General features: G+C 42.9%; 35 protein-coding genes (1 of these 35 running past the window's edge). 33 read left to right on the top strand and 2 right to left on the bottom strand.

From position 1 onward, the window contains the following. From ACYVAA_RS10085 to ACYVAA_RS10000, 18 genes are all read left to right on the top strand, one after another. Positions 1–482: the final stretch of a SusC/RagA family TonB-linked outer membrane protein gene (locus ACYVAA_RS10085; RefSeq protein WP_460541144.1), read on the top strand. 2770 nt of this gene lie to the left of the window's left edge; the window shows 482 of its 3252 coding nt (coding positions 2771–3252); the start codon falls outside the window, past its left edge; its stop codon occupies positions 480–482. Positions 483–495: 13 nt separating this feature from the next. Next, on the top strand, positions 496–2394 hold the full coding sequence (locus tag ACYVAA_RS10080) for a RagB/SusD family nutrient uptake outer membrane protein (RefSeq protein ID WP_460541142.1): 1899 nt from the start codon (positions 496–498) through the stop codon (positions 2392–2394). Positions 2395–2431: 37 nt separating this feature from the next. Then, positions 2432–5452, top strand: a complete 3021-nt coding sequence (locus ACYVAA_RS10075) for a SusC/RagA family TonB-linked outer membrane protein (RefSeq protein WP_460541140.1) — start codon at positions 2432–2434, stop codon at positions 5450–5452. 17 nt (positions 5453–5469) lie between these two features. Next, entirely contained in the window at positions 5470–7245 is a 1776-nt protein-coding gene (locus ACYVAA_RS10070; RefSeq protein WP_460541138.1) for a RagB/SusD family nutrient uptake outer membrane protein, read from the top strand. A gap of 53 nt (positions 7246–7298) precedes the next feature. Beyond that, entirely contained in the window at positions 7299–8324 is a 1026-nt protein-coding gene (locus ACYVAA_RS10065; protein ID WP_460541136.1) for a DUF5627 domain-containing protein, read from the top strand. 28 nt (positions 8325–8352) lie between these two features. Beyond that, the gene (locus ACYVAA_RS10060) at positions 8353–10491 is read left to right on the top strand and encodes an endo-1,4-beta-xylanase (RefSeq protein WP_460541134.1); all 2139 of its coding nucleotides are present in this window, start codon (positions 8353–8355) and stop codon (positions 10489–10491) included. A gap of 75 nt (positions 10492–10566) precedes the next feature. After that, positions 10567–11823, top strand: coding sequence for a glycoside hydrolase family 5 protein (locus tag ACYVAA_RS10055; RefSeq protein WP_460541132.1), 1257 nt, complete (start codon positions 10567–10569; stop codon positions 11821–11823). 26 nt (positions 11824–11849) lie between these two features. Then, the gene (locus tag ACYVAA_RS10050) at positions 11850–13004 is read left to right on the top strand and encodes an endo-1,4-beta-xylanase (RefSeq protein WP_460541130.1); all 1155 of its coding nucleotides are present in this window, start codon (positions 11850–11852) and stop codon (positions 13002–13004) included. Positions 13005–13017: 13 nt separating this feature from the next. Beyond that, a complete protein-coding gene (locus ACYVAA_RS10045; protein ID WP_460541128.1) occupies positions 13018–14613 on the top strand; it encodes a glycoside hydrolase family 43 protein in 1596 nt (531 codons plus the stop codon). A 152-nt stretch (positions 14614–14765) separates the two neighbouring features. Continuing rightward, positions 14766–16151 carry a family 43 glycosylhydrolase gene (locus tag ACYVAA_RS10040; RefSeq protein ID WP_460541126.1) on the top strand — a complete coding sequence of 462 codons (1386 nt, stop codon included), beginning with the start codon at positions 14766–14768 and terminating at the stop codon, positions 16149–16151. A gap of 281 nt (positions 16152–16432) precedes the next feature. After that, a complete protein-coding gene (locus ACYVAA_RS10035) occupies positions 16433–18910 on the top strand; it encodes a glycoside hydrolase family 95 protein (protein WP_460541124.1) in 2478 nt (825 codons plus the stop codon). A gap of 72 nt (positions 18911–18982) precedes the next feature. Further along, complete coding sequence (locus tag ACYVAA_RS10030) at positions 18983–20368, top strand: alpha/beta hydrolase family protein (RefSeq protein WP_460541122.1); 1386 nt, start codon at positions 18983–18985, stop codon at positions 20366–20368. An 8-nt stretch (positions 20369–20376) separates the two neighbouring features. Next, positions 20377–21213, top strand: a complete 837-nt coding sequence (locus ACYVAA_RS10025) for a sialate O-acetylesterase family protein (protein WP_460541120.1) — start codon at positions 20377–20379, stop codon at positions 21211–21213. Positions 21214–21226: 13 nt separating this feature from the next. Next, positions 21227–23146, top strand: a complete 1920-nt coding sequence (locus tag ACYVAA_RS10020; RefSeq protein WP_460541118.1) for an alpha/beta hydrolase-fold protein — start codon at positions 21227–21229, stop codon at positions 23144–23146. A gap of 101 nt (positions 23147–23247) precedes the next feature. Continuing rightward, a complete protein-coding gene (locus ACYVAA_RS10015; protein ID WP_460541116.1) occupies positions 23248–25224 on the top strand; it encodes a glycoside hydrolase family 97 protein in 1977 nt (658 codons plus the stop codon). A 14-nt stretch (positions 25225–25238) separates the two neighbouring features. Further along, positions 25239–26606, top strand: coding sequence for a glycoside hydrolase family 43 protein (locus ACYVAA_RS10010; RefSeq protein WP_460541114.1), 1368 nt, complete (start codon positions 25239–25241; stop codon positions 26604–26606). A 322-nt stretch (positions 26607–26928) separates the two neighbouring features. Beyond that, positions 26929–28671, top strand: coding sequence for a glycoside hydrolase family 43 protein (locus ACYVAA_RS10005; protein ID WP_460541112.1), 1743 nt, complete (start codon positions 26929–26931; stop codon positions 28669–28671). 242 nt (positions 28672–28913) lie between these two features. Then, complete coding sequence (locus ACYVAA_RS10000) at positions 28914–29840, top strand: alpha/beta hydrolase (protein WP_460541110.1); 927 nt, start codon at positions 28914–28916, stop codon at positions 29838–29840. Positions 29841–29994: 154 nt separating this feature from the next. Here the strand turns inward: ACYVAA_RS10000 and ACYVAA_RS09995 are convergent, their stop codons facing one another. Further along, positions 29995–31761, bottom strand: a complete 1767-nt coding sequence (locus ACYVAA_RS09995) for a 7TM-DISM domain-containing protein (protein WP_460541108.1) — start codon at positions 31759–31761, stop codon at positions 29995–29997. A 664-nt stretch (positions 31762–32425) separates the two neighbouring features. Between ACYVAA_RS09995 and ACYVAA_RS09990 the strand changes: the two genes are divergently transcribed. The 13 genes from ACYVAA_RS09990 (at position 32426) to ACYVAA_RS09930 (ending at position 54748) form a co-directional block, all read left to right on the top strand. After that, positions 32426–33526 carry an endo-1,4-beta-xylanase gene (locus ACYVAA_RS09990; protein WP_460541106.1) on the top strand — a complete coding sequence of 367 codons (1101 nt, stop codon included), beginning with the start codon at positions 32426–32428 and terminating at the stop codon, positions 33524–33526. Positions 33527–33588: 62 nt separating this feature from the next. Then, the gene (locus tag ACYVAA_RS09985) at positions 33589–34695 is read left to right on the top strand and encodes a glycoside hydrolase family 43 protein (RefSeq protein ID WP_460541104.1); all 1107 of its coding nucleotides are present in this window, start codon (positions 33589–33591) and stop codon (positions 34693–34695) included. 394 nt (positions 34696–35089) lie between these two features. Next, on the top strand, positions 35090–37912 hold the full coding sequence (locus ACYVAA_RS09980) for a glycosyl hydrolase 115 family protein (protein WP_460541101.1): 2823 nt from the start codon (positions 35090–35092) through the stop codon (positions 37910–37912). A gap of 6 nt (positions 37913–37918) precedes the next feature. Further along, on the top strand, positions 37919–39880 hold the full coding sequence (locus ACYVAA_RS09975; protein ID WP_460541099.1) for a sialate O-acetylesterase family protein: 1962 nt from the start codon (positions 37919–37921) through the stop codon (positions 39878–39880). Between the two features lie 589 nt (positions 39881–40469). Beyond that, positions 40470–41027 carry a sigma-70 family RNA polymerase sigma factor gene (locus tag ACYVAA_RS09970; protein WP_460541097.1) on the top strand — a complete coding sequence of 186 codons (558 nt, stop codon included), beginning with the start codon at positions 40470–40472 and terminating at the stop codon, positions 41025–41027. Positions 41028–41219: 192 nt separating this feature from the next. Beyond that, positions 41220–42182, top strand: a complete 963-nt coding sequence (locus ACYVAA_RS09965; protein WP_460541095.1) for a FecR family protein — start codon at positions 41220–41222, stop codon at positions 42180–42182. A 133-nt stretch (positions 42183–42315) separates the two neighbouring features. Continuing rightward, positions 42316–45792 carry a SusC/RagA family TonB-linked outer membrane protein gene (locus tag ACYVAA_RS09960; protein ID WP_460541093.1) on the top strand — a complete coding sequence of 1159 codons (3477 nt, stop codon included), beginning with the start codon at positions 42316–42318 and terminating at the stop codon, positions 45790–45792. A gap of 10 nt (positions 45793–45802) precedes the next feature. Next, positions 45803–47179 (top strand): RagB/SusD family nutrient uptake outer membrane protein, encoded by a 1377-nt coding sequence (locus tag ACYVAA_RS09955; protein ID WP_460541091.1) that lies wholly within the window; start codon positions 45803–45805, stop codon positions 47177–47179. Positions 47180–47198: 19 nt separating this feature from the next. Next, positions 47199–48722, top strand: coding sequence for a BspA family leucine-rich repeat surface protein (locus ACYVAA_RS09950; protein ID WP_460541089.1), 1524 nt, complete (start codon positions 47199–47201; stop codon positions 48720–48722). Positions 48723–48784: 62 nt separating this feature from the next. Next, positions 48785–50680 carry a hypothetical protein gene (locus tag ACYVAA_RS09945; protein WP_460541087.1) on the top strand — a complete coding sequence of 632 codons (1896 nt, stop codon included), beginning with the start codon at positions 48785–48787 and terminating at the stop codon, positions 50678–50680. A 40-nt stretch (positions 50681–50720) separates the two neighbouring features. After that, the gene (locus ACYVAA_RS09940; RefSeq protein WP_460541085.1) at positions 50721–51602 is read left to right on the top strand and encodes an alpha/beta hydrolase; all 882 of its coding nucleotides are present in this window, start codon (positions 50721–50723) and stop codon (positions 51600–51602) included. 40 nt (positions 51603–51642) lie between these two features. Beyond that, positions 51643–53385, top strand: coding sequence for a hypothetical protein (locus ACYVAA_RS09935; RefSeq protein ID WP_460541083.1), 1743 nt, complete (start codon positions 51643–51645; stop codon positions 53383–53385). A 379-nt stretch (positions 53386–53764) separates the two neighbouring features. After that, positions 53765–54748, top strand: a complete 984-nt coding sequence (locus ACYVAA_RS09930; RefSeq protein ID WP_460541081.1) for a GTP pyrophosphokinase — start codon at positions 53765–53767, stop codon at positions 54746–54748. Positions 54749–54822: 74 nt separating this feature from the next. Here ACYVAA_RS09930 and ACYVAA_RS09925 read toward each other — a convergent pair whose 3' ends face one another. Then, a complete protein-coding gene (locus ACYVAA_RS09925) occupies positions 54823–55047 on the bottom strand; it encodes a hypothetical protein (protein WP_460541079.1) in 225 nt (74 codons plus the stop codon). A gap of 377 nt (positions 55048–55424) precedes the next feature. Here ACYVAA_RS09925 and ACYVAA_RS09920 point away from each other — a divergent pair, with 377 nt between their 5' ends. Together ACYVAA_RS09920 and ACYVAA_RS09915 are read left to right on the top strand one after the other, a co-directional pair. Then, on the top strand, positions 55425–56618 hold the full coding sequence (locus ACYVAA_RS09920; protein ID WP_460541077.1) for a fatty acid desaturase family protein: 1194 nt from the start codon (positions 55425–55427) through the stop codon (positions 56616–56618). Then, a partial coding sequence (locus ACYVAA_RS09915; protein ID WP_460541075.1) for a DEAD/DEAH box helicase occupies positions 56615–57671 on the top strand: 1057 nt, incomplete at its 3' end. The genes ACYVAA_RS09920 and ACYVAA_RS09915, both read left to right, overlap by 4 nt.

Genomic DNA, 57671 nt, shown 5'->3' with positions numbered 1-57671 from the left:
GTTATTCAGGAGTACCACAAAACACTTACAGTACTAATGTAGGAGTGGAATGGAAAGGGGTGAGCCTTTACCTACAGTTTTATGGAGTAAACAATGTAACCAGGGATGTTTCATTGACCAGCTTGGCAGGAGGTCTGAATATAGTTTATGATGAAGGAAGCTATTGGTCCAAAGAAAATACCGGTGCAGATTCTCCATTGCCCCGATGGCGGTCACAACCTTCCAGCTATAATAATGGTCCAAGGTACCTCTATGATGGCTCCTACCTGAGACTAAAGAATGCGGAAATCGCCTATAATTTCCAGTCGGATTGGGTGAGGAATCTGGGGATGAACAACATGCGCCTATACATAAATGGCAATAACCTCTTGCTATGGACGGATATGCCAGATGACAGAGAGTCCAATTTTGGAGGTCCTTCTTATCAAGGCGCCTATCCTACAGTTAGAAGAATCAATTTGGGTCTAAATGTTACATTCTAAACGAGCCAATCCAATGAATAATGTTATAAAATCACTATTGAGGGGATCCATTTGGATAGCGATGTTTTTGATCGTTTCCTCTTGCGAAGACTATCTGGAGAGAGCACCGGAATCCATCATTTCAGAGGAGCAGGCCTTCCAAAATTTCACCAACTTTCAGGGCTATGTGGAGGAGTTGTACCATTGTGTACCCAATTTCACTTTGTCCAATTGGGTAAGTTCCTGGAACTGGGGAGAGGATGAAATTGAATCCACAGCCGGGACCTTTACCTTTTCCTATAACGTAGACCGAGGTAATTTTTGGGCCTGGCAGGTAGAAAATGGTGCAGGAAACAATGGGTGGTTGGATGCCTCCTCAGCTAATACTGATAGGAATCATAAAAATAAAGGACTTTGGCCACTTGCCTGGTATGGTATCCGCAAAGCCAATATGGGATTGGAAAACCTTTCCCTGATGACAGATGCCACTGAAGAAGAGCGGCAGTTGATTGAGGGACAGTTGTTGTTTTTCAGGGCTTGGTTCCATTTTTCTTTGATCCAGTATTTTGGAGGCCTGCCTTATATTGATCAAGTTTTGCCCAGTGATGAGCAGTTGACCTTACCACGCTTAAGTTACCATGAATGCGCCGATAGGGTGGCAGAGGACCTGAAAAGAGCTGCTGAATTACTGCCGATTGATTGGGATGATACCACGACAGGAAGAAGGACATTGGGCAAAAACCAGCAACGGATCAACAAGATCATGGCCTTGGGCTATTTGGGTAAAAATTACCTTTGGGCAGGAAGCCCCTTGATGAATTCCGTATCCACAGGAAGCGAAACTTATCATGTGGAATATTGTAAGAAGGCTGCAGATACGTTTGGCCAACTATTACAACTTGTAGAAAGCGGGGAAACCCAATTCGCCTTGTTACCTTTTGACAAGTATCATGATAATTTTTATACCACAAGTCAAAACTGGGCCTTGCCCGGTGGAACTGAGGCTATATTCAGGTCGGTGTACTACTCTGCCAACGATACCCACTGGCGAATTTCAAAGCAGTATAAACCTACCTTCATGGATGAAGGTGATCCGACAAATTTCTATCCTACTGCCAATTATGTTCATGATAATTTTGGGATGTCCAATGGCCTGCCGTTGCCGGATGATATTACCCAAGCAGATGCTGAATCAGGGTATGATCCTAACTATCCATGGAAAGGTCGTGATCCACGTTTTTACAAGGCGATTGTTTATGATGGTGTAAAAGTGGTTCAAGGCGCTATTCCAGATCCTAATCAGCAAGTTAATCGATATGCAAATCTCCATACGGGAGGTAGTTATAGAGAAGTGGTGACAGGGAGCCTATCAGGGTATGCCTCACGTAAATTCTCTCCACTGACAGCCAATAAATATGATAGGGCCTATGATTGGGGAGTTGCCCTACATATCAATGTGCCTTATATGAGGCTGGCTGACATCTACCTGATGTATGCAGAGGCCACCTTGATGGGGTATAACAGTACAGCTGCCACTTCTTCGACCTTTGGAAAAACGCCTGTAGAGGCAGTAAATGTAATTCGTGACCGTGCTGGTATGGTTGGAATACATGATAAGTTTTTAGGATCAGTTGGAGATTTTCTAACGGAATTAAGAAGGGAAAGAGCGGTGGAATTGGCTTTTGAAAGACATCGATTTAATGATCTTCGCAGATGGATGCTACTTATCGAGGAGCCTTATACCACCAAAACTTCATTTGAGTTTGATAGGTCAGGGGAATTCAATACCGATGACCCTACCCAAAACCGCATTGTGAACATGAGGGAGGAAGTGATCATTGAGCGAAATTTTACTTCCAAACATTATTGGTTGCCGCTCAAGCTAGCTGATGTGAGCCTTTATCCTGAATTCAATCAAAATCCGGGATGGTAGTATCAGTTTTTTTGTCCCTTTATAAAAATGAACAAACATGATGAAATATATAAAAATAGCTTTGCTCTGCTGTGCATACATGGTGCTGTTTCCACTGTGCCTTATTGCGCAGGAAACAATGAAAATCAGCATTGATCCCACGATCAAAACAAGTTCAGGCGAACCTGTCCGCGGTGCTATTGTCAAAAGTGACCAAGATGGGTACTCAGCAGTGTCTGATAGTTTGGGAACAGTGCATTTGGAGGTAACCTTAAATACCTATATAGGGGTAGAGGCTCCAGGTTATGAGACCAAAATACTTCAAGTGTATGCTGAACTGGAAGAAATTGTATTATTTCCTTACCTGGAGGGAGAAGAAGTTTTGGTGGCTTTCCAAACCAAGGACAAGAATGATCTGATGGGGGGAGTGTCATCTGTAAACATGCCAGAGATCATGGATATGAATTATATCACCTATCCATTGGATGGTATGGAAGCTTTTGTCGGTGGATTTAATGGAAATCTATGGGGAAATAGCAGTTATTTGACACTTGTAGATGGTGTCCCCCGTGATATTGGTAGTGTGATGCCTACTGAAATAGCCCAGATTACATTTTTAAAAGGGGTGAATGCAATAGCACTTTACGGTAGTAGGGGGGCCAAAGGAGTTTTACTGATTACAACCAAACGCGGTGCAGCCACTAAGCAAACGATTGACGTCCGTACTAATATTGGCGTGAACGTGCCAAAAAGTTACCCTAAATACTTAGGATCAGCTGAGTATATGAGCCTGTATAATGAAGCCAGATCAAATGATGGTTTAAGTCCTCTTTACACTGAGGAAGAAATCTTTAATCACGCTTCTGGAAAGAATCCTTATCGCTATCCAAATGTGGATTACTTTTCAGATGACTACCTGCAAAAAGCCTATACCCGCTATGATGCCACGATGGAAATCCAGGGCGGTAATGAAAGTGCAAGGTATTATACCAATGTGGGTTTTTGGTCTGAAGGGTCTGTACTGGATTTTGGTCAGGCTGCAGAAAATGGTAATGAAAGGTTCAATGTACGTGGAAATGTGGACCTCAACCTTAACGACTATATTTCTGCCAAGGTTGATGCGGCAGCCATCTTTTATAATGGAAAAGGAATCAATGCGGATTACTGGGGGGGATCCGCTACGCTAAGGCCTTATCGTTTTGCACCATTGGTGCCTATTGATATGTTGTCTCCCGAGGATGAAACTGCCCAGAATTATGTGCAGAACAGCCAGCACTTGATCGATGGTAGATTTTTATTGGGAGGGACCCAGCTGGATCAGACTAACCCTATCGCAGGCAGTTACGCAGGTGGATCGTCAAAATATACCAGTAGACAGTTCCAGTTTAATGCCGGCCTAAATGCCGATTTAAGAAATGTATTAGAGGGACTTTCCTTTAGTTCACTTTTTGGACTGGACTATGCCACTTCTTATAACCTGTCATTTAATAATGACTATGCTGTTTACCAGCCTAACTGGACCAATTATAACGGGATGGATGAAATTGCCGGCTTGACCAGATATGGGCAGGATGCCAGTTCCAAGACCCAAAATATCAGCAATAACTGGTTTAGACAGACCTTGTCATTTTCCGGTCAATTGAATTACCAGAAAAATATCGACAATAAGCACCATATCTCTGCCATGTTGATAGCCAATGGTTTTCAGACGGGTGAGTCCGGGATCTATCATAAGGTGAGCAATGCCAATATTGGTATCCACGGTAGTTATAACTATATATCAAAGTATTACCTGGATTTCAGTGGGGCGATGATCCATAGTGCCAAATTGGCACCGGATAACCGCAAAGCTTTTTCTCCTACTTTGGCTCTGGGATGGAGACTTAGCGAGGAGGACTTTTTGGCTTCCTCTTCAGTAGTGGATGATCTTAAATTATCTGTGTCAGGAGGTATACTTCACACCGATCTGGATATAAATGAATATTACCTATATGAAGGTATATATACGGATGAAGGCTCTTGGTATGAGTGGAAAGATGGTTTGAACAACACGGCCACTGATGTCAGAAGAGGGCAAAATTATGATCTTGGATTCCCAAAAAGAGAGGAAATCAGTGTGGGTCTGGATGCTTCCTTGTTTGATAGATTATTGACTTTGAACGGTTCCGTCTTTGTCAGTAGAATGACAGGGTTGTTCCTTCAGGACAGTAATATATACCCTAACTACTTTGTGACCGGATGGCCTATCTCTTCATGGATACCTTATGTGAATTATAATAATGACGAAAGAAGAGGATTTGATTTTCAATTGAACCTGAACAAGCGGGTTGGACAGGTGGATTGGAGTTTAGGCTTCTCGGGTATTTATTATGATACCAAAGCTTCCAGAAGATCAGAAAATTTTGAGTTTGATTACCAAACTAGAGTTGGAAAACCCTTGGATGGTATTTGGGGGCTACAGAGCTTGGGCTTTTTCTCAGGGATAGATGATATAGAAAGTTCTCCAGAACAGGCTTTTGGAGAGGTGAAACCTGGTGATATCAAATATAAAGACCAAAACAATGATGGTATTATTAATGCGCAAGATGAGGTATATCTCGGTAGAGGAGGCTGGTCAGGAGCTCCATTGACCATGGGCATCAACCTATCAGCCAAATATAAAAACTTCACCTTTTTTGCTTTAGGGACTGCCCGCACAGGAGCCTATGCGATGAAGACCAATAATTACTTCTGGGTCAATGGGGATGACAAGTACTCAGAAGTGGTGAGGGGTAGATGGACAGAGGCTACAAAGAATGTCGCAACCTTCCCACGTCTGACCACATTAAATGGAGCCAACAACTTTCGTAGTTCTGATTTTTGGATGTACAGTACCAATCGTTTTGATTTAACAAGGGTGCAGGTTTCTTATTCATTCCCTAACAGCTTATTTGGCCAGCGGTTCTTAAAGGGGCTGGATATTTATGCCAATGGTGCGAATCTACTGACCATTGCTCCAAACAGGGATATTTTGGAGATGAACATTGGAAATGCTCCACAGACCAGGTTTTATAATATTGGTGTTAAAGCGAAATTTTAACAAGACCCAAAATGAACATGAGAACAAATCTTAAAATAGCAGCTATCATTACAGGATTAGTGGCTTTGACAAGCTGTAGTGATTTGATTGATCCGGCATTGGAAAATATCCAAAGTAAGGAACTGATAAGGGAAAGACCAGGTATGATACAGGGGCTATTGTTGAATGCCTATTTAAGGATTCCTACCAATGGTTATAATTTCAGTGAAATGGCGACTGATGATGCCGTCAGTAATGACCTTAACAGTGGCTTTTTGAATATGGCTACTGGTCAGTGGGCCTCGAATAACAATCCAGTGGACCGGTGGTCTTCAGCCAATTCAGCTATACAGTATCTCAACGAGATGTTATTGGAAGTTGGCAATACAGTATATGCCTCCAATCCCAATGTCAATCAAATGTTTTTGGACCGTTTGACTGGTGAAACCTACGGCTTGAGGGCCTTATTTATGTATTATTTGCTACAGGCCCACGGAGGAATAGCCGGAGGAGAACTACTTGGAGTTCCTATATTTCTCGAGCCCCAAACAGTGGATTCCGATTTTAATATGCCACGGGCAAGCTTTGATGCCTGTATGGCACAGCTATATGTTGATATAGAAAAGGCCATTGAGCTCTTGCCCATGGATTATTATAATATCAATAATGAAGCGATGATTCCGACCAAGTATAGAGAATCCGGAGCTCAGGTGAGTGATTATAATAGGGTATTCGGAGATGATGCCAAGCAGTTGGTATCTGGTAGGATTGTTCGTGCCATACGCGCACAGGCAGCTTTATTGGCGGCCAGTCCATCTTTTAACCTGGACAATGGCCAGACCAAATGGGAAGCTGCTGCTACCTATGCTGGAAGTTTATTAAATGATATCGGAGGAGTAAGCGGATTGGACCCGAATGGGGTGACTTGGTATAATAATACAGGGGTCATTGATGCTTTGGGAGCAGGAAACAATCCTCCTGAAATTCTTTGGAGGGGATCTATAGGTGGTCCAACCAATAACTTGGAAACACAGAATTTTCCTCCAACTCTATATGGAGAAGGATTGGTCAATCCAACACAAAATTTGGTGGATGCCTTTCCTATGGCAAATGGCTATCCCATAACTGATCCTACTTCTGGATATACAGCAGAGGCGCCCTATGCAAACAGGGATCCAAGGTTGGCCCAATTCATTTTGGTGAATGGAAGCACTGCAGGACCATCAGGGACAACGATCAATACAGCATTGGATTCAGACACCAATGACGGGCTTAACAAGGTAGAATCATCTACCCGTACGGGCTATTATATGCGCAAACTGCTACGTCAGGATGTAAACCTTGACCCTGTGGCAAATACAAGTCAAAGACACCTTCAACCAAGAATACGGTATACGGAAATTTTCCTGATTTATGCTGAGGCTGCCAATGAAGCTTGGGGTCCAATGGCCAGTGGATCTTTTGGGTTTTCAGCCTATGATGTAATCAAGGCCATCCGCGAGCGTGCAGGAATAGGTAGGGATAATGGAGATGCTTATTTAGAGTCGATCAAAAGTGACCAAGCAGCCATGAGAGAATTGATCCGTAATGAACGTCGCTTGGAATTGTCCTTTGAGGGATTCCGCTTTTGGGATTTGCGTAGATGGAAATTGGACTTGACAGAGACCGCTCAAGGCATGCGCATAGAAAATGAGGATCAATTTTCTGTTATCAATGTGGAAAATCGGATTTATCAGGATTATATGATTTATGGTCCGGTACCTTATGGCGAGCGTTTGAAATTCAGTGCGCTTCAACAAAATACCGGTTGGTAATTGATATGAAAGCTAAGAACAATTGGTTGTAAAGAGAATTAAAAGCTAAAACAATGAAAAAGATACCATATATAATAATAGCGATTGTCTTGATAATTTCATCCTGCGAGAATAAGGATTGGGAGTTTCCTAATTTCGATTACCAAACGGTATACTTCGCTTATCAATTTCCAGTCCGTACCATCACTTTTGGGGAAGATATTTTTGATACTTCACTGGACAATGAGGGCAAATTTAAGTTGATGGTCACCACAGGCGGTGTATATTCTTCTCCTAATGATGTATCAGTGCAGATCGAGGTGGACGAATCATTGGCCGAGGGACTGCTATTTGAAGAGGGAGGGGATGAAATAGAAATCCTTTCCCCGGAATATTACCAATTAACCTCTGAGACCGTAACCATTCCCCGTGGGGAGATCGCCGGAGGAGTAGAGGTGCAGTTGACCGGGGCTTTTTTCAATGATCCTCGGGCTATCAAGAAAACCTTTGTGTTACCCGTTAAGATTACCAATGTCACCAATGCCGATTCAGTTCTATCGGGTGTACCGGTGGTGGAAAATCCCCGTAGGGGCGTTGCCGGCGACTGGTTTCCGGCCCCTAAGGATTTCACCCTCTATGCCCTTAAATATGTGAACGAGTGGCATGGAAACTATTTAAGAAGAGGTAAAGATATCTTAACAGGAAAGGAAGCCGGTATACCTGACGAAACCATCATCAGACATGAAGAGAATGTGGAGGACGATGAAATCAATGAATTACTTACCCAGTCACTTTCAGAGGTGCTGTTGCCACTGACCTTTGCTGGTGAAGGGGGAGAAAATATTCATGCAGACTTGTTGTTGACCTTTGATGATCAGGGGAACTGTACAGTATCCGCAGCAAATGATGGTTATACAGCTTCTGGAAATGGGAAATTTGTGAAGGATGGTGAAAAATCCAGTTGGGGAAATCAGGATAGAGATGCCGTTTATTTGGAGTATGAGATTGATTTGCCCAAAATGCATGTGGCCACATTGGATACTTTGGTGCTGAGAGACCGTGGAGTGGGCATGGAGGTATTTAGTCCTGTGCTGAAATAATCTATTGATGAATTAATCCGAGACTAACATGAAAAAAAGATATATCAATTTTCTAGGCGGAGTAGCCTTGTCATTAACTTCATCCTGTGTGGATTATGTTCCTACGGATGAATACTCAGTCGAAAAACCGGAAAGTATTGCCCTACAAGAAGAACTGAATTCGTACAATACCCTTAAGACTTATATAGATAGTACCGCTAATCCTGGCTTTGTTCTAGGGGGAGCAGTGAGCCAATCCGAATATGCCAATAAGGGTGTTTTATACCGGCTGATCAATAGTAATTTCCAAGAAATCACCGCGGGATATGGTATGAAGCATGGCGCTGTGGTACAATCCGATGGAAGTCTGAGCATGGATGCCGTCAATGCCATGTACCAAGCGGCAGCAGAGGCCGGAACTTCGATTTATGGTCATACCCTCTGTTGGCATGCCAACCAAAATGCAAACTACTTGAATGGGCTATTGGAGCCGCTTGTGGTGAATTCCCCTGCTTTTGCCAATGAATTGGACCTGGGCGGACTTTTGACAGGAGAGCTTTCAGCTAACCCTACCAATGGAGATGTATCCATAGCAGCAAATAAAGGAATGGGCGAAGGAACATCCGCCATTAAACTGACCGCTGGCGGTAATGCATCTTCACCAGAAGACCTTCAGTTCGTTATCCCTGATATTGCTTCTGAGGTAGGAATGGAGTACGAAATCGTAGCCTATATCAAATCTGATATGGCTGGTGAGGGCAGGATCAGTTTTGAGGGCTTGGGCAATAATGAGCCGGAGATAGATTGGATGGGAACAGGTACGGCTTCGCCTACTTTCCAAACGTCTATGTCCTGGAAGGAAATAAGGTTTAGACTAAGTGATTTTCAAGGCGATTCCTTCAATTTGAAGTTTGATATGGGATATGTGCCAGGGGTCACTTATTATTTGGATATCAACAATTTGTATGTCTTTGATCTTAACGGAGAACCTGCAATCAGTAACCTAGTGGCAGACGGTGATTTTGAATCCGGTACTGGCTGGGGAGGCTGGGGTAATGGTTCTACCCGAGGAATAACTGAAGACGGAATGGGATTTGGCGGAGAAGGCAAAGCCTTTTTTGTCACCAACCCTTCTGTTACTGGAGGCTTCTGGGAAGTACAGACCGTTTATGGATTTGCAGAGCCGCTTGAAAATGGAGAAACCTACAAATTGAGCTTTTGGGTTAAAGGTGACGCTGAGGGAATTATTCGTCCCGAATTACAAAGCCCTAATTATTCTTCCAATGGCTTTGGCCAGGTGATGGTTACCAGAGAATGGCAGCAGGTAGAACTGACTACGACGGCGACGGCGGATGACAGGGAACGGCTTATTATAAGTTATGGAGAATATGCCGGTACGGTGTACATTGACAATGTGGTTTTGAGCAGTGCCTCACTTTCTGGGGGCAGTACTACTTTGGTACAGAAGACACCGGAGGAAAAGAAGTCAATCATTTCTGGAGAATTGGAAAGGTGGATATCAGAGATGGTTACCAACAGTGCTGAGTATGTAAAGGCCTGGGATGTGGTCAATGAGCCAATGGATGATGGAAACCCTTACGAACTGAAAACAGGGATTGGCAAGACCGATATGGCAGCCGATGAATTCTACTGGCAGGATTATATGGGTAAAGACTATGCTGTTCAGGCCTTTAAGTGGGCCAGGAAATATGGGAATCCTGATGACCTTCATTTCATCAATGATTATAACTTAGAATATAATCTGGACAAATGTCAGGGAATCATCGATTATGTTGCCTATCTGGAAAGCCAAGGTGCTCAGGTGGACGGCATCGGCACACAGATGCATATTGGTATTGATTCCAACAAGCAAAATATTGCCATGATGTTTGAAATGCTGGCGGCAACAGGAAAGCTGATCAAGGTTTCAGAACTGGATGTCAGGGTGAATTCAGCTAATCCTACACCCGAAATGCTGGAACAGCAAGCCGAGATGTATAAATATGTGGTGGATACCTATAATGAGTATGTTCCGAAAGCACAGCAATATGGTATTACGGTTTGGGGCATTACAGACAGCCCTGATAATGCTTCATGGCTGCCAGGAGAGCGTCAGGGCCTTTGGGATCTTAATTTTAACAGGAAACCGGCCTATGTTGGTTTTGTAGAAGGACTTCAAGGATTATAATTAGGGGGTAGCCGGTGATATGCCTCTTGGCTATCACTGGCTTTTATTACTGTCATAAATTAGATTTTGCTTCCTATGAATATAAAAAATGCCACTTATGTGGGCAGGCTGGTTATGTTATGGCTTTTTTTAGGGTGTAGCACGACCGAAGATCCTTTTCCAGATGAGAAGGAAAATAAAGAAGAGGATAAAGTTCCAGCCATCTCTTGGCCCAATCCGATCCAGCCTTTACATGTAGAAGGTAGGTTTTTGAAGGATCCCTGTGGCAATACGGTGAACCTGCATGGAGTGGCCATGACCCCAAGTCCCTGGTTCAACGGGGGACATGTAGGGGAATGGCGATGGAATAATTATGATGTGGACGCTTGTCTGTCTTATAACAAGTCAGTAATGGACAAGCTCTCTTCTGGAGATGAGAATGGCTGGTTTCTGAATTATGTTCGCTTGCATATCGATCCTTATTGGTCCAATACTCCAGGAGAACCTATTCCAGAGAATGATATTTCACGATTTAATTTTGACCGTTTTGTCATTGCTGTGGACGAGGTCATCGTGCCCTTGATTGATCACGCCAAAACAAGAGGAATGTATATCATTCTTAGGCCTCCAGGGGTCTGTCCGCATCAAATTGCCAAGGGGGACGAGTATTATGAATACCTGATGACGATTTGGGACCACCTTTCCCAAAATCAGAACCTTAAAAATACAGAACATGTGATGTTTGAATTGGCCAATGAGCCAGTGCATATCTTGGGTACGAATGGTGAATATGGCAGCGATACGCCCGCCCATTATGAAGCCTTAAACCAGTTCTTTCAGCCTATGGTGGATAAGATTAGGGAGAATGGTGCTGATAACATTCTTTGGATACCCGGTTCAGGATATCAGTCCCACTATCGGGGCTATGGAGATTATCCCATTCAGGGAGATAATATCGGATATGCCGTACACCTGTATCCCGGTTATTGGGGCAAGGATCTCAATGACCCCACAGTTCTTCGACAACAGTGGGAAAGAAATTTCAAACCCGTAGCTGATTTTGCTCCCGTAGCGGTAACGGAAATCGATTGGGCTCCGGAGCAATACGGTGTATGGGGCAAAGGAGGCATCACCGGTGTCGCCAATGGCTGGGGCTTTGGTGCCAATTTTAAGTTGTTGGCCGACGAAACGGGCAATGTGAGTTGGAATTTGCTGTCTCCGGAAAACCTGATTGACCGGGGAGACCCTGAAGGAAGCATTGCTTACAATGCCGATCCTGAGGCCTGCGCCAAGCCCGTAAATGGGTGGTTTAAGGAATATGCGGAGGGGTTTGAGATATGTGCGGGTGAATAAGAACTTAAAAGATTAAACATTACAAAATGATACTTCAATTTATTCAAAAGCAGTTCTGCTTTATTCTTATCTGTGGAACTTTAATAGCTATTGGTGCCTGCAGCACTTCAGGAGAATCTGTAAAAACAACTCCTGTTGCCTTAAAAGCTGCTTTTCAAGAGAAGTTTGTAATTGGTACAGCGCTAAATGCATGGCAAATAACAGGCAGGGATACCTCTTCCATTCAAATTGTAAAAGAGCATTTTAATGGCATTGTCGCTGAAAATATTATGAAAAGCGGCCGGATACAGCAGCGTGAGGGGGAGTTTAATTTCGATCTGGCTGATCAGTTTGTGGAATTCGGGGAGAAAAACAATATGCAGATCCATGGCCATACGCTTATTTGGCATTCTCAGGCTCCAAGATGGTTTTTTACCGATAAAGAGGGGAATGAGGTGTCGGCAGAAGTGCTGACAGAGCGGATGCGCAAGCACATCTATACTGTAGTGGGCCGATATAAAGGCCGGGTGCATTCCTGGGATGTGGTCAATGAGGCTATAGTGGATGATGGAAACTATAGAAACAGTAAATTTTATCAAATTTTGGGCAAGGACTTTATCAAACTGGCCTTTCTGTTTGCCCATGAAGCCGATCCCGACGCAGAACTGTATTATAATGATTTTTCTATGTCCCAACCCGGTAAACGGGAAGGTGTGGTCAAGATGGTAAAAGAACTTCAAGAGGAAGGCATCCGAATAGATGGGGTAGGTATGCAGGGGCATATCAGCTTAGAACATCCTGAAATTGAGGAATTTGAAAAGAGTATCCAGGCTTTTTCTGATTTGGGTGTGCAGGTCATGGTTACCGAATTGGACCTTTCTGTGCTTCCTTCACCCTGGAGAAATAGGGAAGCTGGGGCCAATATCTCGGACAATGCGGATTATGAGGACAAGATGAATCCCTATCCAGAGGGGATGCCGGATAGTGTGGCTCATGCTTTTAATGAACGTTACTTGGAGTTTTTCGCGCTTTTTCTAAAGCATCAGGACAAAATATCCAGAGTAACCCTCTGGGGTGTTTCAGATCACCATTCTTGGAAAAACAATTGGCCGGTAAGGGGGAGGACGGATTATCCCTTACTCTTTGACAGGGAAAATAAAGCCAAACCCATAGTGGGAAAATTGATTCAACTTGCCAATTAGTAAAATAGGATATATGGCTAAATATAAAATGAATAAAATCGGTAGATTACTTCCTACATTGACCATAGTCATGGCCATTTTTTGGAGTCATACCGTGCAGTCTCAAGAGCAGTTCGCGAAAAATCCCATCATTCATGCAGATGTACCGGACATGTCCATGGTCCGCGTAGGGGATACTTATTATATGAGTAGTACCACCATGCATATGAACCCAGGTGTTCCCATTATGAAATCAAAGGATTTGTCCAATTGGGAACTGGTCAGCTATGCTTATGATCGATTGGGGGAAGTGGATGCGATTAATCTGGAAAATGGTAAGAACGCCTACGGAGCGGGGTCTTGGGCAAGTTGCCTGAGATTTCATGAAGGGACTTATTACCTCAGTACTTTTTCTTCCACCACAGGTAAGACTTATATTTTTACCAGCAATGACCTGGAAAAGGGTTCATGGAAAACACATTCCTTTTCTCCTTCCTATCATGATCATACATTGTTTTTCGATGAGGATGGTAAAATTTACATGATATGGGGGGGAGGAAAGCTCAGCATGGTAGAGTTAAAAGCAGATTTATCAGGAGTCAAGCCCGGTACGGAAAGGGTGTTGATAGAAAATGCCACTGCTCCATCTGGGCCCAATGTGATGCTCCCTGCAGAAGGATCACAATTGTTTAAGGTGAATGGGAAGTATTACCTCTTCAATATCTCTTGGCCCCAAGGGGGGATGAGGACGGTCATTGTCCATAGGGCTGATCAGATAACCGGGCCCTATGAAGGAAAGGTGATGCTACAGGACAAAGGCGTGGCTCAAGGAGGTTTGATCGACACCCCAAGTGGAAAATGGTATGCCTATCTTTTCCGTGACAATGGGGCTGTTGGAAGAATTCCCTATTTGGTACCAGTGGAATGGAAAGAGGGCTGGCCGGTACTGGGCATTGAGGGTAAAGTACCGGAAACCTTGGAGGGGCTTCCGGCAAGTAAGGGGCTTATCCCGGGAATTGTGGCTTCAGATGATTTTGAACGAAAAGCAGGAGATGAAAGCCTGCCTTTGGTTTGGCAGTGGAACCATAATCCGGATCCTGACCATTGGTCCATTTCTGAACGAGAAGGTTGGTGGCGGCTAACCACCAGCAGAGTGGATAGCAATTTCTTGACAGCCAAAAACACCCTAACGCAGAGAACCATCGGACCGGAGTCCACAGGAACCACAAAAGTGGATGTCTCTGGGATGAAGGAAGGTGATTTTGCGGGTCTGGGCCTTTTGCAAAAGGAATATGGCCAAGTCGGGGTCAAGTTCCAAAACGGCCATAAAACCATTACTATGGTCAATACCAATTCAGGAGAAGCCAAAGCTATAGAGGAGGTTCCGCTAAATCAAGAAATCGTTTATTTCAAAGCCGAGTGTGATTTTAAAGAGCGGAAGGATCAGGCCAGGTTTCTCTATAGTTTTGATGGAAAGGAATGGAAAACCATCGGTAATGTCCTGAACATGAAATACACCCTTCCCCATTTTATGGGATACCGTTTTGCTTTATTCAATTACGCCACCAAAAATCCGGGAGGATATGTGGACTTTGATTACTTCCATATCAAAGATAAAATTGGTGACTGATCCAACCATGTCATATTACCGAAATGGGACTAAAACCTTTCAGGTTTTAAATGGAGGAAAATTCAATTTTCGGGTGTCTATTCTTCTAAACCTGACAGGTTTTACCAACCCAAATTTTAACTATAGCAAAGCAGGACTAAGTGTGTTAGGATATGAAAATTAAGAATTTGATAATTAAAAGTACATGGATGACCAGCGTAGCGGTCTGTATGGGGACGGCCGCGATAGCCCAAAATCCATTGGTAATGGACCAGTTTACAGCGGATCCAACGGCCCGGGTTTTCGGTGACCGCATTTATGTATATCCCTCTCATGATATCCGTTGCGATGAGACCCAGGGAAGGTCTGACTGGTTCTGCATGGAAGATTATCATGTGTTTTCTTCCTCAAATTTGACGGAATGGGAAGATCACGGGATGATCGTCAGTCAAGAAAATGTCCCTTGGGCAGATGATGAGGCTTACAGTATGTGGGCCCCGGATTGTATCGAAAAAGAGGGTAAATATTACTTCTACTTCCCTACCAGAAAAAAAGAGGCCGAGGAAAATGAAAAAGGCTTTTCAATTGGAGTGGCCGTGGCAGATCAACCAGAAGGGCCTTTTGTGCCGCTAGACGAACCGATCAAAGGGGTAAGGGGAATTGACCCCAATGTCCTGATAGACCATGATGGGCAGGCCTATTTATATTGGTCTGAAGGCCATATCTATGGGGCCAAGCTAAAGGATAATATGCTGGAATTAGCCTCTCCTCCAAAGATTCTAAAAGATTTGCCCAACAAAGGGCTCAAAGAAGGGCCCTTTGTCTTTGAGCGTGAGGGAATTTACTATATGACCTATCCCCATGTAGAAAATAAGACGGAAAGGCTCGAATATGCCATAGGAGACAATCCTTTGGGGCCTTTTGAGTTTCAGGGGGTGGTCATGGATGAATCCCCCTCAGGGTGCTGGACCAATCATCATTCCTTGGTGAATTTCCAGAATCAATGGTTTTTGTTTTATCATCATAATGATCTCTCTCCAGACTTTGATAAAAACAGGTCTATACGCGCAGACAGCTTGTTTTTTGATAATCAGGGAAAGATCAAAAAAGTAAAGCCAACACTTCGAGGTATAGGATTGAGCAGTGCTTTTGAGAAAGTCCATCTGGATCGTTACAGTCAGCTCAGTGAAACAGGAGCTACTATCGCCTTTTTGGATGAAGCAAATCCATTTCTAGGCTGGAAAATGGTTTTGGAAAATGATAAAGGTTGGATCAAATATGATGCGGTGGATTTTGGAGAGGCAAATGCCCAAAGTATGATTTGGAGAGTCAGGGCTCCCCAAGGCGGAAAAGTTCAAATCAGACAAGGAAGCAAAGAGGGACAGTTGATCACTGAGGTAGAGCTGGACAGAAATGCAGAATGGCAATCCATCACTGTTCCCCTGGCTTATAGGCCTTCTGGGATTCAGGATTTGGTGTTGCAAGGAAGTGAAGCAGTAGAAGTGGATTGGGTAAGGTGGGAAATGTCCAAAGAAGAACAGCAGAATTTATCGGAGTGAAGTGGGGATAATGGATGCTAAATGATTTTTACGAGAGTATGCTTGTGATTCGATATTCGGGATTAGGTATTCGATAATTGTTATTATGTGTGACATTAATGAGTATTCGTAAAGATGTGCAAAAGAGAAATCTTAAACGGAAAACCAAAATTTTCCCTTCGGAGCATTCGGTTTTGAACCAGTTACGTAAGGCGTTAACTGGTTGACCAAATGACCAGATAACACTGACTCGGGCATTGGTCCACTGGAATCAATATTGAGCCATATAACCTAATATAACCATGAATAAACAAATAACCGTTTTATCAATTTTCACCTTGATTTTCCTGTCCTGTGGGACTTCCGAAATGGTGGACCAAAGCACCGAGGTTTCGGATGCCCATTTGCGGCTTTGGTACGATGAACCTGCGGAACAATGGGTGGAAGCCCTGCCGGTTGGAAATGGCCGTTTAGGAGCGATGGTATTTGGCGATCCAAATATGGAAACCATTCAGCTCAATGAAAATACTTTATATGCGGGAAGGCCCTATCGAAATGACAAGCCCGAGGCCAAAGAAGGTTTGTCAGAAGCCAGAAAGCTGATTTTTGAAGGAAAGTATGACGAAGCCCAGGGACTTATCGATCAGAAGTTTTTTAGCGGTGTAAATGGGATGCCTTATCAAACATTGGGGAATTTGAGATTGAATTTTTATGGAGAGGAACCAACTTCCGAATATTCCAGAGAACTCGATTTAGAAAAGGCCATTGTAACTACCCGGTATGAAAAGGGAGGTGTAAACTATGAAACCAAAGTGTTCTCCTCCTTTCCTGATCAGGTAATTGTGGTACAAATAACAACGGATAAAGCAGGTGCCCTCGAATTTTCAGCCACCATGGACCGCCCTGGGCAATTTGATCTGCGAACCAATGGCAATGAGGAATTGATCCTTTCTGGGATTTCAAGTGATTATGAAGGCATCAAAGGAGGAGTAGAATTTGAAGCACGGGTAAGAATCGTCTCAGAGAGTGGAAAAGTGTCTGCTACAGATGACAATTTATCAGTAACCGGTGCGGATAATGCCACCTTGTACATTTCCATGGCCACGAATTTTGAGAACTACCAGGATATCTCTGGGGATGCGACTGCAAAAGCCAATGCCTATCTGGAGAAGGCCACCAATAAAGGCTTCGACGATATATTAAATGATCATGTGGCCGATTACCAGCAATATTTTAAGCGGGTGAGCCTTGATCTAGGGGAAACTGAGGCTGTGAGTAAGCCCACGGATGACAGAATTGCTGAATTTTCACAGGGAAATGATCCGCAGTTAGTGGCCCTTTATTTTCAGTTTGGCCGATACTTGCTTATTTCCTCTTCCCGTCCCGGTGGACAGCCGGCCAATTTACAGGGAATCTGGGCAGATCAGCTCAAACCAGCCTGGGACAGTAAATACACCATCAATATCAACACCGAGATGAATTACTGGCCATCAGAGATCACCAACCTAACCGAGATGAATGAGCCCTTGGTCCAAATGGTCAGCGATTTGGCGGAAACGGGCAGGCAAACAGCCCGTGACATGTATGGGGCGAATGGTTGGGTCACCCATCATAATACGGATATATGGCGGATTACAGGGCCGGTTGACGGGGCTTTTTGGGGACAATGGCCCATGGGCGGTGCCTGGCTTTCCCAACACCTGTTTGATAAATACGAATATGCCGGTGACAAAGCCTACTTGGAGTCTGTTTACCCTATTCTCAAGGAATCTGCCCAATTCTATTTGGACTTTTTGGTGGAAGAGCCAGACAAAGGCTGGTTAGTAGTGGTGCCTTCTGTATCACCTGAAAATGCACCTGCTACCGATCATGGAGCATCTGTTTCGGCAGGAACCACCATGGACAATCAACTGGTTTTTGATGTTTTTACCAAAACTATACGTGCCGCAGAGGTGCTGGGAGTGGATGCTGAGCTGAGGCAAGAGATTAACGAAAAGCTGGAGCAACTTCCTCCAATGCAAATTGGAAGCTGGGGCCAACTTCAGGAGTGGATGTATGATTGGGACAATCCAGAAGATCATCACCGACACGTTTCACACTTATACGGATTATACCCTTCCAATCAGATTTCTCCCTATCGTAATCCAGAACTGTTCAGTGCTGCAAAAACATCTTTGGAAGCAAGGGGTGATGAATCAACAGGTTGGTCCATGGGCTGGAAAGTAAACTTATGGGCGCGATTACTTGACGGCAACCATGCCTTAAAGCTGATCCAAGATCAGCTGTCACCATCGATACAACCTGATGGAAAACACAAAGGAGGAACCTATCCCAATTTGTTTGATGCCCATCCACCTTTTCAGATTGACGGGAATTTTGGTTGTGCAGCGGGAATTGCTGAAATGTTATTACAAAGCCATGATGGTGCTATCCATCTTTTGCCCGCTTTGCCCGATGCTTGGAAAGATGGTAAAGTGAGGGGGTTACGTGCCAGAGGTGGATTTGAAGTGGCGATGGAATGGAAGGAGAAAAAACCTCTACAGGTAGTCATCAAGTCCGCGCTGGGGGGATTATGCAGGATCCGGTCTTATTTCCCATTGCATGGGAAAGGACTTAAACCAGCCACTGGGAAAAACAGCAATCCATTTTTTCAGACTCCTGAAGTAAAACCGGCTTTGCTTGCTTCTGAATCTAAATTAGTGCCGCTGGTTTTAGATGAAATATATGAATACGATTTGTCCACCAATGCAAGTGAGAAATATGAATTTCAAGCTAAATGATCCTCATCAGATAGTAACATGCAACAACTGATCAATCGATACAATAAAAAAAGGCCGAATAGGAACGTGCTAATGGTGTCAATTCTGGTTTTACTGAATGTGCTGTCACTGGTGGACAATGGACTTCAGGCCCAAGGTTGGGACCGTGACAGCCTTAATAGGCAGACCCAGCTGGATTACGAAGAGATGAAACAAAAGCTGGGACTTAAAGCAGCTATGCGTCAAGGCCCTTCCGGAGATCTCAGTGCCCCTAATGCAGCAAACACTGATGAATCAAAAGTGAGCAAATATACTTTGCCAGATCTTTTGGTGTCAAATGAGGGAGATCAGATTACTTCCGAGGAGGCTTGGTGGAAGTTAAGAAGACCTCAAATCCTTAAGGATTTGGAAACGGAAATGTATGGAGCACTTCCAGATAACTTGCCCGCTGTGACCTGGCGGGTAGTTGCCGAGAAGGATACCGTAATTGCAAGCTATCCGGTAACCGAGAAGTTGCTTATCGGTAAAGTGGATAATTCTTCCTTTCCCGAAATGGATGTGGAGATTGAACTGCTGCTGGGAATACCTGCAGCAGCTGACAAAGCAGTACCGGTTGTAATGGAGTTTGGGTTTATCCGTTGGCCATTTGGCAGTCCTCCTGCGGAGCCAAATAGTTATTTTATTTCTCCTTATGAACCTCGCTGGAAACAGCAACTACTTACCAAAGGATGGGGATACGCTATTCTGGTTCCTTCAAGCATTCAGGCTGACCACGGAGCAGGCTTAAGGTCAGGTATCATAGGCCTGGCCAACAGGGGCAAATTCCGGACCCCAAAACAATGGGGAGCTTTACGGGCTTGGGCATGGGGGGCCAGTAGGGCCATGGATTATTTCGAGTCAGATCCTGATGTGGATGCTGGCAGAATCGGTATTGAAGGAACTTCACGCTACGGGAAAGCAGCATTGGTCACTATGGCATTTGACGACCGGTTTGCACTTGGGTTTATAGGTTCTTCCGGAGCCGGCGGTACATCAATCCTGAGAAGAAACTTTGGTGAGCAGGTAGAAAACTTGGCCTCATCGGCTGAATATCATTGGTTTTGTGGGAATTTTCTGAAATATGCCAGTGACCTTACCGTGGATGATCTTCCAATAGATGCCCATTCCTTAGTGGCGCTTTGTGCTCCAAGACCTGTCTTTATAAGTGCTGGATCACCTTTTATAGAGGGACAGTGGGTGGATGCTAAAGGAATGTTTTTGGGCGGGGTCCATGCAAGTCCTGTTTATGAGCTTTTGGGCAAAAAAGGGTTTATATCTACGGATTTTCCAGAAATGGGCGCTTCAATGACTGAAGGGGAGATTGCATACAGGCAACACGCAGGAGGCCATTCCACTGGGCCCAACTGGAGCACATGGATCGCTTGGGCCTCCCGATATTGGAACTATAATGAATATGAATATAAACTTTTAAGCAAATAATCAAACCAATGAACACGAAATTCAGATGGATTCCTTTGACCCTGGTCCTTATTGTCATGGGGTTTTCAAGCCAAGCTCAGGATAAGAATTTTTACATTTTTCTGGCTTTTGGTCAATCCAATATGGAAGGAGCTGAAATGTTTGAGGAACAAGATATGGACGTGGACCCGAGGTTTCAGGTGCTACAGTCTATCGATTGTCCTGACCTGAATAGAGAAAGGGGAAATTGGTATCCTGCCGTTCCACCCTTGACCAGATGTCAAACAGGCCTTACTCCTGTAGATTATTTTGGTAGGACTTTGGTGGAAAATCTCCCTGACAGTATTCGAATAGGGGTGATCAATGTGTCTGTGGGTGGATGTAGAATTGAACTATTTGAAAAGGACAATTATCAAGCCTATGTGGAAACAGCTCCGGATTGGCTGAAAAACATGGTCAGGGAATATGACGGAAATCCTTACCACCATTTGGTAGAGCTGGCAAAAACAGCGCAAAATGATGGGGTCATCAAGGGGATTCTACTTCATCAAGGGGAGTCCAATACTGGGGATAAAGATTGGCCTCAAAAAGTAAAAGGAGTATATCGAAACCTACTGGCTGACTTGGGCTTGGCATCTGAACAAGTTCCCTTATTGGCCGGGGAAATGGTCAGTGAAGCGCAAGGGGGGAAATGCGCCAGTATGAATGCCATCATTGCAACCTTACCAGAAGTGATTCCCAATGCGTATGTGATTTCATCTGAAGATTGCGAGGCAGTTTCCGATGGGCTACATTTTTCAGCAGCAGGATACAGGAAACTGGGTAGACGATACGGAGCGCAAATGCTTTCGATTATAGGAAATTAACTTTTAAATAACCATGAGAAAAATAAGCTATTTATTGTTACTGTTTATTGGGAACCTTGCTACAAGCTTTGGTCAGCAAATAGAAAAAGAAGCTCCAGAGGGTTTTGACCAAGTGCAAAGTGGTATTGCACACGGAAAACTGGACACGGTGGAGTATAATTCTAAGACAGTCGGGACAGCGCGCAAAGCCGTTGTTTATACCCCTCCCAAATTTGATAAGAATAAAAAATATCCAGTACTGTACCTGCTACATGGAATAGGAGGAGATGAAACGGAGTGGTTGCGCGGTGGGCAGCCTCAAGTGATCATGGACAATCTCTATGCAGCAGGTAAGGCCGAACCCATGATCATCGTCATGCCTAATGGCCGAGCAATGAAGGATGACCGGGCTACCGGAAATATCATGGCCAAAGATAAAGTGGAGGCCTTTTCCACCTTTGAGAAAGACCTGCTTCATGACCTGATACCTTTTGTTGAAAATAATTATCCCGTGTTGGCGGACAGGGAACACAGGGCTATTTCAGGCTTGTCCATGGGAGGTGGCCAAACCCTGAATTTTGGCTTGGGAAATTTAGACCAATTCGCTTGGGTAGGCAGTTATTCTGCAGCACCTAATACCAAAAGTCCTGAAATACTTGTTCCTGATCCAGCCTATGCCAAGGATAAATTAAAGTTGCTTTGGATCTCCTGCGGTGACCAAGATGGCCTTTTGGGTTTCAGTCAGCGCACCCATGATTACTTGGTCAAAAATGATGTTCCCCATATTTATTATTTAGAGGAGGGTGGACATGATTTTAAGGTTTGGAAAAACGGGCTCTATATGTTCTCAAAATTGCTTTTCAAGCCAGTTGACCAATCTAAATTCAACCAATACAGTCCCTTGGGGATTCCAGCTTCCACGAATATCAGGGGAGCCAAATACCCTCAGATTATGCCTGATGGAAGTGCTAAGTTCAAGTTTAGGGCTCCATCTGCGGATAATATTCAGCTTGACCTAGGAAAGAAATACCCTATGACCAAAAACAGTGAAGGTGAATGGGAGGTAACTACAGACCCTTTGGGAGAAGGCTTCCATTATTATTCTTTGCTGATTGATGGTAAGGCTGTGGCTGATCCTGCAAGCGAGACATTTTATGGTATGGGAAGAATGGCCAGCGGAATTGAAGTGCCTTTTGATGGAGATGATTTTTACGAAGTCAAAAATGTTCCTCACGGAGAGATCAGACAGGTCAGGTACTATTCATCACAATTGAGATCCTGGAGGAGATTTTTTCTCTATACGCCCCCAGGATATGATATGGACACGGACCGTGAGTACCCAGTACTCTATATCCTACACGGAGGAGGTGAGGATGAAAGGGGCTGGGCACAGCAGGGGAAGACCGATTTGATCCTAGATAATCTTATTGCTGAAGGGAAGGCCCAACCTATGCTGGTGGTGATGCCCGATGGAAATATGCCAATAGCAGCTTTTGAGGAAAGAGGACTGCAAATGTTCGAAAACGAATTAAAGAATGAGATCATTCCTCATGTGGAAAAGCATTATAGAACGCTAAATGGCCCGGAAAATAGGGCCTTAGCAGGACTTTCCATGGGAGGCATTCAGACGCTTTATGCAGGAATCAATAATACAGACCTGTTTTCCCACTTAGGTGTATTCAGTTCAGGATGGATTTCTCAGCGTCAAGGCAGCGTTGCCGAGGGGCAGTACGCTTTTATGAGTGAAAATGCTGAAAAGATCAATAATGACCTAAGGCTATTTTGGATTTCCATGGGAGGAGAAGAAGATATCGCCCATAATAATTGTGAGAAAATGCTTGGGGAGTTTGATAAGATGGGAATAGACTATGAGTATAGCGAATATCCCGGAGGACATACCTGGCCCGTATGGAGGCATGATCTCCACAGTTTTGCTCCTTTGTTATTTCAATAAGCTTTATAGATAAAATAGTATAAATGAAATCTCTGAGATTCCAAGTTTATACTTAGTTAGAAAAATTAGGATGGTCTCATCCGCAATACCTTAAGTTCAAAATGAAAATAGTTTTTTATAATCTGATATTCCTCTTTAGCATCACACTATTTATTATTGAAGCAGGGGCGCAAGACAGCAGGGAGGTTTCCAGTCCAGATGGAACACTCAAAGTTAAAATTGCTATTAACAATGGTATGGTCCAATATGCGGTTCACTATCAGGGTGTGGTAATGTTGGAGAATTCCCCTTTGGGACTGGGGACCAATGAGGGAGACTTTACCTCCAATATACGTTTTGTGGATGCTTCCACTGGGAAAATCGATAAGTCTTACACCCAGGATAAAATCAAGACTTCCTTTGTAAAGTACCAGTCCAACACCTTGACTTATACGGTCAAGAATGGGGAAGGAAAGCAAATTGCTTTTCACTTTCAGGTGAGTGACCATGATATTGCATTTCGGTATGAATTGCCCAAATGGGGGGAGACCAGGGCAAAAGTAGTTGAGCGGGAAATGACCGGTTTTAGGTTTCCCTCAGCTACTACTGCTTTTCTCTCTTCCATGATGAAGCCCATGACCGGCTTTGCCCGAACGGCGCCCAGCTATGAAAGTGGTTATGTCACTGATATTGCTTTGGAAAGCACTACGGCGAGATTTGGCTATGTTTTTCCGGGGCTTTTCAAAGTGGGGGAAGATGGATGGGTACTGCTATCCGAAACAGGGGTAGGAAGTAATTATAACGGAGCACACTTAAGTAGCTTTCAAGATGGAATGTACACTGTGGAATATCCCCAAATGGAGCAAAATAATGGCTTTGGCAGCACGGGTGCGCAAATTGGCCTTCCTGGTTTTACACCATGGCGTACCATTACAGTTGGGAAAACGCTCAAGCCAATAGTGGAAACCACCATTCCTTTTGATGTGGTGGAGCCGCTATATGAGGCCTCCCAAGCTTACCAATATGGAAAAGGAACCTGGAGTTGGATTGTATGGCAGGACAACAGTATGAATTTTGAAGATCAGGTGAAGTATATCGATTTGGCTGCAGCCATGGATTTTGAATACATCCTGATCGATGCCTGGTGGGATGAAAGGATTGGCTATAAAAAGATGGAAGAGCTGATCCAATATGCCAATTCCAAAAATGTGGATGTATTCCTTTGGTACAATTCCAATGGTACGGCCAATGATGCTTTCCAGACACCCTTGAACAAAATGAATACCTCCATCGCCAGGAAAAAGGAAATGAAATGGCTGCAGGAAGCAGGGGTGAAAGGATTGAAAGTGGACTTTTTCGGTGGGGACAAGCAGGAAACCATGCGGCTATATGAAGACATCTTGGTGGATGCCAATGACCATGGCTTGATGGTGATTTTCCATGGAACCACGCTTCCTAGAGGCTGGGAGAGAATGTATCCCAATTTTGTGGGAAGTGAAGCTGTCCTAGCTTCGGAAATGCTCATATTTTCCCAAGGTGTCCGAGAGAAAGAAGCATTTTATGCCTCATTGCACCCATTTATCAGAAATACAGTGGGTAGTATGGAGTTTGGAGGGGTTTTGCTCAATAAATTCCTTAACAGGGAAAATAAACAAGGCCAAGAGCGCTTGACCACGGATAGCTTCCAATTGGCCACCGGGATACTTTTTCAAAATCCTGTCCAGATGTTTGGCTTGACTCCAAATAACCTAGTTGATGTACCCGAATTTGAGATGGAGTTTTTAAGGGAACTGCCTACTACCTGGGATGAAACGGTCTTTATTGATGGATATCCGGGCAAATACAGTGTCCTGGCCAGAAGAAGTGGCAAGCATTGGTATATCGCAGGCGTCAATGCTGAAAATACTGTCAAGACCTTGAAAATCGATCTTCCAATGCTCAAAGGCAAGGAGGTCTCCTTGTACAATGATGATAAAGAAAGACAGCCCACACTCCAAACTGTGAAAGTTGGAAAAAATGGGGAACTGGCCGTTACGGTCCAGTCAAGAGGAGGCTTTGTAATTACCGATATAGGCAAGAATTCTATAATTGAAAATTAGAAATCCCTGAAGCGATGAAAAAAAACTTCTTTCAATATATCCTAATTGGTTTGATGCTGTTTCAGGCTGGCAACATCCATGCTCAGAACCCGATCATCCAAACCTCTTATACTGCAGATCCGGCTCCAATGGTTTATAATGGCAAGTTGTATTTATACACCTCCCATGATGAGGATAATTCAACATGGTTTACCATGAATGACTGGAGACTGTACACGACCGAAGATATGGTCAACTGGACAGATCATGGGGCTGTGTTGTCCTATAAGGAATTTAGTTGGGGCAAGATGAATGCCTGGGCACCTCAGTGCATAGAACGGGATGGGAAATTCTATATGTATGTGCCGATTACCGATAGGAACAATAAAAACGGCATTGGGGTGGCTGTAGCGGACAGCCCTTATGGCCCTTTCATTGATCCATTGGGCAAACCTTTGATCAGTAATAGTATGGACGATATAGACCCGACTGTTTTTGTGGATGATGATGGTCAGGCTTACCTGATGTGGGGAAACCCGGTATGTTATTATGTGAAATTAAACGAGGATATGATCTCTCTTGATGGGGAGATTGGGCAGTTTCCCAATACGATAGCCGCTTTTGGCAAACGGGAAGGCAAAGAGGATCCACGACGTCCGACTACCTACGAGGAAGGACCCTGGCTTTATAAAAGAAATGACTTGTATTACCTGCTCTTTGCGGCCGGTCCATTACCTGAACATATTGGTTATTCAACCAGTACCAGTCCGACTGGGCCATGGAAATACCAAGGCGAATTGATGCCCACTGAAGGCAGGAGCTTTACCAACCATCCGGGTATAGTGGATTTTAAGGGGAAAACCTATTTGTTCTATCATAATGGCGCCTTGCCCGGAGGGGGTGGATTTACCCGATCCGTCTGTGCCGATGAGGTGAAGTTCAAAGAAGATGGGACCATTATTCCCATGAAAATGACAGCAGGAATCACCAAGAGCCTAGGAACAATCAATCCTTATATCAAAAATGAAGCGGAGACCATTGCTTGGTCGGAAGGGGTAAAAGCCAATAAGAATGAGGTAGTGGGGAATTTTATTATTGCCACCAAAAACCAGGCCTATACTAAGGTAAAGGAGGTGGATTTTCGTGATAATGGTCCTGCTGAATTTATGGCAAGGGTCGGGACTGTCCACAATGGCAATGTAAGCATGGAGATCAGGCTAGACAGTTTGGACGGGAAGTTATTGGGTGCAGTCAATGTACCGCTATCAGGCGGAGAAGACAGGTGGTCATTGGTGTCCACCGAAGTAAAACAGGTGGAAGGTGTCCATGACCTGTATTTTGTTTTCAAAGGAAAAGCACCCAATAATATCCTGTATTTTGACTATTGGAAGTTTTCGGATTGAGGCATTGCCGGATGCTGAAGGCGGAAGGCTGGTTGTGCTGATGGCTTTGCCCCGGCACTATTAAAATTGAGCCCGCCTGAGTCGGACAGGCCTAAGGCTCAACTTACCTTGTCCCTCATCCCGATAGCTATGCGGGATGAAGGGACAACATGATAAGACACTGTTTCAACAAGACAAGGACATAGACCTGCCAGGTTTGTTTAACGAGTATCTACAAACCTGGCAGGTCTACAACGAGAGCTTGAGTGAGCGGGCAACTTAGCATGTGACCAGAGACCTATTTAAATGAAAAAATAGCAACGTAAACATTTTATAAAGAGTAATGAAAAAGCAATTAACAAGTATTTTAGCGGTTTTGATGACTGTTTTCTCCTTGACCGGAGCTTATTGCCAAAAGAAAGCAAGCAACGTCCCCGTATTTTCGAAGGCAGTTTATGAAGGAAATGACGAGGTCTATGAAAACAACCCTTTAGCAGAGGATGAATTTTATAACCCGATTCTTCAAGGATGTTATCCTGACCCGGCCATTACCAGAAAAGGGGATGATTATTACATGGTAGTATCCTCTTTCGCTATGTTCCCAGGGGTACCGATCTTCCATTCCAAGGATCTGGTAAACTGGACCCAGATCGGTCATGTGCTGGACAGAACCTCTCAGCTAGATGTACACGATACAGGAATAAGCGCAGGAGTGTACGCCCCGGATATCCGTTATAATCCGCATAACGATACCTTCTATATGATTACTACTGCATTTGCCGGAGGTTTGGGCAATTTCGTGGTCAAAACCAAAGACCCCATGAAAGGCTGGAGTGAACCGTATAAATTGAATTTTCAAGGGATTGATCCCGCCATATTCTTTGATGAAGACGGGAAGGCCTATGTGGTGCACAATGATGCACCCGCGCAGGGTGAGGAATTGTATAATGGTCACCGAGTGATTAAGGTTTGGGAATATGATCTGGAAAAAGACCAAGTTATTGCCGGAACAGATAAAGTGATTGTCAATGGAGGAGTGGACCTGTCCCAAAAACCGATTTGGATTGAAGCCCCACATATCTATAAGAAGGATGATAATTATTATTTGATGTGTGCAGAAGGAGGTACTGGTGGCTGGCATAGTGAGGTAGTATTCGTCAGCGATCATCCAAAAGGTCCTTATAAACCCGCACCAAGCAACCCGATTCTTAGCCAGCGGTATTTATCCCAGAACAGACAGAATAAAGTGGATTGGGCGGGGCATGCGGACTTGGTATTAGGGCCGGATGATAAATATTATGGTGTTTTCTTGGGGATTCGTCCCAATGAAAAGAATCGGGTAAATACAGGCAGGGAAACCTTTATCCTACCAGTGGATTGGTCTGGGGAGTTTCCGGTTTTCGAAAATGGTTTGGTGCCCATGGAGCCAAAGTTGAAAATGCCAGGAGGTGTCGAGAACAAAACAGGGCAGGAAGGGTTCTTTCCAAATGGTAACTTCACTTTTATAGAGGATTTTACTTCAGAGAAATTGGATTACCGATGGATAGGCCTGAGGGGACCAAGGGAAGCATTTATCTCCAAAACTAAAGGCGGTTTGCAGATCAATCCTTTTGACACCAATATTAAAGAGATCAAACCTACCTCTACGCTCTTTCACAGGCAGCAGCACAAAAACTTTTCTTTTACTACTACCATGGAATACCAGCCCCAGTCTGAAAAAGATTTGGCAGGTTTGGCCAGTGTGCAAAGTGAAGCCTTCAATTATGTGTTTGGAGTTACCAAATCCGGAAAGAAAAATGTATTGGTGCTGCAGCGAACTGAAGCACAGGGCAGAGGAGGAGACCGTGAGGTGAAGTCAGAAATCTTGGCAAGTACGCAGATTGACCTCAGGAATCCTGTGTCACTGAGAATAAGTGCTAATGGAGATGACTTTCAGTTCAGTTATTCCACCAACGGAACTGATTTCCAAAATCTGGGAGGTACTGTGTCCGGCGATATCCTTTCCACGAATGTAGCTGGTGGATTTACAGGGAATTTGATCGGTCTTTATGCTACCAAAGCAAATGATGCATATCCTACGGAGTAGATAGATTTAAAAATCCATTAACTCCAAATCATGAAATACCTTTTAAACCACCAACCAAAAGAGGTGGGGACTTTATGTCCTCACTTCTTTAATGACAGTATCCTGTGTGGAAAATACCGAAGAAGTAGGTGAAGCGGCCCTGCTCGAATGGGACTTTGGAGGTCTTGACTTGTATGAGGTCAAGTCCAATGATACAATCGATTAATTTTAACCTAATTAATAACCTTATTATGTTTTATATAATGAAAACCCTCACTAAAACGGTTTTTGCAATTGTATTGCTCTTTAGTGTTAAGCCTATAATGGCGCAGGATGGGACCATGTATCCAATTGACAAACCGGAGGAACCCAATGCCATCCCACTGGGTACAGGAGGTGTGGAAGGTCAAGCTTCTCCTGAGACCTGGTTTCGTCAATGGGGTGACCCAATGGCCAGAAACATCAGTACCGCCACACTGACCCCTTTTTTTCCAGAACCCGGTAAGGCCAACGGCACAACGGTGATCGTAGCGCCCGGAGGAGGGTTTAGATGGCTTTCAATGGGCAACGAAGGTTGGGAAGTGGCCGAAGCACTAGCTGAGCAGGGGATCACGGCATTTGTATTAAAATACAGGTTGCATCCTACCCCTGAATCACTGGAAGATTTCAGCAATTCCATGAACAGGACCTTTGACGAAGCATCCAAAGCAACACAAGAAGGAGAAGCCCCCAGACGACCGCGCAGGAACCTTTCCGACCAACTTGAGGATGCAGAAGCCGCCTATGCCATGATAGTTGAGCGGGCCGAAGAGTGGGGGCTAGATACAGACAGAATAGGGATGATTGGCTTTTCGGCAGGTGCCGGACTTACCATGCACTGCACAATCAACTCAGAGACCATGGATTTGGCTTTTATTGGTCCGGTCTATGGCGGTATGGGAGAAGTGGATGTGCCAAAGGATGCGCCTCCTATGTTCAATGTAATTGCCAGTGATGATTTTCTTTTTCATGGACAATTTGGTGTGATCCGCTCCTGGTACGAAGTGGGTAAACCGGTAGAGTTTCATCTTTACCAAAATGGAGGTCATGGTTTCGGATTGGGCAATCCCAATCGCACCAGCAACCGTTGGTTCGAAGCTTTTATGCACTGGCTGGAGGTGAATGGTTTTCTGGAGGGGGATGACAGATAAAACTGGAGAGTGGAGAAGGAAGAAAGGCTACTCCTAAGTCCCTAATATTGGACATTTGGCATGTTTAGACTCAGGATGGGATGCTTTATGCTGAAGAGGGAGTGCTATTGCACAAGAAGGTTGGTTTTAAATTAAGTGTTTATGAGGACCAAATTTATTCCAAATGAACCAATACCAAGTTTTCCCATCCGCTCAGGTCTTTATTGTGCCCGACTTTTTCCATGGCCTGGGTAATTTTGTTCTTGAATGCCCAACAGGTTTCTCTCCTCAGGTCCAAGATGTCAGACAGTTCACTTAGAGTAAGATCCACGTCCTTTCTATTAGAAAGGTATAAAATATAGAAGGCCTTTTCGATTGGGAATTTTAATTTGTGAAATAGCGTTTCGACGGTCGGCGATTCAAAATAATTGCAATTTTTACATCTTCTGCCATGGTTGGCGGCATTGGCATATTTATTATATCCGCATTTTTTACAAATGTATTTATCCTTCCATTTAAGTTCAGACAAAAACTGTAGGCAACTGTCCTTGTCAGGAAATACATTTTTGAAACTTTCAAAATCCAAGCCCTTCATTAGTGCTAGGTTTTTTGTTACTTCTTCCATATTTGTCCGAAGTTGCTCATTGTTTTTTCTCAGGTATTCATTGATCTGATTGACTTGGGTATTGAGTTCTTGTAGTTTTAGATTGGTCGTTTGAAGCTGTACATTTTTGCTGGCCAAATCTTTAGCCATGTTTTCAATCTTTTCTGTTCTTTCTTTTACCTTTTGTTGGAGTTTATTGTTGAGCTCATCTGCTAAGCGGTTTTTCTCTTCCAGTGCCATTGTCTTTTCTTCACTCACTGTTTTGAATTGCTCCTGAAGAAATTTTATTTGGTTGAAAATAGAAAGAGAAAATAGGACCACTTCCAGAAATATTACCGGATGAACAAAATACCAGTTGATCACTTGGTCATCAAATAATGCAAAGGCGATGGTATGACTATTTATGATAACCAAAAATAAGCAGGCATAGGCGAAAATATAGGACCATGAGTAAATTTTGGATTGCAACAATAATCTTAATCCAATGGAAAATGGCACCAGCATAATGGAAATTGTTAGGCCTATATAGATCCTACCTTCTATGTGAAATAGGGTGTCCTGGGTAAAAAATAGGATACATTTAAGTATGATCGCAATGATGGTTGCCCGAAACATCAAGTTACTTGTATTGTATTTTTGGACAAACCTGTTTGAAAACAGCAAAGTAGCTATGACCACGGCCACTTGGGTGATATTCCCTTGCGTTAAGAAATTGAGTTCAGGGTGATTTGGCCATAAATATTGAAAACCCAAACCATCTCTGCCAAAGGAAAACCATATACAGGCCAGTATCAAGCCGGCAAAATAGAGATATAAAGTATCCCGAAGTTTATAAACGAGATATAAATTGAAGACAAGAATAAGCGCTAATACGCCGTAGTAGATTCCAAGAAAATAATATTCATTGAGCGTGTGCGCTATGAATTTTTCATTGGTACGCAAATGCAGATTAAAAGCAAGCGGATAGCTTCTCCTTACCTTAAAGTAGTATGTCTTTTGCTCTCCCGGCCTTATATCAAGCAGGTAGTTAAAGTTTTTGTGTTTGATATTCCTTTGGTAAAATGGAAAATCATATCCTGAGGTATTAGCAGTAAAGCTGCCGTCAGGATTGGGAAAATAATAAGTGAATTGGTTGATGTCAAAACCCCAAGATTCGAAATACCATGAATGATTATGGACTTTTTCCTGATTTTTGATTTTCAATCTTAACCAAATGTTTTGGTCAAAGGCCCCATAAACAACATGAATATCAGAAACTGGCTCAAATTTGTTTTGGTATTCGGATGATGAAATATCCTGAATGCTTAGTTGTGATGAAGGATCAACATAGTAATCCATATATTCTATGATATTGGCATAGTCTTTAACTTCCTTAATGTAGAAGATATTATCAGTATCATTTTTTGCCTGTTTTCCATATGAATTTTGGAAAGAGATTAATGAAAAAAGGACTACACTAATAATAAAATAATAGCGATTCATTTTATTTTGAAGGTTACTTGGGTATGATATTAAGTGTTGAATATACTAATAAAACACAAAGGTGCATAGCATTCAATTATACTAACAATTAATGTAATCGAATGAGATGGATTTATTTTCCTTAAGCGAAATATAAATAGGGTTTTAATAAAATGTATTTTTTAAGTATCTGAAAATCAGTTTTTTGACTAAAGCGCAATTAACGCTAGTGTCACTCCTTCAAATTTTTGTATGTATTTGATCAAAAGTTTATTCAATGGTAATGTGAGCGAAGTTTTTAACATAGAACGTTGAGGCAAACTGTTTGATATTTAAGCGGGTAAATAAGTTCTAAATGATTGGTAATCAGTAGTTTGTGTGTGTTTGTAATACTTTTAAATTGATTTTGTTTGGTTTAAGTTTGTTTTGTGTCCAGATGATAAAGTGTTGTTTTATTTGGATGTATTAATAATAGCCCAATAATAATCATGTATTACATATGAGGAGTGCTTTATTTAAAAGGAGTTCTTTAGTCGGTTTAATGTTCATTTTATTGAGCGGCTTTGGCACAAATGACCACCTTGGCTTCAAGGAGGTATTTATAGATGATTTTTATATAGGATCGGCCTTGAGTTTACGAAACGTAAATGCCGATAATAATAAGGTGAAACATGTACTGTCAAAGAACTTTAACAGTATCAGTCCAGAAAATTTGTTGAAGTGGCAATCTGTTCACCCAAGACCTGATACGTATGTTTTTGAATCTGCAGATCGCTATGTCGAGTTAGGCGAACAGTTGGATATGTTTACCATTGGACATACCCTGGTGTGGCATAATCAAACACCTTCCTGGGTATTTGAAAATTCAGATGGAGAATTATTGGATGGAAATGCACTTACCAAACGCATGGAAGGGCATATTGAAACCGTGATGGGAAGGTATGAGGAAAGAGTACATGGTTGGGATGTGGTAAATGAGGCCTTTACTGATGATGGAGAATACCGCCAATCAAATTGGTATAGGGCAATAGGTAAAAATTATATCAAAACAGCTTTTCGGAAAGCCAAGGAAGTAGATGCAGCCGCAGAACTCTATTATAATGATTATAACCTTTGGAAGCCTAAGAAGATTGATGCTGTGATGGAGATGGTGAAAGAAATGCAAGCAGAGGGCGTACCTATCGATGGAGTAGGCATGCAAGGACATTATGGACTTGATACCCCAACATTAGAGCAGATAGAAGCATCGATCAAAAAGATTGCCGATCAGGGTTTAAAAGTAATGATCACGGAATTGGATATCGATGTATTACCAAATCCCACCAACAGGCGTGGTGCTGATATCGATGATAATTTTGATTATGAAGCAAAATATGATCCCTTAAAAAGTGGTGTTCCGGAAGAAATCAAGGAAAAATTGGCCAAACGATATTTAGAGCTTTTCCAATTATTTCAAAAATATCGGTCAGATATAACCAGGGTGACATTTTGGGGGATTCGTGACCAGGATAGCTGGTTAAACAACTGGCCTATAGTGGGAAGGACGGCCTATCCATTGATTTTTGAAAATGATTACTCCATTAAGGAGGAAGTGATAAAACAAATAGAAGTGCTTAAAGATCAAGATGAAGTGATGCCTTGATCAAGGTACATTTACCCAATACAGATTATTAAATCAAACCTATAAAACCAATTAAAGGAATCATGAGATATCCAATATTAATCACGCTTATTGTTATCGCAGGAAGTATTATTTCGGGATGTGGAAGGGGGAATACTGAAGAGTCCAAGAAGGAGTTTACTTCAGGTGCAGAGAAAGCAGTTGAGTTTCTTAATGCCCCTTTGATCAAGGAAATATACACGGCTGATCCTTCGGCGCATGTTTTTGAGGGTAAAATATATATCTACCCATCTCATGATGTGGAATCAACAGTGGAAGAAGATGATTCTGGAGCTCAATATAATATGAAAGACTATTTTGTTTTTTCCTTGGATAGGGCAGGAGGGCAGGTAGTGAATCATGGAAAGGTATTGGATGTCAAGGATGTAAAGTGGGCAAAACGGCAGATGTGGGCTCCGGATGCTGCTGAAAAAAATGGTAAATTTTATCTCTATTTTCCTGCAAAGGACCATGAAGACTTGTTTAGACTGGGAGTAGCAGTTTCTGACGAACCAACAGGCCCTTTCATACCTGAGGAAACACCCATGGAAGGTAGTTTTAGTATGGATCCAGCTGTTTTTCAAGACGATGACGGACAATATTATATCTATTGGGGAGGAATCTGGGGTGGACAGCTTCAAAAATGGAGAACCGGAAAATATGTTTCAACGGGGAATGGTCCATATGATGACGAACCAAAGGATGATGAGCCTGCTATTGCACCCAAAGTGGCCATGCTAAGTGATGATATGCTACAATTTAAAGAAGCTCCAAAGGATGTGGTCATTTTAGATGAGGCTGGAAATCCCATCAAAGCAGGGGATCATGAAAAAAGGTTTTTTGAAGCATCTTGGATGCACAAATATAATGGTACTTATTATTTCTCCTATTCTACGGGAGATACGCATAAGATAGTTTATGCCACTGGAAGCAATCCATATGGACCTTTCACTTACCAAGGTGTGATTTTAAACCCTGTACAAGGCTGGACCAATCATCATTCAATTGTTGAGTTTGAAGGGCAATGGTATATTTTTTACCACGACACAGAACTATCGAATAAAAATTATTTAAGGAACGTCAAGATGAGTCCACTTCGTCATTTGGAAGATGGTAGTATAGAACTTATTGAACCTATTATAGAAGAATAAATCATGATTAAATGGATCCTCATATTGGTTTGTGGGAGGCTTTTACACGGGGTTTGCCTCTTGCATACCAAATGAGGCCACCCAGTTTGTTGGGCAATAAGCATAGAGGAATTGGCTGATAAGCAGTATTGTGATTTAATAATTTATTGAAAAGAAACAATATCCATCGGATAAAAAGAATTAACACTGAACCATAAATGGTTTAGGTTAAAATAGGGTTATACATAACGAAAAATCAGGAGGGGTTCTCTCCTGATTTTTTCTTCAGAAAAAGATAAAAACCATATCGTTGCTTATGTTTTTAAATGCTTAATTAATCAAAAAATATATGGTTGTTTTGAACAAAGTTATTATAAAGTCAATAATATTCATTTGGTTTGGACTTATGCTTTCAATGCCTGCATTGAAAGCCCAGCAATTGGCGGAAATTGTAAGTTTTGAAGAAAATGAAACGGATTTTCCATTGGTCGGACCAAATGGTTCTACTGCTTTTTTATTGGAAGCTGACACTGATGAAGGTGTGAAGATAGCCGCCGACAATTTATTAAATGATATTCGTGCCGTTACGGGAGTTGCTCCAAAATTATTCGATAGACTACTAGATGGTCAAGTATCCCGAACGGTGATTATTGGTACCATTGGGGAAAGCAATTTGATCAATGAACTTATTGAAAGCAGGAAATTAGAAGCCGCTGATGTGGGAGGAAAACGGGAAAGCTTTTTGATTCAAACGATCCAAAACCCTTTTCCAGGAATTGAAGAGGCCTTGGTGATTGCGGGCAGTGATAAGCGGGGAACGATTTTCGGTATATATGAGATGTCTGAACAGATTGGGGTAAGCCCTTGGAGCTGGTGGGCTGATGTGCCTGTAAAAAAATCCACATCACTTTATATTAAAAAAGGAAGGTATAGCTTGGGAAGCCCTGCGGTAAAGTATCGGGGGATATTTATCAATGACGAAGCCCCGGCTTTAGGTGGCTGGGCCCATGAGAAATTTGGAGGATTCAACCATGGGTTCTACCAAAAGGTCTATGAACTGATTTTAAGATTAAAGGGGAATTTCCTTTGGCCGGCCATGTGGGGCCGTTCCCTATATGAAGATGATCCCCTTAATCCCGTTTTGGCGGATAAATATGGTGTTGTCATCGGAACCTCCCACCATGAGCCTTTGATGCGTGCCCATGTGGACTGGGCTAAGCATGGAGAGGGTGAATGGGATTATACTAAAAATGAAGAAAAATTAAGGCAGTTTTGGAGGGAAGGCATAGTGCGTATGGGGAGCCATGAAAGTTTGGTGACGGTCGGGATGCGTGGAGATGGAGATGAGGCCATGAGTGAGGAGAGTAATGTGGAACTTTTGGAAAGAATCGTGGATGATCAGCGTGAGATCATTGCAGAGGTCACCGGCAAGCCTGCCAGTGAAATCCCTCAGGTTTGGGCCTTGTACAAAGAAGTGCAGGAATACTATGACAAAGGCATGCGGGTGCCGGATGATGTGACCCTATTGCTCTGTGATGATAACTGGGGCAATGTCAGAAAGCTGCCCAAAATTGGTGAAAAACAGCATTCCGGTGGTTATGGTATGTATTATCACTTTGACTATGTGGGCGGTCCAAGGAATTACAAGTGGCTCAATACCAGTCCAATTCCTAGGATATGGGAACAGATGCATCTGACCTATGAGCATGGGGTAGACGAAATTTGGATTGTCAATGTTGGGGATATCAAACCAATGGAACTGCCCATCAGTTTCTTCTTGGATTATGCATGGAATCCCAATGTATGGCCAGCGGAAAGACTATCTGAATATACAAGGGAATGGGCGGCACAGCAATTTGGAGAAAAATTTAAGGGGGAAATCGCGGAGATCCTGGAACTGTACACTAAATATAATGGGCGAAGGACTCCCGAAATGTTGGATCAAAATACCTATAGTCTAAGCAATTATCAGGAGGCTGAAAGAGTAGTGGCAGATTATAAGGTTTTAGCCAGGAAGGCAGAGGCTATTTATGAGAAGCTGGAAATGCAATATAAACCTGCTTATTATCAGTTGGTGTTGTTTCCTGTGTTAGCCTGTTCTAATTTGCATGAGTTGTATTTGGCCGTGGCCCAAAATCAGCTTTATGCCCGACAGGGCAGGGCACTGACCAATGATATGGCGCAAAAGGTGGAAGAGCTATTTGCTCGCGATGCGGAATTAACTCGCTACTATAACGAGGAACTTTCGGACGGTAAATGGAACCATATGATGGACCAGACCCATATCGGTTATACCTATTGGCAAGAACCGAAATCCAATGTCATGCCGGAAGTAGAACGCATTGAACTGCCTGAAACGGGCAGTTTGGGAGTGGTGATATCAGAAGGAGAAGCCTTCTATCCCAAAACCCAAGAGTTGGTGGCGGAAGAAATCAGCCCTTACCAAACTTACGGCCAATATATCCACCTTTTCAATAGAGGAAAATCCCCTGTCCAATTTGAAGTGGACAAAAAGCCCAGTTGGCTGATCCTGGAGGAGATTTCCGGTGAAGTAAAAGATCAGAAAAGGTTATCCCTCAACGTGGATTGGGAAAAGGTTCCTGTAGGAAATACTGAGGGGACAATGTTGATCAAATCCGGTAAAGATAAGGTGAAGATACGGGTTCCTGTTCATCGGTTTGAAGTGCCCGAGGATTTTACGGCTTTTGTGGAGAGCAACGGTTATATATCGATAGAAGCAGACCATTTTACATCGAAAGAAGAGATCACACCGGTGAGCTGGCAGGTTATTCCAGGCCTGGGCAAAACTGGTTCTGCCATTACGGCTTTTCCGGTGGCCTACGAAACTGAGGATACAGGCGCACTAAAGCACCATATTTCATTTGATGCATATTTTACTTCTTCTGGTCAAATCACTATTCATACTTATATGTCCCCAACCTTGAACTTTAAAAATACAGAAGAGGGGCTGCGTTTTGGGATTTCTATTGATGATGAAGAGCCTCAGATCATTTCTATGCATAAGGAAGAAAGACCGGGAAGCTGGGACAAATGGGTCGGTGAAAGCATTAATATTAAAAGCAGCCGGCATCATATCGACCAGCCTGGCAAACACCAAATCAAACTATGGTTGGTAGATCCGGGAGTGGTGGTACAGAAGATTGTGGTGGATACAGGAGGATTGAAAGATAGCTATTTAGGCCCAGAAGAAAGTTTTTTTAAGATATCTAATAAATAAAGGGGGATGAAAACCTGTTTGAATAGAATCTCAGTGGTTTGTCTGATTTTGTTGCTGGCCCTTAAGGTCCAGTGGAGCTATGGGGAAGTAAAACTGCCCCATTTGATCAGTGATGGAATGGTGCTGCAAAGGAACCATGATATCCGTATTTGGGGCTGGGCGGATGCCGGAGAAGTAGTGAATGTGGTTTTTGAAGGAAAAAGCAAGGCTATCACGGCCAGTTCCGATGGAATATGGGAAGTGGTTTTTCCCGCTATGGAGGCAGGAGGGCCCTATACGATGGAAATTTCCGGAAATGCCAATGCCATTTCATTGGAGGATATCTGGCTGGGGGATGTGTGGATTTGTTCCGGGCAGTCGAATATGGAGCAGACCATGGCCAGGGTGGAGCCTATGTTCCCGGATGAGGTAAAAAGTGCCAATAACCCCAAAATCCGTTATTTTGATGTACCAGATGCCTATGATTTTGCTAGTCCCCAACTGGATGTGAAGGGAGGGAAATGGGTTCCTGCCGATCAGGAAAATATCAAACAGTTTTCCGCTGTAGCTTATTTTTTTGCACAAAAGGTCTACCAGAAGTATGGAATTCCAATAGGTTTGGTCAATGCCAGTGTGGGTGGATCACCGATTCAATCATGGATCAGAGAGCGTGAGCTCAAGCGTTTTCCAGAGGATTACGAGGAAGCCGTTCGTTTTCAAAATCCAAATTTGATCAAGGAAATCGAAAAGCAGGACCGTGACAATATGCGGAACTGGCACCGAACAGTCAGAAGTAAGGATAAGGGCTATGCCAATTCTTCCCTTCCTTGGCATGATCCCAAATATCATCCAGAAGATTGGAAGGAAATGGAGCGATTGGACCTGCTTCCGGTAGAAGAAGGAAAGCGTCCCGAAAACGGCGTGTATTGGTTCCGTAAGGTGTTTTTTCTGGAGCAGGAAAACGTAGGAGACAGGGAAGCGAAACTGCTGTTGGGAACCATTGTGGACAGTGATTCGGCATATATCAATGGAAAACTGGTAGGCACCACCGCTTATCAATATCCCCCGAGAAGGTATAAAGTCCCTAAGGGTGTTTTGAAGCCTGGGAAAAACATATTGGTAGTGCGAGTGATCAATGAGCGGGGCAGAGGAGGCTTTGTCAGGGACAAACCCTATCAGTTGGAAATAGGAGAAGAGGTCATTGACCTGAAGAATGACTGGTCCTATAAACAAGGGGCAGTCATGCCTCCTATGCCAGGACAGACTTTTATCAGGTTCAAGCCATTAGGCCTTTATAATGCCATGATGGCTCCTTTACAGCAATTCCCTGTCAAAGGAGTGCTTTGGTATCAAGGAGAATCCAATGCTGGTCAGCCTCATATTTACCAAAGCCAAATGCTAGCACTGATTGAAGGTTGGAGGAAATCCTGGGATAGACCGGATTTGCCTCTTCTTTATGTGCAACTACCTAATTTTATGACTCCAACGGACGACCCGCATTCAGGAAACTGGCCTGAACTGAGGGAAGCCCAAAGACAGGCCTTAAAGGTTCCTCATACAGGAATGGCAGTGACCATAGATGTGGGTGAAGCCAATGATATTCATCCTTTGGATAAAAAGACAGTAGGGAACAGATTGGCCCTTCAGGCTTTTAAAGTGGCCTATGGAGAAAATGGTGGGGTTTATTCCGGCCCCATGATCAAAGAAGCCCGAAGAGTAGGGAATAAAATTGTGCTCAGTTTTGACCATATAGGGAAGGGCCTGACTCTTAGCGAAGGAAAATACCCTAATGGGTTTGCCATTGCAGGTCAGGATGGGGATTTCAAATGGGCAAAAGCCAAGCTGGCGGGAAATAAAATTGTGTTGGAATGTGGAGAGGTAGTTGAGCCTATAAAGGTCAGTTATGCCTGGTCCAATAATCCGGATATAGCCAATCTTTATAACCAGGAAGGTTTGCCAGCATCGCCTTTTGAGTTGGAGGTGCAGTGATTTTTAGTGGTGCGTTATGGTAGGGTGTAGATCAATATCCATGCTGCTGTTAACTGTTGATCCATTGAACTACTGAACGCCAGAAGTTCAAAGTTGACCTTCCATTAGTAATAGAGGCGCTAATGAGATCATTGTCTGATTATTATACCTGGTAGCCAGGCCGTTCTTTTCAAGGTGGATGATAGTGGAGATTCTATAACTTTAAGCACTGAGTGGCTAAAAGTAAGGGGGACAAAAACAAATTGTGGGGTAATATATAAGGATAAAGACTATTTCGTTTGCCTATTACCTTAACAATTTTGAACCCTTCCCTTAAACGATGGTCAAAGTGGTTAATCTATGTAGTCTACCCAATAGTGCACCATATCATACTAACTGTAGAAGTTCATTATTCCCATGCTGACATGGGAAGAGTTTAGGACACTTTTTCCATGAATCCGGAATTACTTCATTAAACGGGTCTTTTTTATTTGTCCCTTCAAAGTAATCTTAACCATTTCTTAAATGGCTTGAATAGGCTTTCTGGGTGGTAACCCATAAAATTACGGTCTGATTATTTAACTATTTCCCAATATTGTTTCTTTCCGGTATGGACCTATCCGAAAAATTGCTGCTCCAAGAATTAAAAAAGGGGAACAGAAAGGCGTTTGATTCAGCTTTCAATAGCCATTGGGAAAGATTGTACCAAGTTGCCTATAAGGTACTTTCGGATGAAGATATGTCAAAGGATGCAGTTCAGGACGTTTTTGTCGACCTTTGGTCACGAAAAGACCAAATTGAAATAGGCAACCTTGCAGGCTATCTCTACAATGCTGTTCGTTACCAATGTTTCAAACAGATGCGGACTAAACGATCCCTTCTACAGTATGAAGAAAGGTGGAAGGAAGTTTTTGTAAACACCACAGAGGAAAAATATGATCTGGAGGCACTTCAGGATAAACTGGAAGAAAGTTTGAAAAGAATGTCGCACAAGCACAGGTTAATTTTTGAAATGAGCAGGTTTCAAGACCTTTCCAACAAGGAAATTGCAGAAAGGATGAACCTGTCCCAACGAACCGTTGAATGGTACCTCTACCAGGTTATGAAGGAACTCAAGACATCATTGGCGACCCTATTTTATCTCCTTACGCATCATCACATGCACTAAATGCCAATTAGTTTATTGTTCTCTTTTCTTTCCCAGTTGTACAAAACACATGTTTATTTAACAACTTGGTTTTTTGCTGCCAATCCGGATGGTGTTAAGCATGTGTTACTAACATTATTTATGTGTTAAATGAATGGGTAGGCTCCCGTATTTGGATCTCTTTGGTGTACATATAGGCAAAGCATTAATTTGATGGACCAGAAAACATTAAGAGAGATTCTAAAGAAATATGAGCTGGGTGAATGTTCTAAAGAGGAGCTGATCATATTGTTCCACTTCTTTGAATCCTATCAGAACGACAGTGACATTTGGGCAGGTAAAGCTCCTTCTGAAAAAGATCGAATCCGTAAAGAATTGGAAAAGCGGATAGCAGACAGGGTCGTAATTGGTGAAGACAGAAAACTGGCAAGAACTTCTAAAATCATATGGAAGGTAGCTGCAACCATCCTCCTGCTGATTAGTATCGGGATGTTTACCAATAAACTATTCATTGGTGAGGAAAGTGATGAAGCGTACGACCGTTTTGTTGCCGATGACAAGGGAATCCGGAAAATCGAACTGGCAGATGGGTCAATAATTTGGCTAAACAGAAATAGTGAACTTTTGGTGCCCAAAAGGTTCACATCGGGTAATTCCAGAAAGGTCAACCTGAAAGGTGAAGCATATTTTGAAATAGCCAAGGATAAAAACAGGCCATTTATGGTGACCTCCGGCAATATTAGTACAAAAGTTTTGGGTACCCACTTCAATATCAGAGAGAGGAAGGAGAGCATTGAAGTGGCATTGTTGGAAGGCAGTATCCAAGTGGAAAATGAATACGAGCAGGTATTGTTGAGTCCCATGGAAAAGGTGGTTCATCAGACCGATGGCAACTTTTTTAAAATCTACAAAGTCGACAAGCAACTTGAACTTGCCTGGATGTCCAATGGGTTTGAATTTAAACAGACACCTCTGAGTCGTGTGGCTGCTATTTTGGAAAGGCGATTTCACAAACAGGTCACTTTTGAAGAGGATTGGATCGGCAATAGAAAGGTTACCGGAAATTACAGGAACCAAAGCCTTAATACGATTTTGTTTTCAATTACCAGAGCAGGAAACCTGGAATATAAATATCAGGATGACGGCCATATTCTTATTATCAACCCCAAAAACTAACTATATGGATTAAAAAAAAATGAAAAGGGAGGCGCTCCAACGCCTCCCCCGAATTCAACTTTCGTGAATTACCGAACATGTACCGCAAATACATTTCGAATACTACCGTAATGATCAAATTCAACCTAAAATTATGAAAAAAAATCGATACAATCTTAGAAAGCTTCTAATGAGATTTTCTGCCTTATGTATTTTATTGTTGATCGGGTTTCAAGGGGTCCTGGCAAGAGGAGCCAGCGCGCAGTCTTTGGAATCGACGAGTATATTACTGCATAAAGGTTCCTACTCCATTGGTGATATCCTGAAAGATATTGAGGACCAGACCGGTTTTCATTTCACCTACTATGAGGAAGACCTTGACCTTGAAGGGGAGTTTACAGTAGATAGGGATTATGGGTCACTCTACGACCTCTTGTATGATCTTTCCCTAAAAAAACAGGTTCGGCTCAGTAGGATCGGCAGCTCGATTAGCATATCAAAAATAGTCCTTGAAACCGAGACGGCAGGGGTACAGGAACAAATCCATGTCAAGGGGAAAGTCCTTGATGAGATTGGGGTTCCCCTGCCAGGCGCGCTGATAATTCAGCAAGGTGAAAATGGCGGAACTACTACTGACCTTGAGGGCAATTTTGAAATCAATGTTCAATCCGACGCTATATTGTTGGTGTCTTATATTGGTTATAAGACACAAATAGTAGCAGTGGAGGGCCGAACTTCACTAGAAATAAGATTGCAATTGGATAACCATCAAATGGAGGAAGTGGTGGTTATCGGCTATGGTACGGCATCAAAAGATAAAATATCTGGTGCAGTGGCCAGTATGGATGCAGAGGACATTCAGGAATACCCCAATGCCAATATTGACCAGGCAATGGTAGGAAAATTGGCAGGGGTCAATATCCTGACTAATGCCAGAAACCCAGGGGACGGAAACACCATAACCATTAGAGGCGCTGGATCAATTACCAGAAATGCCAATCCCCTTATCGTGGTGGATGGATTTCCCTTGGCAGAAGGAAGTTCTATGAATGTATTGAACCCTAATGATATTGCTAGTATTGATGTGATCAAGGATGCTGCATCGTCGGCTATCTATGGGTCCCGAGCGGCCAATGGTCTCATCATGATTACTACCAAGAATGGAACAAAATCGAAAAAGCCCACCATTAAACTCCATTCTGTAGTAGGGGTACAAGAGCGTACGGGAACTTATGATCTTTTAAATGCCTATGATGCAGCGGTTTTTTTCAGGGACGGACGAAACAACGCTTACCTGAAGAATCACCCAAACGCAAGTCTCGATGATAGTGAAGAAGAACGTATAGCCAATGGTGCCAATGTCAGGGAACTGATCTTGGACTATACGGTTCCCTACCTAAACAATCAACCTGGACTGACCGATTTTGATTGGGAGGATGCCGTTTATAGGTCGGGACTGGTTCAGAATCACCATGTGAGTATCTCTGGCGCAACTGATGCTACCGATTACCTGGTTTCGGTGGGATTTACCGATGAGGAGGGAATTGTAATCACTGCAGATCAACAACGCTATACGACAAATATTAAGCTGAACACCAATATCAGCAAGCAAGTAAAATTTGGATTGAACTTGAACGGTATGTACGCCGAACGTGGACTTACTAATGGCAGCAACCAATACAGGTTTCCTGTCGATCCGGCCGGTCGGGCTATGGTCTATATGTATCCCTTTTTCTCAGCTTTCGATGAGAACAACCCCACAGGATATAATGTAGAAGCTCAGATTCGAGCAAATAGACCTTATAATGCCAATATGCAAGAAAACCCAGTAGCCATGGCAGAACTGTCCAAATATGACAGGAGACAGTTTAGGACATTTGGGAATACTTATCTAAGTGCAGAACCTATTGATCACTTGGTTTTAAAGACCTCTCTGGGCTTTTTGTGGGACTATAATTTCACCGATCAGTATGCCCCGATGCTGATGGGTGCGTATAGGGAACTGATCAGTGAGCGGAATCCGCTACAAGGTTGGGAACAAAGGAACGAAAACGGCGATATTCTGATAGAAAATACAGCCAAATATAACTTTGGTACAAGAGAACATTCCTTTGAAGCTTTGCTGGGGCAAAGTTTTCAAAAAAGCAATGCCAGTTCCCTAAGGGTTAATGGGTATGATTTTCCAAATGACATCATCGATAATATTGATGGTTCAACGAGGCAGACGGGCAGTGCTTCAAGAAGCAGCTGGACACAGTTGTCTTATTTTGGCAGGTTATTGTACAATTATCATGACCGTTATTTTTTGACAGGCTCCATCCGGCGTGATGGTTCCTCAAGGTTTGGGCCGGATACACGGTATGGTACATTTGGTTCATTTTCAGCAGGATGGGTGCTCAGTAAAGAATCATTCTTTCCCCAAAACGATTTTCTTACCTATTCCAAATTACGCTATAGCTGGGGACAGACCGGCAACAACCAGATCGGCAACTATTCTCATTTTGCAGGAATCGGTACAGGAAAAAATTATCCCTATGATGGTTTGCTTTCTGCAGGGGCAGGGCCAATAAGTTCCCCATCCTATTCCCTTACATGGGAAACTAATACTTCCAATAATTTTGGACTTGACCTCGGTTTTTTTGATAGGGTTTGGTTAGGGGTAGATTATTATATCGCCAATATTTCAGACCTGCTTTTGGACAGGCCAGTGCCGAACCATACTGGCTTTGACAGCTCCTTACAAAATATTGGGGAGATGCAGAACAGGGGCTGGGAGTTTGAGTTAAATGGTGCTGGGTTCAATTTTGGCAAGCTTGACCTGGGTTTTAACGCAAATTTGACCACCAATGAAAATGAGGTCCTGTCCCTTGGAGGGGTGCAGGAAATATACGAGAGTGGTAATCAAAGGTTCATTACCAGGGTGGGGGAATCCCTTGCAAACCTCTATGGGTATAAAATTGTAGGAATCCTTAAATCCGAGGAAGAAGTTCAAGAGTACCTTAGCAGGAAACATACCACGCTTTCAGCTGAGGTGGGAGATTACATTTTTCAGGATACCGATGGCAATGATATTATCGATGCAGATGACAGGGTGCTTTTGGGGGATTATAAACCTGAAGTAACTTACGGTTTTGGCTTAAACCTGGTGTATAAAGCGGTTGATTTCGCAATCAATTTTAACGGAACGTTGGGGAGGGTGGCCATTGATGAGAATACTTCCAGGTACCTGGAATATGGAGAAGCTTTTACCAATACCAATTATCATTACTTCAATAACTATTGGGATCCGGTACGTAATCCTGACGGTTACCTGGCTCCTCCGGATGCTTATGGCAACACGGTGACCAGGATAGCCAGCAGGAACCCTACCAACTATAATGTTCTGGATGCCGATTACCTAAGGATTAGAAGCATACAAGTAGGATACAATCTCCCCGAACAGGTTTTAAAAAAGCTCCACATGAAGAAAATGCGTGTATATGCCGCTGCCAATAACCTTTATACCTGGACAAACTACAGGGGGATGAACCCCGATGGAGGGGATACCGGTAACCCACTGAACAGTGGACATATTCAAGGGACGACTTCCGTACCAAGATTAGTTTCAGCCGGCATTAATCTTACATTCTAAAAAGGACATCATGAATTTGAACAAAATACTTTCATTTACATCCGCTATGTGGTTATGCACAGCGTGTGCAGGAGAATTGGACCAGTTCCCTGAGACCGGGATATTGGCAGATAACTACTATACCACTCAAGAAAATGTCGAATCGACCATTACAGCAGCCTACAGTGAACTTCAGGCCCTTTATGACTACTATTTGATACTATGGGGCGAAATTCCTTCTGACAATGCCTATGTACAGGCCCCAAATTCGAATTCGGGGGTGAGCTCCCTCGAAGATTTTACCTGGACGAGTACCACAGGTTTTGTAAACGGTATTTGGGAAAATGCCTATGAGGCCATCCTGTATGCCAATACGGTCCTGAATGTCATCGATGGGGTCCCCTATGATAGTGAGTCATTGAAAAATATCAGGATTGGGGAGATGAAGTTTATTAGGGCCTTTTTGTATGATAATCTCACCTCTATTTATGGGGCGGTACCGTTGGTTACCGTCATTGATGACCCCTCTTACGCATTTAATGATACGAGGACTCCAGTGGAAGCGGTATACAGTCAGATAGAGTCAGACCTATTGGAAGCTATCGAATTGTTGCCGGTGAACAATAGTGCAGGTAGGGTCGATGAACATGCCGCAAGAGTGATTCTTGCCAAGCATTATATGAAGCGAGGGGACTTTCAATCTGCCCAGGAACAGCTAGAAATCGTGACGGGTTCAGGGAAATACTCCTTGGTACCAATGAATCAGTTGTTCGGGGTCGAAAACGAAGGAAATAGTGAGGATGTGTTCAGCATACATTACACTTCAGGACTTAACGGAGGAAGTGAGGGGAGCAGGTTCTATTATTTCTTTACCCAGCCTGACGACCAAGGGGGCAGAGGTGCGATGGCCTTGGAAGCTTCACTATATAGGCAATATGAGGCAGGAGACCTTCGGAAAGAACTTATCAATGAGTCGAACAATATATACTACATCAATAAGTGGACCCCATCACCCAGTAGTAATGTAAATGACGGAGGTGATAATCATTATGTGATACGGTATGCAGATGTGTTGTTGTTGTATGCCGAATGCCTCAATGAGAATAACAATACAGCATTGGCAAGAACCTATCTGGATTTGGTAAGGGAAAGGGCCGGACTTGAAAAGACTGCCGAAACAGAGCAAACAGGCCTTAGGAATGCCATTGCTTCGGAAAGAAGGCTGGAATTGGTAGGAGAAGGTCACAGATGGTTTGACCTCTTGAGAACAGGAACAGCCATAGAGACCATGAATGGCTTTTTTCAACAGGAAGAAAGGAACATAACCGTTGAATCTTACCGACTTTTGTCACCATTGCCCCAAGCTGAAGTGGATATTACCGAAATGGATCAGAACCCCGGGTATTAACAAAAAAAATGACATTCTAATGACACGTATATTTGTATATATAATGATGGCCATTTCCATAGGGATTTTGATCGGTTCCTGTGATGTAGACAGTAATGATTATTTCCTTGATGAAAGGGATGTATATGTTCGCTCTATAGTAATTGAGGCAAAAAAGAACCCCTGTATAGAAGCGGACATTCCAGTATCGGTCAACAACCCTGAAAGAAGTATAACGGCATCTTTACCATCGGATTGTGATGCGGAAAAAATCGTGCTTACCATCACCTTGGATGAGGGGATATCCAGTGTTCCTGCTTCAGGTGAAAGTTTTGATACTGGATTGTCTCCCCTATTATTAAGGGGCTTTGGGCTGGAGGAAGAATATATGGTGGACCTAAAGGTACTAAAGCCTTTCGATTCCGAAAAGGAGTTCGTTTCTGTATGGAGGGTAGGAGACAATGAAAGTATTACACTTCCGATTACAGAAAACGGAACCTATAATTTCAAGGTGTTCTGGGGTGATGGCAACGAAAGCATAGTGGCAGGTTATGATCTGGCCTCTGCTACCCACACCTACTCCCAGGCAGGGGATTATACTGTTACCGTTTGGGGGACCATTGAAGGGTTCAATTTCAAACTTACTGATATAAGTGCAGATAATATATTGGACATTACCAGCTGGGGACAACTAAGGTTGGGAAATGAGCAGGCCTATTTTTTTAGGTGTTCCAACCTCCAGGTGACTGCAAGTGATGCCCCCGACCTTACAGGCACCACCGACCTTTTTGCCATGTTCCGTGAAGCCACTTCCTTTAACAGTAATATCAACCATTGGGATGTAAGCGGGGTGACCACGATGCAGGATATGTTCCATCAGGCCACCAATTTCAACCAGCCGCTGGACCAATGGGAGGTGGGCAATGTTAGGTCCTTTGCCACCATGTTTACTTCCTCTGCCTTTGACCAGGATATCAGTAATTGGGATGTCAGTAAAGCTACCATTATGCAAAATATGTTTCGAAACTGTCCGTTTGACCAACCCATTGGTGAATGGGATGTATCCAACGTGACCAATTTCAAGTCTACTTTCAGAGACAATGATGCTTTTGAACAGGACCTGTCCGGGTGGGGAGATAAGTTGGGAAAAGTAGTAACCATGAGGGAAATGTTCAGGGGTTCGGACTATAATGGTGACTTGAGTGCCTGGGATGTGAGTAAGGTGGAAAGCATGTGGGATATGTTCAAGGACAGTGGGTTCAACAACCCATCCATCAATAATTGGAATGTCAGTGGTTTGGACAATATGGAGACTATGTTTGGAGGAGAGGGGTGTGCATTCAATCAGGATATTTCTGGTTGGGATGTCAGTAATGTTGTAAACATGCAAAACCTGTTCAAGGAGAACAAGTCCTTTAACCAGGATCTGTCCAGCTGGGACGTCAGTAATGTGAAGTGTAATTACGACTTTGATACGGATGCTCCCCAATGGGAGGATAATTACAAGCCTCTCTTTACCGCCGATAGGACGGATAATAACCAGTTCTGCAACAGGAGCAATTGATCATGATTAATTCATGGGCAGGCCCCCGCAAAGGTGTCTGCCCACCTATCTTATCTACACCAATGGAGAAATATAGTTGGTTTTTGACCGTCTTAATTGCGCTCTTCCTGATTTATGGATGTTCATCGGACATTGACGGGGCCACGACGGGCCCACAACCAGTAATCTCCCCATCTGAGCCAATGGGATTGGATTCTGCTACGGCCACGTACCGAAAGTTCTTCTTTAAGGGGACACATAATTCCTATTCTGGAAATCTTGGGGGAATGAAACGTGAAGGGATCGCAACACAATTGGAAAAAGGCCTAAGGTTCTTTGAGTTTGATCTATTTTCATTTTATACCGAAACTGATCTGATGACCACATGGCCGGAAGAGTCAGAAACGTTTACAGCATTCGATTACCTGGGTGATAGTTATTTGCTGAGCTATTTAAAGGCTAGAGGTAACGTAAATGTCCATAAACTTGAAGACGGGGAAGGAAAATTGATATTCAGAAAGGATATCAGGACATTCGGGAAAGAAGACCGTGAATTCAATGTCCTAGCGCAGGGGACTGTATGTTATATATTGGAATATGGCCGCACAGCAGGAAGCCTGACCATCCATGGTTTTAACGGAGATACGATGGATGTATTGGGAAGGATTGATACAGGTAACACACAATCGGAAATATCTACTTTTGAATTTCAGGGAAGCAGTTTTGTTGCATTCCGCAATAGGAATGCCGGAACTTTTATCATAAGGTTGATCAACATTGAGGACGGTGCTGTGAACCTTGGCCAGTCATTGTATTCATTGGAAGGAATTCCCTATGAGGAAAATGTAGTGGCGTTTGAGCAGAATGATGAACTATACCTCTTTCGGCACAATTTAAAAACCGTAACCAACTTCAAGGTGGGAAATTTACTTACCGGTGGAGACAACTGGTCGGTGAAAGATTACCGAATGTGTGCTTCCGACCTTTTAATGGGACAGGTAAGAGCTGTATATTCACAGGGTAAGTTTTATATCAATTCTTATGCAGCCAACGGTGAGGTGATTGGAGCACAGCTGATAATAGATGAGGGGATCCCTGTATTGGTTCATGAATATACCAATGAAGTAGCTCTTTTGACCGGTGCAAAAGTATCGGTTTTTCCCTCAAAAGACGGGTACCGTATGCTACTACAGGATGGGAAGACCCTACAATTAACCTCCATTGTCATAGGCAGCCTTGTGCTTGGACATGATGCACCAGGGGATGAAGTGGATTTAACGGTGGATAACCCTCAATCCATTTTATTGAAGGACTGGATCATGTATTTGCGCAAATGGAGCGATGCAAACCCCGATCATGAACCGCTTTTTGTTATGACGGAGCTCAAGAATTATGAGCAGTGGCTTGCTGACGCAAAATGGATAAGGATTATAGAAATGTTTCAGGACAGTTTAGGGGATCGGTTGAGGTTTCATAGTTCAGAAGGATTCTTCAATGAGCCTTTGGTGGATAAGGATATGATTGTGGACGGTAGAACACCTTTTTATTTCGATGAAAACGGTTCGAAGGATGGAGGGCTTTTGGGTAAAGTGGTCCTTTACATACAACCTAACAACAATATTACCAAAAGGGAATATACCAATAACTTCCAGCCGTTTGGAACGGTAGAGGGAGTTTTGCAGGGAAATTTTTTGCAGCTCAGGAGGTACAGGACCAACAATAAACTCGTATCCCCTGATTGGAGGAAACCAGGCAATTACGGTAATGACATAGGTGCCTACATCAATAGTCGGGACGGAAGTTATATTACCCGGATTTTCCATATGGAAAGTTCTTTGGGGGATGGGCAATATGACAATATCCGGTGTTCAGATGTGATGTTTGCTGTTTCCGACAGACCTTATGAAGGATTGTTTTTGGAGTATGCCAAAGAGCAGGAAGTTAAAAATAGCCTGGATCAGGTTTCAGGATGCGATTGAGCTAGAGTAGCCATTAAAAAACTTAATCCTGCCGAAACAAATGATGAGTAAACTCTTAGTGATGTTTTTATTTATTGGTTTAGGTATGTTTCCTCTCAAAGCCCAGGTAATTCCGTTATGGGAGGGAAGCATACCGAACAGTAAACCGGCCAGCGGACTAATAGAGCAGATAAACAAACCTACTGCAAGGGTTATTTCCAAGGTCACAGAACCTTCGCTTGAAGTGTTTCTTCCCTCAAGTACAATTAATACTGGTACGATGCTAATGATCTGTCCGGGAGGAGGGTATGGTTCTCTGGCCTATGATAAGGAGGGAACGGATATAGCCAAATGGCTCAATGGTCAAGGAATTGCCGCAGCGGTATTAAAGTATCGATTGCCCGAAGATGATTCCAATCTGATACCCCATCTTTCACCGCTGATGGATGCGAAAAGAGGGATGGAAATCCTACGCGCCAAGGCGAGCGATTGGGGAATTATGGGTGATAAGATCGGGGTGATGGGTTTTTCTGCGGGAGGCCATTTGGCGTGCACTTTGGGAACGCACTCTGAGGAGGAAAACAGACCTGATTTTATGGTTTTGATCTATCCGGTAGTGACCATGAAAAGTGATTTTACACACAATGGATCTCGGGAAAGGCTATTAGGACAGGAACCATCTGTAGAGTTGGTGAAGCATTATTCCAATGAGTTGCAGGTAAACCCGGAAACCCCGCCAACATTTATCCTGCACAGTGGAGACGACAAGGTAGTTTCCATTGAAAATAGTCTTCAGCTTTACCAAATGCTCTTGCAGCATAAGGTAGAGACAGAAATGCATATCTACCCCATAGGTGGACACGGGTTTGCTTTGGGCCTAAAAAATGGTCGACACGGAAATTGGAGACAGTTGTTTTTGGATTGGGTGGAAGATTTAAAATGATCGTGCTAATAATAGCACATGGAATTCAATGTATAATAAAATGAAAATACTGAACATATTGATAATAATAAGTGTAGGATGGGCTTCTTCCTGTAGTATGGAATTTACAGGTCCGAATGGTTCTGTCGAACAGGTTGAACCTATCCATGCGATCTCCATTAATGATTCGGGAAAAAAATTTGGAGAACTTTGTTTTAGGGGTACGCATAATTCATATTCGGGAGGAGACCGGGGAAGTATTTCATCCCAATTGAATGCAGGAATGCGTTTCTTTGAACTGGACTTATGGCCTCTGAACTCCAATATTGCCTTTTCTACCAATTGGGAGGAAGAGAATAGGGAGATGGCCGCTTTTGAGTATGCTGGAAACAGCTATATCGTAAATTATAGACCTGATGATGGCCAGATTTCCATTGACAGGTTTACAGGGAATGGAATAGAAAATGTATACCGAAGTAATTGGGCCCAAAATGACAGACAATTGACTGCATTGGAGTATGGTGGAAAAGCCTATTTGATCAATTATCGTGCTGATAATGGTCAGGTTTCAATTGATAGATTCACAGGGAATGGCCTGATTAATGTTTACCAAAGCAATTGGGCCTCCAAAGAAAGGGCATTTGCCACACTGACACATGGTGGGAACGCATATCTTGTCAATTATAGACACGATAACGGACAAATTAGCATTAACATGTTTACAGGAACTGGATTGACCACTATATTTCAGGGAAATTGGGAGGCAAAGGCTAGGGTATTGACTACACTCCATCATGATGGACAAGCCTATCTGGTGAACTATAGAGCAGATAATGGGAAAGTTTCCATTGACAAATTCACGGGCAATGGGCTTACGCATGTATATACCACGAGCTGGGCTGCACATCCAAGGGAACTCAGTACCCTTTCGATCGATGGTGATTCGTACTTGGTCAATTATAGAAAGGATATTGGTCAGTTTTCTATCAATGGGTTTAAAGAAGCTTCACTTTATTTTGTTTATAAGAAAAATTGGGTGCCTAGGGGTAGGGTACTCACCTCCTTTAATTATGGGAATAAATCCCATTTGGTCAATTATCGTGCTGACAATGGTCAGGTTTCTGTAGACAGGTTTAATTATGAGTTTGTCCTAGGCCATCATTATCCAGACGGAGAGGTCAGTAAGGGTACAGTTGGGATGGATTTTGCGAACCCGAATCCCCTAACCAACCATTTGATAGATTGGTTAGGACTCATAAAGGACAAAAACCCAATGGATTATCCTGTATTTTTAATGCTGGAGCTAAAGGAATATGAAGTATGGTTGAACAATGGACTTTGGCAGGCAATGCTGGACCAAGTCGAAAATACTTTAGGACCTGAAAATGTTGTCTACATTGGCTCCAGTGCCAGGCCAAATGGAGTGGACAGAAGAACAGCCCTGGAGGATCTAATTGGAAAATATGTCGTTTATCTGGAACCGAACAGTGATATCAATTTTGACCACAGTGAAGCCGCCAAAGCGCTCAGAAAATACCGTCAAAACAGGAAGTACCAATCATTGGATTGGAGGGACTATTATAATGATCTGGATGGTTTGGATAATCGATTGGAAGATGCTTATAATGAAGATAAAATAATTCGACTGTTTAGGATGGAAGAATATACTTTCAATCTTCAATTGGCGATGCAAACCAATGGTATTTCAAATATTGGTTGGTTAAACTATGCCATTTCAGATGATCCAAATGATGTAGTATATCAATATGTCACTACATCGAAATTGTCAACCGTTCCAGAATAGTGGAATTTAATTGGTTTGTACCAGGTGGATCAATTAAACCCGAAATATTCATTAGCATATCTATTATGGACTGATCCGCCGCGGATAAAATCAGTCGCTTTGCTGCTGTTTTCGACTCTGCCTGCCGGCTAGACAGGTTCACCATAGCGGTGCTATGCCTCAGTCTCCAAACAGCCTGATTTTCTTTCATTTTCAGCCCTTCCCGACAGTAGTCGGGACAGGCTACGACGATCGATAATGAATAATTCCGGGTTAAAGAAGGATTTTTAGGACCTAAAGCTTTACAATAAATTTACCTACCTTGGTGATGGTAATGTTTTGTGCGTTTGATCATGGATTGTGATTTAACGTTGAAAACTATCTTTGCATATGTGCTCCAATGAACGAGATCGATAAGAGAATACAGGAATTCAAAATTTGGTATGATGCTCAATTGCAGTATCACGATGCATCTGTAGCGTTCTTTTGTAAACTAATAGGTGCCATCCCCAAAGTGGAAATGGTAAAAGGTAGGACAAAAAGTTACGAGGAATGCATAAGTAAATTTAATAGAAAGTATTTACCCTTTATTGTTTCGACGGGTAGTGACTTGATCATCAGTAATTACCTTACCGATTTGATTGGTATTCGGGCCGTTTGTTTTTATGCTGAAGAGGTATATGAAATAAGACGCAGTCTTAGAAAGTATTTCAAAGAGTTAGAAATAACGGATAAATCAAGCCAATTGGAAAAGACGGAGGACAAATTTGGGTACAAAAGTTTGCACTTGCAGTTAGTCCTAAAGCATGGTCTTAAAGGAATTGATGAGGCTGACAAGTATAGGGACTTACAAATAGAACTTCAGGTTCGAACGGTCATTCAGGATGCGTGGAGTATTTTGGATCACAAAATAAAATATAAAAAGAGTATACCTCAGACCTTAAAAAGAAGAATTAATAGACTTTCAGCCCTTTTTGAAATAGCAGATGAGGAATTTTCAAATATTCAAAAAGGAATATTACAGGAAGAACATAAAATAAATAAAAGGCTAAAGAGGGGAGGGCAGATCGAAACACTCAAAACACTGGATGTATTCAGGTTCTTATTCGTAGCGCTAAAGTACTTTCCTAATTATGATTTTGTGGAATATAAGGTTGATGGTTTTGTCCAGGAAATTCTGTTGTTGAAAAGTGATTTTACTGAAGGAGCTTTCAATGAAGCCTTACAGGAAAACTTGTCCTATGTTAATTTAATTGAAGAAAAAATAAATCAACGTTTGAATCCTTACACTAAAATTCGCTACTGTTTGTATAAGTTAGATTCAGAAAGGTTTAAATCAATTTTGTCGGTGCACCAACAAGGGATTTTCGATATGTTTGAATAATATTCAATTAGGATCGCAATAGGTTATTTTGCTGCTTTTTTAAAGTTACAATTATGCCCTGGTAATTAGGGCAGTTATGTGGGGCTAGAGCGGCTCTTGTTATTTTTTGCTATCAGAAACGGGTCAGGAATGAGCTCCCTCTCGAAATAAACCAAGTCTTTATTTTCTGGAAATTCATGTACTTTACAGTAATATATTCGATCAATATATCTTCTAATTACCAACTTTACGTTGGGGTTGACCTTTGCATAAACGATGTCTCCAGGGTTATAGCTGTTTTGTACGAAATCTTTGCTCATGTTTTTTTCTAAAGTTTAGAATTAATCCTAGAGTTTATATTACAAATAACGATTTTTAAATTACATGAATCACATATTGATAAAGTCAGAGGAATTACATTTGCGGTTTTAGGGAGTTCCGTAGTTGCGGAAGGTTCTACCTATAAAGCTTTTAGGGAAGATGGAATTCTTTTTAAAGGTAAAAGCTTGTGATTCAATATCTTTTACTACCTTTGTTGCAACAGAGGAGAAATACTAGCTAATAACTTAGATTTTTGCCTCATTAGTTATTATTGGCAATATAACTGCCTGAGTAGCATTTCAAGAGTTTTCTCCTTCAATCGGCTATAATTCTTTCTTTCTACTTTTGATCCATGGCTGGTAAACCGGCCCAATGGATGGATAAGATCTGCAGATCATATTTTACAGGAAAGCTGAAGTTTCATTCTTATTACCTAAATACACTTTATATCAAAACCATAAGATTTTCGGAATCAGTTCTATCTGATTTCTCCATTACCCTTCGCAAGAGAATTAATACTCACTTTGGTACAGCTGAAAAATCCAGGCACGGCAATCTGGAAATGGTCCTCAAATCCTTTTTTATGTTCGGGCTTTATTTTATCCCGGTCTTATTGGTGATCTTGGGATCGGTCCACGAAACCTGGCAGTTGTTGCTGTGTTATGTATTAAGTGGTTTTGGCATGGCTGGAATAGGAATGGGGATCATGCACGATGCCATACATGGTACTTATTCCAAAAACCAAAAAATAAACAAGTTGCTGGGCTATACCCTTAATATGGTAGGGGCAAATGCAACGGTATGGAAGATCCAGCACAATGTGCTCCACCATTCTTTTACAAACATTGAGGAAGGGGATGACGATCTCAATGTTCCGTTTTTTCTTCGGTTTTCCCCACATGCAAAGAAAAACCGCCTACATGCTTATCAGCACTGGTATACCTGGTTCTTTTATGGCCTGTCCACTTTATCCTGGGTTACGTCCAAGGATTTCATCAGGCTTAACAGGTATTACAAAATGGGCCTGCTCAAAGGGAAGAACATTTACCGCAATACCCTATTGAAAATGGTGGGGTGGAAATTGCTATACTATATTTTCATTCTTGTGTTGCCTTTGATATTTTCTCCCTTTGGAATAGGGGAAATTTTGCTGGCTTTCTTCATGCTTCACTTTGTTACCGGCTTAAGCATTTCCTTGGTATTTCAGACTGCCCATATCATGCCGGAAGTGTCTTTTCCCCAAATGGATAAGGATGGGCAGGTAGCAGGGGAAAGGATAATCCACCAATTGCTGACCACCTGCAATTATTCGGAGAAAAATAAAGTGTTTTCATGGCTTATAGGGGGACTGAATTACCAGATCGAGCATCATTTATTCCCTGATATTTGTCATGTGCACTATCGAAAAATAGCCCCCATAGTCAGGGCAACCGCAGCGGAATATCAGCTGCCATACTATTCAAAAGTATCGTTTTTGGATGCCTTAAAGTCTCATTTCACCATGCTGCGATGGCTGGGGAACAGCAAAGGGGATACGACAGAAGCGGGAGGATTTAATCATCATTTATGAACTATCGAAATAAAAATAAAAGTACCCCCAAACAGGCAGGTACTACCAATAACTCATCCAGATCAGGAAAGCAAAAACGGGTCTCCAGCCTTAACCCGGCTGATCTGACCTGCAAGGCACAGGTAAAGGTTCAACAAGGTTTTCAGACCGAAACTTATTTTACTGCATTTCCGCTTAATGCCCAGTTGTTGGCAAATATTAAGCACAAGGGATTTGAAACCCTCACCAAAATCCAAGAAGAATCCATTTCTTACCTGCTGGAAGGCAGGGATATGGTTGCTTTATCCAGTACAGGATCCGGTAAAACGGCGGCATTTCTAATTCCGATAATAGAAAAGGCACTGAAGGATGTGGACAACTTTTCGGCATTGGTGGTGGCACCGACCAGAGAGTTGGCGCTTCAGATAGCGGAGGAATTTGAAATGCTGACCAAAAATATGCCGCTTCGTTCGGCCAGTTTTATTGGGGGGACCAGTTTAAACACGGACCGAAAAAACCTGTTGAGAAGAATTCATTTGCATATTGGAACTCCTGGAAGATTACTGGATCTGGCAGGATCGAATTCACTTAATCTTCGGGCTATGAATACGCTGGTACTCGATGAGTTTGACAAGATGTTGGACATGGGATTTGTCAAGGACATTAAAAAAATCGTACAGCTCATCGGATCCAGGGAACAGACCATGTTGTTTTCTGCCACCGTTTCCCCTTCTCAAAAGCAATTGGTCGCCTCACTTGTCAAAGACCCGATAGAAATTGAGATCAGCCCTGAGTCAAGGACTCATACGCACATAGAACAAGAGACGGTTGATGTCCCTGAAGGTGCGGACAAGTTTGGGATGTTGAATGACCTGTTTCAGCGACTGAATCCTGAAAAGGTAATTCTCTTTACAGAAACCAAAAGGTTGGCCGACAGACTGGCTAAAAAGCTGAACAGGGGAGGGATCACTGCAGGACAGATTCACGGTGATAAGTCGCAAAATTACCGGGTCAATATGTTAAACAAGTTTAAGTCGGGGGACATCCGGGTACTGGTAGCCACCGATGTAGCTG

This window comes from Echinicola sediminis (assembly GCF_054777495.1).
The sequence above is the reverse complement of the archived record's forward strand: the minus strand, read 5'-3'. Positions and strand labels throughout refer to the sequence as shown.

Coding starts and splice junctions, on each gene's coding strand:
- ACYVAA_RS10065 (WP_460541136.1), top strand. CDS start 7,299: ATGAAAAAGATACCATATATAATAATAGCGATTGTCTTGATAATTTCA.
- ACYVAA_RS10025 (WP_460541120.1), top strand. CDS start 20,377: ATGAACACGAAATTCAGATGGATTCCTTTGACCCTGGTCCTTATTGTC.
- ACYVAA_RS09950 (WP_460541089.1), top strand. CDS start 47,199: ATGACACGTATATTTGTATATATAATGATGGCCATTTCCATAGGGATT.
- ACYVAA_RS09925 (WP_460541079.1), bottom strand. CDS start 55,047: ATGAGCAAAGATTTCGTACAAAACAGCTATAACCCTGGAGACATCGTT.
- ACYVAA_RS10045 (WP_460541128.1), top strand. CDS start 13,018: ATGGCTAAATATAAAATGAATAAAATCGGTAGATTACTTCCTACATTG.
- ACYVAA_RS09980 (WP_460541101.1), top strand. CDS start 35,090: ATGCCTGCATTGAAAGCCCAGCAATTGGCGGAAATTGTAAGTTTTGAA.
- ACYVAA_RS10050 (WP_460541130.1), top strand. CDS start 11,850: ATGATACTTCAATTTATTCAAAAGCAGTTCTGCTTTATTCTTATCTGT.
- ACYVAA_RS09970 (WP_460541097.1), top strand. CDS start 40,470: ATGGACCTATCCGAAAAATTGCTGCTCCAAGAATTAAAAAAGGGGAAC.
- ACYVAA_RS10070 (WP_460541138.1), top strand. CDS start 5,470: ATGAGAACAAATCTTAAAATAGCAGCTATCATTACAGGATTAGTGGCT.
- ACYVAA_RS10015 (WP_460541116.1), top strand. CDS start 23,248: ATGAAAATAGTTTTTTATAATCTGATATTCCTCTTTAGCATCACACTA.
- ACYVAA_RS10055 (WP_460541132.1), top strand. CDS start 10,567: ATGAATATAAAAAATGCCACTTATGTGGGCAGGCTGGTTATGTTATGG.
- ACYVAA_RS10075 (WP_460541140.1), top strand. CDS start 2,432: ATGATGAAATATATAAAAATAGCTTTGCTCTGCTGTGCATACATGGTG.
- ACYVAA_RS10005 (WP_460541112.1), top strand. CDS start 26,929: ATGAAAAAGCAATTAACAAGTATTTTAGCGGTTTTGATGACTGTTTTC.
- ACYVAA_RS09940 (WP_460541085.1), top strand. CDS start 50,721: ATGATGAGTAAACTCTTAGTGATGTTTTTATTTATTGGTTTAGGTATG.
- ACYVAA_RS09955 (WP_460541091.1), top strand. CDS start 45,803: ATGAATTTGAACAAAATACTTTCATTTACATCCGCTATGTGGTTATGC.
- ACYVAA_RS09930 (WP_460541081.1), top strand. CDS start 53,765: ATGAACGAGATCGATAAGAGAATACAGGAATTCAAAATTTGGTATGAT.
- ACYVAA_RS09995 (WP_460541108.1), bottom strand. CDS start 31,761: ATGGATTACTATGTTGATCCTTCATCACAACTAAGCATTCAGGATATT.
- ACYVAA_RS10010 (WP_460541114.1), top strand. CDS start 25,239: ATGAAAAAAAACTTCTTTCAATATATCCTAATTGGTTTGATGCTGTTT.
- ACYVAA_RS09960 (WP_460541093.1), top strand. CDS start 42,316: ATGAAAAAAAATCGATACAATCTTAGAAAGCTTCTAATGAGATTTTCT.
- ACYVAA_RS10060 (WP_460541134.1), top strand. CDS start 8,353: ATGAAAAAAAGATATATCAATTTTCTAGGCGGAGTAGCCTTGTCATTA.
- ACYVAA_RS10035 (WP_460541124.1), top strand. CDS start 16,433: ATGAATAAACAAATAACCGTTTTATCAATTTTCACCTTGATTTTCCTG.
- ACYVAA_RS09965 (WP_460541095.1), top strand. CDS start 41,220: ATGGACCAGAAAACATTAAGAGAGATTCTAAAGAAATATGAGCTGGGT.
- ACYVAA_RS10020 (WP_460541118.1), top strand. CDS start 21,227: ATGAGAAAAATAAGCTATTTATTGTTACTGTTTATTGGGAACCTTGCT.
- ACYVAA_RS10000 (WP_460541110.1), top strand. CDS start 28,914: ATGAAAACCCTCACTAAAACGGTTTTTGCAATTGTATTGCTCTTTAGT.
- ACYVAA_RS10080 (WP_460541142.1), top strand. CDS start 496: ATGAATAATGTTATAAAATCACTATTGAGGGGATCCATTTGGATAGCG.
- ACYVAA_RS10040 (WP_460541126.1), top strand. CDS start 14,766: ATGAAAATTAAGAATTTGATAATTAAAAGTACATGGATGACCAGCGTA.
- ACYVAA_RS09945 (WP_460541087.1), top strand. CDS start 48,785: ATGGAGAAATATAGTTGGTTTTTGACCGTCTTAATTGCGCTCTTCCTG.
- ACYVAA_RS09935 (WP_460541083.1), top strand. CDS start 51,643: ATGAAAATACTGAACATATTGATAATAATAAGTGTAGGATGGGCTTCT.
- ACYVAA_RS09920 (WP_460541077.1), top strand. CDS start 55,425: ATGGATAAGATCTGCAGATCATATTTTACAGGAAAGCTGAAGTTTCAT.
- ACYVAA_RS09985 (WP_460541104.1), top strand. CDS start 33,589: ATGAGATATCCAATATTAATCACGCTTATTGTTATCGCAGGAAGTATT.
- ACYVAA_RS09975 (WP_460541099.1), top strand. CDS start 37,919: ATGAAAACCTGTTTGAATAGAATCTCAGTGGTTTGTCTGATTTTGTTG.
- ACYVAA_RS10030 (WP_460541122.1), top strand. CDS start 18,983: ATGGTGTCAATTCTGGTTTTACTGAATGTGCTGTCACTGGTGGACAAT.
- ACYVAA_RS09990 (WP_460541106.1), top strand. CDS start 32,426: ATGTTCATTTTATTGAGCGGCTTTGGCACAAATGACCACCTTGGCTTC.